This window comes from Citrobacter sp. wls717 (assembly GCF_005280955.1).
Taxonomy (GTDB): domain Bacteria; phylum Pseudomonadota; class Gammaproteobacteria; order Enterobacterales; family Enterobacteriaceae; genus Citrobacter; species Citrobacter werkmanii.
Map to the genome: position 1 here is coordinate 1 of NZ_SZWW01000030.1, position 57,671 is coordinate 57,671.

At 54.0% G+C, this 57,671-nt stretch carries 53 protein-coding genes (1 of these 53 running past the window's edge); 37 read left to right on the forward strand and 16 right to left on the reverse strand.

Going from position 1 to position 57,671, the window contains the following annotated elements:
• Window positions 1-239: 239 nt before the first annotated feature.
• From FDX09_RS14270 to pmrB, 11 genes are all read left to right on the forward strand, one after another.
• Window positions 240-1,871 carry a sensor histidine kinase gene (locus FDX09_RS14270; protein ID WP_038636450.1) on the forward strand — a complete coding sequence of 544 codons (1,632 nt, stop codon included), beginning with the start codon at window positions 240-242 and terminating at the stop codon, window positions 1,869-1,871.
• Window positions 1,868-2,587: a two-component system response regulator DcuR gene (gene dcuR, locus FDX09_RS14275; protein WP_038636447.1), complete on the forward strand. Its 720-nt coding sequence runs from the start codon at window positions 1,868-1,870 to the stop codon at window positions 2,585-2,587. The genes FDX09_RS14270 and dcuR overlap by 4 nt, the downstream gene beginning before the upstream one ends.
• A 718-nt stretch (window positions 2,588-3,305) precedes the next feature.
• Window positions 3,306-4,646 (forward strand): anaerobic C4-dicarboxylate transporter DcuB, encoded by a 1,341-nt coding sequence (gene dcuB, locus FDX09_RS14280; protein ID WP_003031873.1) that lies wholly within the window; start codon window positions 3,306-3,308, stop codon window positions 4,644-4,646.
• Window positions 4,647-4,742: 96 nt separating this feature from the next.
• Entirely contained in the window at window positions 4,743-6,389 is a 1,647-nt protein-coding gene (fumA, locus tag FDX09_RS14285) for a class I fumarate hydratase FumA (protein WP_038636444.1), read from the forward strand.
• 147 nt (window positions 6,390-6,536) lie between these two features.
• Complete coding sequence (locus FDX09_RS14290; RefSeq protein ID WP_137347404.1) at window positions 6,537-7,169, forward strand: DUF2238 domain-containing protein; 633 nt, start codon at window positions 6,537-6,539, stop codon at window positions 7,167-7,169.
• 284 nt (window positions 7,170-7,453) lie between these two features.
• Window positions 7,454-9,721, forward strand: a complete 2,268-nt coding sequence (gene adiA / locus FDX09_RS14295; protein WP_137347434.1) for an arginine decarboxylase — start codon at window positions 7,454-7,456, stop codon at window positions 9,719-9,721.
• A 311-nt stretch (window positions 9,722-10,032) separates the two neighbouring features.
• Entirely contained in the window at window positions 10,033-10,794 is a 762-nt protein-coding gene (locus FDX09_RS14300) for an AraC family transcriptional regulator (RefSeq protein ID WP_069325137.1), read from the forward strand.
• A gap of 128 nt (window positions 10,795-10,922) precedes the next feature.
• A complete protein-coding gene (gene adiC / locus FDX09_RS14305; RefSeq protein WP_038636433.1) occupies window positions 10,923-12,260 on the forward strand; it encodes an arginine/agmatine antiporter in 1,338 nt (445 codons plus the stop codon).
• A gap of 117 nt (window positions 12,261-12,377) precedes the next feature.
• Window positions 12,378-14,015 (forward strand): phosphoethanolamine transferase EptA, encoded by a 1,638-nt coding sequence (gene eptA / locus FDX09_RS14310; RefSeq protein WP_137347405.1) that lies wholly within the window; start codon window positions 12,378-12,380, stop codon window positions 14,013-14,015.
• A 4-nt stretch (window positions 14,016-14,019) separates the two neighbouring features.
• Window positions 14,020-14,688, forward strand: coding sequence for a two-component system response regulator PmrA (gene pmrA / locus FDX09_RS14315; RefSeq protein WP_038636427.1), 669 nt, complete (start codon window positions 14,020-14,022; stop codon window positions 14,686-14,688).
• Window positions 14,689-15,771 (forward strand): two-component system sensor histidine kinase PmrB, encoded by a 1,083-nt coding sequence (pmrB, locus tag FDX09_RS14320; RefSeq protein WP_038636424.1) that lies wholly within the window; start codon window positions 14,689-14,691, stop codon window positions 15,769-15,771.
• Here the strand turns inward: pmrB and pmrR are convergent.
• Together pmrR and proP are read right to left on the reverse strand one after the other, a co-directional pair.
• The gene (pmrR, locus tag FDX09_RS14325) at window positions 15,765-15,854 is read right to left on the reverse strand and encodes an LpxT activity modulator PmrR (RefSeq protein WP_038636421.1); all 90 of its coding nucleotides are present in this window, start codon (window positions 15,852-15,854) and stop codon (window positions 15,765-15,767) included. The genes pmrB and pmrR overlap by 7 nt on opposite strands.
• Window positions 15,855-16,007: 153 nt before the next feature.
• Entirely contained in the window at window positions 16,008-17,510 is a 1,503-nt protein-coding gene (gene proP / locus FDX09_RS14330; protein ID WP_137347406.1) for a glycine betaine/L-proline transporter ProP, read from the reverse strand.
• A gap of 699 nt (window positions 17,511-18,209) precedes the next feature.
• Here proP and kdgT point away from each other — a divergent pair.
• Window positions 18,210-19,208, forward strand: a complete 999-nt coding sequence (gene kdgT / locus FDX09_RS14335) for a 2-keto-3-deoxygluconate transporter (RefSeq protein WP_051594499.1) — start codon at window positions 18,210-18,212, stop codon at window positions 19,206-19,208.
• A 30-nt stretch (window positions 19,209-19,238) separates the two neighbouring features.
• Here the strand turns inward: kdgT and FDX09_RS14340 are convergent, their stop codons facing one another.
• Window positions 19,239-20,132, reverse strand: a complete 894-nt coding sequence (locus tag FDX09_RS14340) for a diguanylate cyclase regulator RdcB family protein (protein ID WP_137347407.1) — start codon at window positions 20,130-20,132, stop codon at window positions 19,239-19,241.
• Complete coding sequence (gene crfC / locus FDX09_RS14345) at window positions 20,129-22,486, reverse strand: clamp-binding protein CrfC (RefSeq protein ID WP_085049658.1); 2,358 nt, start codon at window positions 22,484-22,486, stop codon at window positions 20,129-20,131. Before crfC ends, FDX09_RS14340 begins: the two co-directional genes overlap by 4 nt.
• 538 nt (window positions 22,487-23,024) lie before the next feature.
• On the opposite strand from crfC, the gene FDX09_RS14350 reads away from it, so the two are divergent.
• From FDX09_RS14350 to phnP, 16 genes are all read left to right on the forward strand, one after another.
• Window positions 23,025-23,360 (forward strand): zinc ribbon domain-containing protein YjdM, encoded by a 336-nt coding sequence (locus tag FDX09_RS14350; protein ID WP_003031835.1) that lies wholly within the window; start codon window positions 23,025-23,027, stop codon window positions 23,358-23,360.
• A gap of 139 nt (window positions 23,361-23,499) precedes the next feature.
• A complete protein-coding gene (gene yjdN / locus FDX09_RS14355) occupies window positions 23,500-23,946 on the forward strand; it encodes a VOC family metalloprotein YjdN (RefSeq protein ID WP_038636411.1) in 447 nt (148 codons plus the stop codon).
• Window positions 23,947-24,078: 132 nt separating this feature from the next.
• The gene (gene phnC, locus FDX09_RS14360) at window positions 24,079-24,867 is read left to right on the forward strand and encodes a phosphonate ABC transporter ATP-binding protein (protein ID WP_137347408.1); all 789 of its coding nucleotides are present in this window, start codon (window positions 24,079-24,081) and stop codon (window positions 24,865-24,867) included.
• Between the two features lie 23 nt (window positions 24,868-24,890).
• The gene (gene phnD / locus FDX09_RS14365) at window positions 24,891-25,907 is read left to right on the forward strand and encodes a phosphonate ABC transporter substrate-binding protein (protein WP_137347409.1); all 1,017 of its coding nucleotides are present in this window, start codon (window positions 24,891-24,893) and stop codon (window positions 25,905-25,907) included.
• 80 nt (window positions 25,908-25,987) lie between these two features.
• Window positions 25,988-26,767 carry a phosphonate ABC transporter, permease protein PhnE gene (phnE, locus tag FDX09_RS14370; RefSeq protein WP_038636402.1) on the forward strand — a complete coding sequence of 260 codons (780 nt, stop codon included), beginning with the start codon at window positions 25,988-25,990 and terminating at the stop codon, window positions 26,765-26,767.
• Between the two features lie 20 nt (window positions 26,768-26,787).
• Window positions 26,788-27,513 (forward strand): phosphonate metabolism transcriptional regulator PhnF, encoded by a 726-nt coding sequence (gene phnF / locus FDX09_RS14375; protein WP_137347410.1) that lies wholly within the window; start codon window positions 26,788-26,790, stop codon window positions 27,511-27,513.
• Complete coding sequence (gene phnG, locus FDX09_RS14380) at window positions 27,514-27,966, forward strand: phosphonate C-P lyase system protein PhnG (RefSeq protein ID WP_137347411.1); 453 nt, start codon at window positions 27,514-27,516, stop codon at window positions 27,964-27,966.
• Entirely contained in the window at window positions 27,963-28,547 is a 585-nt protein-coding gene (gene phnH, locus FDX09_RS14385; RefSeq protein ID WP_003031824.1) for a phosphonate C-P lyase system protein PhnH, read from the forward strand. Before phnG ends, phnH begins: the two co-directional genes overlap by 4 nt.
• A complete protein-coding gene (locus FDX09_RS14390; protein ID WP_137347412.1) occupies window positions 28,547-29,614 on the forward strand; it encodes a carbon-phosphorus lyase complex subunit PhnI in 1,068 nt (355 codons plus the stop codon). The genes phnH and FDX09_RS14390 overlap by 1 nt, the downstream gene beginning before the upstream one ends.
• Window positions 29,615-29,660: 46 nt before the next feature.
• Window positions 29,661-30,452 (forward strand): alpha-D-ribose 1-methylphosphonate 5-phosphate C-P-lyase PhnJ, encoded by a 792-nt coding sequence (gene phnJ, locus FDX09_RS14395; protein WP_230592289.1) that lies wholly within the window; start codon window positions 29,661-29,663, stop codon window positions 30,450-30,452.
• Window positions 30,449-31,207, forward strand: a complete 759-nt coding sequence (gene phnK, locus FDX09_RS14400; protein WP_038636380.1) for a phosphonate C-P lyase system protein PhnK — start codon at window positions 30,449-30,451, stop codon at window positions 31,205-31,207. The genes phnJ and phnK overlap by 4 nt, the downstream gene beginning before the upstream one ends.
• A 107-nt stretch (window positions 31,208-31,314) precedes the next feature.
• Entirely contained in the window at window positions 31,315-31,995 is a 681-nt protein-coding gene (phnL, locus tag FDX09_RS14405) for a phosphonate C-P lyase system protein PhnL (protein WP_137347413.1), read from the forward strand.
• Window positions 31,992-33,128, forward strand: a complete 1,137-nt coding sequence (gene phnM, locus FDX09_RS14410) for an alpha-D-ribose 1-methylphosphonate 5-triphosphate diphosphatase (protein WP_085049652.1) — start codon at window positions 31,992-31,994, stop codon at window positions 33,126-33,128. The genes phnL and phnM overlap by 4 nt, the downstream gene beginning before the upstream one ends.
• A 2-nt stretch (window positions 33,129-33,130) precedes the next feature.
• Window positions 33,131-33,685 carry a ribose 1,5-bisphosphokinase gene (phnN, locus tag FDX09_RS14415; protein WP_137347414.1) on the forward strand — a complete coding sequence of 185 codons (555 nt, stop codon included), beginning with the start codon at window positions 33,131-33,133 and terminating at the stop codon, window positions 33,683-33,685.
• Window positions 33,672-34,106: an aminoalkylphosphonate N-acetyltransferase gene (gene phnO / locus FDX09_RS14420; protein WP_069325128.1), complete on the forward strand. Its 435-nt coding sequence runs from the start codon at window positions 33,672-33,674 to the stop codon at window positions 34,104-34,106. Before phnN ends, phnO begins: the two co-directional genes overlap by 14 nt.
• An 8-nt stretch (window positions 34,107-34,114) precedes the next feature.
• Entirely contained in the window at window positions 34,115-34,873 is a 759-nt protein-coding gene (phnP, locus tag FDX09_RS14425) for a phosphonate metabolism protein PhnP (RefSeq protein WP_137347415.1), read from the forward strand.
• Window positions 34,874-34,924: 51 nt separating this feature from the next.
• Here the strand turns inward: phnP and FDX09_RS14430 are convergent, their stop codons facing one another.
• From FDX09_RS14430 to FDX09_RS14445, 4 genes are all read right to left on the reverse strand, one after another.
• A complete protein-coding gene (locus FDX09_RS14430; RefSeq protein WP_038636361.1) occupies window positions 34,925-35,266 on the reverse strand; it encodes a HigA family addiction module antitoxin in 342 nt (113 codons plus the stop codon).
• Between the two features lie 19 nt (window positions 35,267-35,285).
• Complete coding sequence (locus FDX09_RS14435) at window positions 35,286-35,588, reverse strand: type II toxin-antitoxin system RelE/ParE family toxin (protein WP_038636359.1); 303 nt, start codon at window positions 35,586-35,588, stop codon at window positions 35,286-35,288.
• 155 nt (window positions 35,589-35,743) lie between these two features.
• Window positions 35,744-36,073, reverse strand: a complete 330-nt coding sequence (gene yjdP, locus FDX09_RS14440; protein ID WP_069325126.1) for a DDRRRQL repeat protein YjdP — start codon at window positions 36,071-36,073, stop codon at window positions 35,744-35,746.
• 69 nt (window positions 36,074-36,142) lie between these two features.
• Entirely contained in the window at window positions 36,143-38,407 is a 2,265-nt protein-coding gene (locus FDX09_RS14445; RefSeq protein ID WP_137347416.1) for a hybrid sensor histidine kinase/response regulator, read from the reverse strand.
• Window positions 38,408-38,521: 114 nt separating this feature from the next.
• On the opposite strand from FDX09_RS14445, the gene FDX09_RS14455 reads away from it, so the two are divergent.
• The 6 genes from FDX09_RS14455 to FDX09_RS14480 all read left to right on the forward strand — a co-directional run bounded on the left by FDX09_RS14455 (window position 38,522) and on the right by FDX09_RS14480 (window position 44,741).
• Window positions 38,522-40,045, forward strand: coding sequence for a sugar ABC transporter ATP-binding protein (locus tag FDX09_RS14455; RefSeq protein ID WP_069325124.1), 1,524 nt, complete (start codon window positions 38,522-38,524; stop codon window positions 40,043-40,045).
• Entirely contained in the window at window positions 40,038-41,033 is a 996-nt protein-coding gene (locus FDX09_RS14460; protein WP_038636347.1) for a ribose ABC transporter permease, read from the forward strand. The genes FDX09_RS14455 and FDX09_RS14460 overlap by 8 nt, the downstream gene beginning before the upstream one ends.
• 88 nt (window positions 41,034-41,121) lie before the next feature.
• Window positions 41,122-42,063 (forward strand): ABC transporter substrate-binding protein, encoded by a 942-nt coding sequence (locus FDX09_RS14465; RefSeq protein ID WP_042312943.1) that lies wholly within the window; start codon window positions 41,122-41,124, stop codon window positions 42,061-42,063.
• 118 nt (window positions 42,064-42,181) lie between these two features.
• The gene (locus tag FDX09_RS14470; protein WP_085049648.1) at window positions 42,182-42,865 is read left to right on the forward strand and encodes a D-lyxose/D-mannose family sugar isomerase; all 684 of its coding nucleotides are present in this window, start codon (window positions 42,182-42,184) and stop codon (window positions 42,863-42,865) included.
• A 14-nt stretch (window positions 42,866-42,879) separates the two neighbouring features.
• Window positions 42,880-43,740 (forward strand): ketose 1,6-bisphosphate aldolase, encoded by an 861-nt coding sequence (locus FDX09_RS14475; RefSeq protein ID WP_110496213.1) that lies wholly within the window; start codon window positions 42,880-42,882, stop codon window positions 43,738-43,740.
• Window positions 43,737-44,741, forward strand: a complete 1,005-nt coding sequence (locus FDX09_RS14480) for a carbohydrate kinase family protein (protein WP_121529848.1) — start codon at window positions 43,737-43,739, stop codon at window positions 44,739-44,741. Before FDX09_RS14475 ends, FDX09_RS14480 begins: the two co-directional genes overlap by 4 nt.
• A gap of 3 nt (window positions 44,742-44,744) precedes the next feature.
• Here the strand turns inward: FDX09_RS14480 and FDX09_RS14485 are convergent, their stop codons facing one another.
• Window positions 44,745-45,476, reverse strand: a complete 732-nt coding sequence (locus tag FDX09_RS14485) for a response regulator transcription factor (protein WP_042312951.1) — start codon at window positions 45,474-45,476, stop codon at window positions 44,745-44,747.
• A gap of 288 nt (window positions 45,477-45,764) precedes the next feature.
• Between FDX09_RS14485 and fdhF the strand changes: the two genes are divergently transcribed.
• Together fdhF and yjcO are read left to right on the forward strand one after the other, a co-directional pair.
• Complete coding sequence (gene fdhF, locus FDX09_RS14490; RefSeq protein WP_079225655.1) at window positions 45,765-47,912, forward strand: formate dehydrogenase subunit alpha; 2,148 nt, start codon at window positions 45,765-45,767, stop codon at window positions 47,910-47,912.
• Between the two features lie 90 nt (window positions 47,913-48,002).
• Window positions 48,003-48,692, forward strand: a complete 690-nt coding sequence (gene yjcO / locus FDX09_RS14495; RefSeq protein ID WP_038636323.1) for a Sel1 family TPR-like repeat protein YjcO — start codon at window positions 48,003-48,005, stop codon at window positions 48,690-48,692.
• A gap of 53 nt (window positions 48,693-48,745) precedes the next feature.
• Here the strand turns inward: yjcO and gltP are convergent, their stop codons facing one another.
• From gltP to nrfA, 7 genes are all read right to left on the reverse strand, one after another.
• Entirely contained in the window at window positions 48,746-50,059 is a 1,314-nt protein-coding gene (gene gltP / locus FDX09_RS14500) for a glutamate/aspartate:proton symporter GltP (protein WP_038636320.1), read from the reverse strand.
• A gap of 344 nt (window positions 50,060-50,403) precedes the next feature.
• Window positions 50,404-51,024, reverse strand: a complete 621-nt coding sequence (gene nrfG, locus FDX09_RS14505) for a heme lyase NrfEFG subunit NrfG (RefSeq protein ID WP_137347417.1) — start codon at window positions 51,022-51,024, stop codon at window positions 50,404-50,406.
• Window positions 51,021-53,234 (reverse strand): heme lyase NrfEFG subunit NrfF, encoded by a 2,214-nt coding sequence (nrfF, locus tag FDX09_RS14510; protein ID WP_137347418.1) that lies wholly within the window; start codon window positions 53,232-53,234, stop codon window positions 51,021-51,023. The genes nrfG and nrfF overlap by 4 nt, the downstream gene beginning before the upstream one ends.
• A gap of 8 nt (window positions 53,235-53,242) precedes the next feature.
• Window positions 53,243-54,199, reverse strand: a complete 957-nt coding sequence (nrfD, locus tag FDX09_RS14515; protein ID WP_137347419.1) for a cytochrome c nitrite reductase subunit NrfD — start codon at window positions 54,197-54,199, stop codon at window positions 53,243-53,245.
• Window positions 54,196-54,867: a cytochrome c nitrite reductase Fe-S protein gene (nrfC, locus tag FDX09_RS14520; protein WP_038636309.1), complete on the reverse strand. Its 672-nt coding sequence runs from the start codon at window positions 54,865-54,867 to the stop codon at window positions 54,196-54,198. Before nrfC ends, nrfD begins: the two co-directional genes overlap by 4 nt.
• Window positions 54,864-55,430 carry a cytochrome c nitrite reductase pentaheme subunit gene (gene nrfB, locus FDX09_RS14525; protein WP_038636307.1) on the reverse strand — a complete coding sequence of 189 codons (567 nt, stop codon included), beginning with the start codon at window positions 55,428-55,430 and terminating at the stop codon, window positions 54,864-54,866. The genes nrfC and nrfB overlap by 4 nt, the downstream gene beginning before the upstream one ends.
• Before the next feature lie 44 nt (window positions 55,431-55,474).
• Window positions 55,475-56,911 (reverse strand): ammonia-forming nitrite reductase cytochrome c552 subunit, encoded by a 1,437-nt coding sequence (nrfA, locus tag FDX09_RS14530; RefSeq protein WP_038636304.1) that lies wholly within the window; start codon window positions 56,909-56,911, stop codon window positions 55,475-55,477.
• 433 nt (window positions 56,912-57,344) lie between these two features.
• Here nrfA and acs point away from each other — a divergent pair, with 433 nt between their 5' ends.
• Window positions 57,345-57,671 carry the start of an acetate--CoA ligase gene (acs, locus tag FDX09_RS14535; RefSeq protein ID WP_137347420.1) on the forward strand. The gene runs 1,632 nt beyond the window's last position, so only the first 327 of its 1,959 coding nucleotides appear in the window; the start codon lies at window positions 57,345-57,347; its stop codon lies beyond the right edge, outside the window.

Genomic DNA, 57,671 nt, shown 5'->3' on the forward strand with positions numbered 1-57,671 from the left:
AAAATGACTGACTGCTGCATTCCACAGCAAAACCCCGCCTTATACCCATTTACGCACAGAGTTATCCACAATCGTCAAAAAACTACCGGTACGCATTACTGAAAAATGGAGAGAACCGGCCCAGAACACTCTATATATAGAAGAAGTATTGGCAGCCTAAGCCCACATTCCTTACCACCTTTGAATTACGCATGCCGTCGGGCGATAATACCCGCACAAACCGTGATTCCAGGACCGTGATGAGACACTCTCTGCAACGTACTGCTATACGCAAACGCCCAATGAAGCTCGGCACTACCGTGATCCTCATGGTCAGTGCAGTACTCTTCTCAGTGCTGCTTGTTGTTCATCTGATTTACTTTTCGCAAATCAGCAACATGACACGCGATGCATTAGCGGATAAAGCGCTTGCGGTCGCGCGGACGCTGGCAAACTCGCCGGAGATCCGCCAAGGGTTAATGAAAAAACCCGAGGAAAGCGGTATTCAGGCGATTGCCCAGGCGGTGAATAAGAGCAACGATTTTTTGTTCATCGTCGTCACCGATATGCAAAGCATTCGTTACTCCCATCCCGAAGCGCAGCGAATCGGTCAGCCATTTAAAGGCGATGACATTTTGCTGGCTTTGCAGGGCAAAGAGAATGTTGCCATTAATCGCGGGTTTCTGGCTAAAGCTCTGCGCGTGTTTACCCCTATCTATGATGAGCATCACCGACAGATTGGCGTGGTGGCGATCGGCCTTGAGCTAAGCAGAGTGACTGAGCAGATCAATAACAGTCGCGGCAGTATCTTCTGGTCCATCTTGTTTGGCGTTCTGGTTGGGTTACTCGGCACATGGGTATTCGTCAAAGTCCTTAAGCGCATTCTGTTTGGCCTGGAGCCTTATGAAATCTCCAATCTGTTCGAACAACGCCAGGCGATGCTGCACTCTATAAAGGAAGGTGTCATTGCCGTAGATGAGTGTGGTGAAGTCACGCTGATAAACCAGGCGGCGCAGGAGTTGCTTGATTACCACAAATCCCAAGATGATGCCCAGCTCTCAACGCTCAGCCACGCGTGGTCACAGGTGGTCGATTTTTCGCAAGTACTACGCGATGGAACGCCACGCCGCGATGAAGAGATCACGGTGAAAGATCGGCTACTCTTAATTAATACTGTTCCGGTACTCAGCAACGGAAAAATCATCGGGGCCATTTCAACGTTCCGCGATAAAACTGAAGTTCGGAAACTGATGCAACGCCTGGACGGTATGGTTAACTATGCAGACGCACTTCGTGAACGATCCCACGAATTCATGAACAAATTGCACGTGATTCTGGGATTATTGCACCTGAAAAGTTATAAGCAGCTTGAAAATTACATCCTGAAGACCGCGAACAATTATCAGGAAGAGATTGGCTCACTGTTAGGAAAAATAAAATCTCCGGTGATCGCTGGATTTTTACTCAGTAAGATTAATCGCACATCTGATTTAGGTCATAGTCTGGTCATTAGCAATGAAAGCCAATTGCCGGAAAACAGCAATGAAGATCAGGTAGCGGTGCTGATTACCGTTTTGGGGAATTTGATTGAAAACGCCCTGGAGGCGCTAGGTCAAGAACCCGGTGGCGAGATCAGCGTATCCTTGCACTATCGACACGGCTGGTTGCATTGCGAAGTGAATGACGATGGTCCAGGGATCGCCCCTGAACACATTGAGCACATCTTTGAGAAGGGCGTCTCGTCAAAAGGAACCGAACGAGGCGTCGGTTTAGCACTTGTGAAACAGCAGGTTGAAAGTGTTGGCGGCAATATTTCCGTCGAGTCTGAACCTGGGGTCTTCACCCAATTTTTTGTACAGTTACCGTGGAATGGTGAGAGGGCCAGCAGATGATCAATGTCTTAATTGTCGATGACGATGCAATGGTAGCGGAATTAAATCGTCGTTATGTCGCGCAACTCTCCGGTTTTCATTGCTGCGGAACAGCCTCTACGCTGGAGAAAGCCAAAGAGATCATCTTTCATAGCGGTCATCATATCGATTTGATTTTGCTGGATATTTACATGCAAAAAGAAAACGGTCTGGATCTGCTGCCCGTTCTGCACAGCAAAGGCTGCAAGTGTGATGTTATTGTCATCTCTTCCGCCGCTGACGCGACCACCATCAAAGACTCTCTGCACTATGGTGTCGTTGACTACCTGATCAAACCTTTCCAGGCTTCCCGTTTTGAAGAGGCGCTAACCGGCTGGCTACATAAGAAAACAGAGATGGAAAAGCATCAGTACTATGAACAGTCTGAGCTTGACCAACTTATTCACGGCAGCTCCTCCAATGAGCAGGAAGTACGCCGCTTACCCAAAGGGCTAACGCCACAAACATTACGTACGCTGTGCCAGTGGATTGATGAGCATCAGGATCAGGAGTTCTCTACGGATGAGCTGGCCAATGAGGTCAATATCTCCCGCGTCTCTTGCCGTAAATACCTTATCTGGCTGGTTAATTGTCACATCTTATTTACCAGCATCCACTATGGCGTGACCGGTAGACCTGTTTATCGTTACCGCGTTCAGGCAGAGCAATACTCATTGCTTAAACAATATTGCCAATAAATACATTTTGGGATTATTTGTTATTTGAAAGTAACAATTATTAAAATAATGAAAAATCCCTATTTTACTGGCTGAAGCAGAAGCATTATCAATTTGCGTTAGATCAAATATATTTGTACACAGCATGTCAAAAGCTATATTTCAATATTGATAAACATCACACTGTTTTTAATTTCAAAATCGCTAACAAAAGTTAATTAAGTATTATCTGACTCGCAGAGTGTGTATTTTTACCCATAAAGGATTAGTCTGAAATTAACCAGACATACAAAATCTGGACTGGTAGCAATGGAGACCATGCTACGTACCATGGACACCGTACATTTTTGTGAGCAAATAAAAGTATCCGTACGCCGATCTCATTACATAATGAAATGGCGTGACCGTGATCACACAAATAACCCACTCACTCATTCTGTCCGTGGTTCATGTCATAGCGGAAAACGCAAAACAGATAAATTACAGCGTCAACCGCAGCTCTCTATGCCCAGTTCTGCTTCCCATCGCCTGAGGATTTTCTCCTCTGTTCAACGCCACAGAAAAAAACTAAATATCGCCATAACTTTAAAAAAACATTCTAGCAAGACATTTGAACATTAATCGCAAATACGGACATATCGAATACTGACCATTTTTTGATGCTTATTCTGGCAAAAAAGAATGTGCCACAGATCCATTTTTCAAAAAATTGACTGGGTTTTTCGCGAGGGTAAATAAAATGTTATTTAGTATACAACTTCTCATAATATTAATATGTTTGTTTTATGGTGCCAGAAAGGGCGGTATCGCACTGGGCTTATTAGGCGGTATCGGCCTGGTCATTCTGGTTTTCGTTTTCCATCTCCAGCCGGGTAAACCACCTGTAGACGTTATGCTGGTTATTATTGCCGTGGTGGCCGCATCGGCAACCCTGCAAGCCTCCGGCGGCCTTGACGTTATGCTGCAAATCGCTGAAAAGCTGCTGCGCCGTAACCCAAAATACGTTTCTATCGTCGCGCCGTTTGTTACCTGCACCCTGACGATTCTCTGTGGTACAGGCCACGTGGTATACACCATCCTGCCAATCATTTATGACGTTGCCATTAAGAATAATATTCGCCCGGAACGTCCAATGGCGGCGAGTTCTATCGGTGCGCAAATGGGTATTATCGCCAGCCCGGTTTCCGTAGCCGTGGTGTCACTGGTCGCCATGCTGGGTAATGTGACGTTTGAAGGTAAACATCTCGAATTCCTCGACCTGCTCAGCATCACCATCCCGTCTACCCTGCTGGGTATACTGGCTATCGGTATTTTCAGCTGGTTCCGTGGTAAAGATCTGGATAAAGATGAAGAATTCCAGAAGTTTATTTCCGTCCCTGAAAACCACAACTATGTTTATGGCGACACCGCCACGCTGTTAGACAAAAAACTACCGAAAAGCAACTGGCTGGCCATGTGGATCTTCCTCGCCGCTATCGCCGTGGTTGCTGTGCTCGGCGCATTCTCTGAGCTGCGCCCTACCTTCAGCGGCAAACCGCTGTCCATGGTACTGGTTATCCAGATGTTCATGCTGCTGACCGGTGCGCTGATTATTATCCTGACGAAGACTAATCCCGCTTCAATATCTAAAAACGAAGTCTTCCGTTCCGGTATGATCGCGATTGTGGCGGTGTACGGTATTGCCTGGATGGCCGAAACAATGTTCGGTGCGCACATGACAGAAATCGAAGGTGTGCTGGGTAATATGGTGAAAGAGTATCCGTGGGCCTATGCAATTGTTCTGCTGCTGGTATCCAAGTTTGTAAACTCCCAGGCAGCGGCGCTGGCGGCGATTGTTCCGGTCGCGCTGGCAATCGGTGTTGATCCAGCGTACATCGTTGCTTCGGCGCCGGCATGTTACGGTTACTACATTCTGCCGACCTACCCGAGCGATCTGGCTGCTATTCAGTTTGACCGTTCCGGTACCACCCACATCGGCCGCTTCGTTATCAACCACAGCTTCATTCTGCCTGGCTTGATCGGCGTAAGCGTATCCTGTGTCTTTGGTTGGATATTCGCCGCAATGTACGGTTTCCTGTAATCACAGTTCGCGTGCCGTCCGCGTTGGTACGGCACGCCACTCTTAAGACACAGTGAATTTCTAAATTCCTGATAAAAATGAAAAGGCTGGAAGCAAATGTCAAAAGTTGAATTCACTTACCAGGCGGCTTTCCCACTGGGGGAAGACAAAACTGAGTACTACCTGCTGACATCCGATCACGTCAGCGTCGGCGAGTTTGAAGGCGAGACTATCCTGAAAGTAGCCCCTGAAGCACTTACGCTACTGGCTCAGCAAGCCTTCCACGATGCCTCCTTTATGCTCCGCCCTGAACACCAACAGCAAGTCGCCTCAATTCTCCATGATCCCGAAGCCAGCGAAAACGATAAGTACGTGGCGCTGCAGTTCCTGAGAAACTCCGAAATCGCCGCCAAAGGCGTATTGCCAACCTGCCAGGACACCGGTACGGCCATTATCATGGGTAAAAAAGGCCAGCGCGTGTGGACCGGCGGCGGCGATGAAGCCGCGCTCTCCAGAGGCGTATTTAATACCTATATTGAAGATAATCTGCGCTACTCGCAAAACGCGGCGCTGGATATGTACAAAGAAGTGAATACCGGCACCAACCTGCCTGCGCAAATCGATCTGTACAGCGTGGACGGTGACGAATACAAATTCCTGTGCGTGGCCAAAGGCGGTGGCTCAGCCAACAAAACCTATCTGTATCAGGAAACCAAAGCGCTGCTGACTCCCGGAAAACTGAAAAACTTCCTGGTGGAAAAAATGCGTACGCTGGGTACCGCAGCTTGCCCGCCGTACCATATTGCATTCGTCATTGGCGGCACGTCAGCGGAAAGCACCCTTAAAACGGTGAAGCTGGCCAGCACGCACTACTATGATGCGCTGCCGACTGAAGGCAATGCTCACGGCCAGGCGTTCCGCGATCTGCAACTGGAACAGGAACTGCTGATCGAGGCACAGAAACTCGGCCTCGGCGCTCAGTTTGGCGGGAAATACTTCGCACATGACATCCGCGTGATCCGTCTACCTCGCCACGGCGCGTCCTGCCCGGTAGGTATGGGCGTTTCCTGCTCCGCGGACCGTAACATTAAAGCCAAGATTAACCGCGAAGGGATCTGGATTGAAAAACTGGAACATAATCCAGGTCAGTACATTCCCGAATCTCTGCGCCAGGCTGGCGAAGGCGAAGTGGTTAAGGTAGACCTTAACCGTCCGATGAAAGAGATCCTCGCCCAGCTTTCGCAGTACCCGGTTTCTACCCGCCTGTCACTGAGCGGCACGATTATTGTAGGTCGTGACATCGCCCACGCGAAGCTAAAAGAGCGTATTGAGTCCGGCGAAGGTCTGCCGCAGTACGTGAAAGATCATCCGATCTACTACGCGGGCCCGGCAAAAACGCCAGCGGGTTATCCGTCCGGCTCTTTAGGCCCGACTACCGCAGGTCGTATGGACTCCTATGTTGACCTGTTGCAGTCACACGGCGGCAGCATGATCATGCTGGCAAAAGGCAACCGTAGCCAGCAGGTGACAGACGCTTGCCACAAACACGGCGGTTTCTACTTAGGCAGCATCGGCGGACCGGCAGCGGTACTGGCGCAGCAGAGCATTAAGCATCTGGAATGCGTGGAATACCCGGAGCTGGGTATGGAAGCTATCTGGAAAATCGAAGTAGAAGATTTCCCGGCGTTCATCCTGGTCGATGATAAAGGCAACGATTTCTTCCAGCAAATCGTCAGCAAACAATGCGCTAACTGCGCGAAGTAACCTATTCGGCCCGGCACTGGACTGACACTAAACTTTTGGCGTCAGTCCAGCGATCCCCCCGGGCCACCTTAATCCCCCCATTTACTGGCGTTGAATTTTTGCTGTTCACAGGGAATAGTAATCTTTTCCATTACGTGTGAATTCATAATGCTCCGCACACTGAACCCCATGATTTTGCAGTCTGGCGCGCTGATTCTGGCGCTGATCCTTATCTACACCGGCATCTGTGCCACTGAGAAAATCACCTGGCTGATGGAAGTCACGCCGGTCATTATCGTCGTACCGTTGTTGCTGACTACCGTAAAGCGCTACCCGTTGACGCCGCTGCTCTACACGCTAATTTTCTTTCACGCCATCATTCTGATGGTCGGCGGTATGTATACCTATGCCAAAGTCCCCGTCGGTTTTCAGGTTCAGGAATGGCTGGATCTTAGTCGCAATCCCTATGACAAGCTGGGTCACTTCTTTCAGGGGCTGGTGCCAGCGCTGACGGCACGAGAGATTTTAGTGCGCGGTAATATTGTCCGTGGCCGAAAAATGCTGGCATTTTTAGTCTGCTGCGTGGCGTTGGCGATTAGCGCGATCTATGAGCTGATCGAATGGTGGGCGGCGCTGGCAATGGGTCAAGGAGCTGATGATTTTCTCGGCACGCAGGGCGACCCGTGGGATACCCAATCCGATATGTTTTGCGCCCTGCTTGGGGCCTTAACCACCGTGATTTTACTGGCGAGAATGCATTGCAAGCAACTGCGCCATTATGGGTTAATCACCGCCAACTGAATGAAATCATTACCGGATGTTGCTGATGCACATCCGGCCTGCATGCTTGCCATTCAGCAATATCAGTATCAGCCAAAAAAATAGTCCCCCTGTCGATAAACGGCGGTTAAAATCCGTCTTCAACACAGCATAACTCATTGTTTAAAAACATATAAAATACAAAATAGACTATTTTTCACCCGCTTTACAGCCCATTTTCTCAGGATAATACTTGCCTGCGTCACATTCATACGGTGTGTCTGCAATCCATAAATTGCAACCTTTCCACAACCGGGTAAAAGATGATGAAAGTATTAATTGTTGAAAGTGAGTTTCTGCATCAGGACACCTGGGTCGGTAGCGCTGTCGAACGTCTGGCTGACGCATTAAGCCGCCAGAATGTTACCGTCATTAAGTCCACCTCATTCGACGATGGTTACGCCATCCTCGCCGCAAATGAAGCCATTGATTGCCTGATGTTCAGCTATCAAATGGAACAACAAGATGAGCACCTGAATGTCAGGCAATTGATCGGCAAGCTCCACGAGCGCCAGCAAAACGTTCCTGTTTTCCTGTTGGGCGATCGCGAAAAAGCCACCGCATCGTTGGATCGCGACCTGCTGGAGCTTGTCGATGAATTCGCCTGGATTCTGGAAGATACCGCAGACTTTATCGCCGGGCGCGCCGTGGCGGCGATGACTCGTTACCGCCAGCAGCTTCTGCCGCCGCTGTTCAGCGCGCTGATGAAATACGGCGACATCCATGAATATTCCTGGGCGGCGCCTGGCCACCAGGGCGGCGTCGGTTTTACCAAAACCCCAGCCGGTCGTTTCTATCATGACTACTACGGCGAAAACTTATTCCGTACCGACATGGGTATCGAACGCACCTCCCTGGGTTCACTGCTGGATCATACTGGCGCATTTGGCGAGAGCGAAAAATATGCCGCCCGGGTGTTTGGCGCTGACCGCTCCTGGTCCGTGGTGGTCGGGACTTCCGGCTCTAACCGCACCATCATGCAAGCCTGTATGACCGACAACGACGTCGTGGTGCTGGATCGCAACTGCCATAAATCGATTGAACAGGGGCTGATCCTTACCGGGGCAAAACCGGTATACATGGTGCCTAGCCGCAACCGCTACGGCATTATCGGGCCTATCTACCCGCAGGAAATGCAGCCTGAAACATTGCAGAAAAAAATCAGTGAAAGCCCACTGACAAAAGGCAAAGCCGGACAAAAACCGTCATACAGCGTCGTGACTAACTGTACCTATGACGGCGTTTGCTACAACGCAAAAGAGGCGCAGGACCTGCTCGCGCAAACCAGCGATCGTATCCACTTCGATGAAGCCTGGTACGGCTATGCCCGCTTTAACCCAATATATGCCGACCACTACGCCATGCGTGGCGCGCCGGGCGATCATAACGGTCCTACCGTTTTTGCCACCCACTCGACTCACAAACTGCTGAATGCGCTCTCCCAAGCATCTTATATTCACGTCCGTGAAGGTCGTGGGGCCGTGAACTTCTCCCGCTTTAACCAAGCGTACATGATGCACGCCACCACCTCTCCGCTGTATGCCATCTGCGCATCAAACGATGTGGCGGTTTCCATGATGGACGGTAACAGCGGCCTGTCGCTCACCCAGGAAGTGATCGACGAAGCGGTCGATTTCCGCCAGGCCATGGCGCGGTTGTACAAAGAATTCACCGCCGAAGGCGACTGGTTCTTCAAACCATGGAACAAAGAGGTGGTAACCGATCCGCAGACCGGCAAAACCTATGACTTTGCCGATGCGCCAACCCAACTCCTGACCACTGACCAGAATTGCTGGGTAATGCGTCCGGGCGAATCCTGGCACGGGTTTAAAGACCTGCCGGATAACTGGAGCATGCTGGACCCGATTAAAGTCAGTATTCTGGCGCCGGGTATGGGCGACGATGGCGAACTGGAAGAGACCGGTGTTCCAGCTGCACTGGTCACCGCCTGGCTTGGCCGTCACGGTATCGTGCCGACGCGTACCACCGACTTCCAGATTATGTTCCTGTTCTCAATGGGGATTACCCGTGGGAAATGGGGCACACTGATCAACACGTTGTGCTCTTTCAAACATCACTACGATGCGAATACTCCGCTGGCACAGGTAATGCCTGAACTGGTTGAGGAATATCCAGACACTTACGCAAACATGGGCATTCACGATCTTGGCGACACCATGTTTGCCTGGCTGAAAGAGAACAACCCTGGCAGCCGTCTCAATGCAGCCTACTCCGGCCTGCCTGTTGCTGAAATTACACCGCGTGAAGCCTATAACGCGATAGTCAGCGATAACGTTGAGATGGTGGCCATTGAAAATCTGCAGGGCCGTATAGCAGCAAACTCTGTGATTCCTTACCCACCAGGAATTCCGATGCTGTTGTCCGGTGAAAACTTTGGCGACGCTAATAGCCCGCAGATTAGTTATCTACGTTCGTTGCAGTCCTGGGACCACCATTTCCCTGGATTTGAACATGAAACCGAAGGAACGGAAATTATTGACGGTGTGTATCACGTCATGTGCGTGAAAGCATAATGTCTTTTTGAGATAGTCCGATTTGAAGGATGACATGTCATGCTTGAGTAATTCCTGAGTATTGCTGCAAAACAATAACATTGTCATACCTTTTTGCGCGGGACCACCCCGCGCTTTTTTTATACGAAAATTGCACGTTGCCACTTGCGTAAAATTTTATGTACACGGCAATAATCCCCAAAGATATTGTAATTAATCTAAATATCGCTATTTTATCGCCTGTCTTGATTCATCACACAATTTCATTTGCCGGTTATTTCTTGCCCAATGGTAAGTTACGGTAGTTTATGTCATATTCCTGGAGTTTGGGTATGAGACTTTGCAGCAAAGAAGCGTGTGTTGTCGTATTAACGGAGAAGGATGTTTGGTTAAGGATTAACGGTAAAGAAGCCATCAGTTTAAAAGCTAATCATATGGCATTGGTGGCATGTGATAATAATATTATCGATTTCTCATCACTTAATAACGCACTGGTCGTACATATCAGCCGCGATATCATTAAAGACTATCTGCGTTTTTTAAATAAGGACCTTTCACAGATCCCATTCTGGCAGCGGAGTGCTAACCCAGTGATCACCGCTACCTGTCTGACGCCGGATGTCTTCAGGGTGGCTGCCCAACATAGCGTAATGGAAACAGTAGACGAAGGTGAAAGAGAGCGCACACGCTCACTACTGTTCACGGTGTTGTCACGCTTCCTTGACAGCAAAAAATTTATCTCTTTACTCATGCATATGCTGCGTAGTCGTATCAGCGACAGCGTTTATCACATTATTGAAAGCGACATACACAAAGACTGGAATTTAAGCATGGTTGCCAGTTGCTTATGCCTGAGTCCCAGCTTGTTAAAGAAGAAACTCAAAAGCGAAAATACAAGTTACAGCCAAATAATTACTACATGTCGCATGCGTTATGCCGTCAATCAACTCCTGATGGATGAGAAAAACATTTCCCAGGTCTCTCAACTGTGCGGATATAACAGTACCTCATACTTTATTTCCGTATTCAAAGAGTTCTATGGGATGACGCCACTGCATTATGTTAGTCAACATCGGGAGCCATCCGCTGCCTGAGTTTTAATCAGTTAGCGATAAGCCATAATAATATCAGCATTAGCGATACCCCAGCTCCGTCATCATAAAATAGTCTTTTGAAGAGGTATGATAAGTCCGTCATTTATCCTTATCAGGAGTTAAAAAATATGTCGACGGATGCTGATGCTCACAAAGTGGGCTTAATCCCCGTCACCCTTATGGTGTCGGGGAATATTATGGGTTCCGGTGTATTCCTGCTACCCGCAAACCTTGCGTCAACTGGCGGGATTGCAATCTACGGATGGTTGGTCACGATTATCGGTGCTCTGGCACTGTCGATGGTGTACGCAAAAATGTCGTCCTTAGACTCCAGTCCCGGTGGTTCTTATGCTTATGCCCGCCGCTGTTTCGGTCCTTTTTTAGGCTACCAGACTAACGTCCTGTACTGGCTGGCCTGCTGGATTGGTAACATCGCCATGGTGGTCATTGGCGTCGGTTACCTGAGCTACTTTTTCCCCATCTTAAAAGATCCGCTGGTCCTGACGCTGACCTGTGTCGTGGTGCTGTGGATCTTCGTATTGCTGAACATTGTCGGCCCGAAAATGATCACCCGTGTACAGGCCGTCGCAACGGTGCTGGCGCTGGTGCCGATTGTTGGGATTGCCGTCTTCGGCTGGTTCTGGTTCCGCGGTGAAACCTATATGGCGGCCTGGAACGTCAGCGGTATGAATACCTTCGGCGCAATTCAAAGCACCCTGAACGTGACCTTATGGTCATTTATCGGGGTGGAAAGTGCCTCCGTCGCGGCAGGCGTGGTTAAAAACCCCAAACGTAACGTGCCTATCGCCACCATTGGCGGGGTGCTGATTGCCGCCGTTTGTTACGTGCTCTCCACAACGGCGATTATGGGGATGATCCCTAACGCTGCGCTGCGTGTTTCGGCCTCGCCGTTCGGTGATGCCGCAAGAATGGCGCTGGGCGACACCGCTGGCGCGATCGTCTCCTTCTGCGCCGCTGCCGGATGTCTTGGTTCACTGGGCGGATGGACGCTGCTGGCCGGACAAACCGCCAAAGCGGCGGCCGATGACGGTTTGTTCCCGCCGATTTTTGCCCGCGTTAACAAAGCCGGTACCCCGGTGGCCGGGTTAATTATCGTCGGTATCCTGATGACCATTTTCCAGTTCAGCAGCATGTCGCCGAACGCCGCAAAAGAGTTTGGTCTGGTCTCTTCGGTTTCGGTCATCTTCACGCTGGTGCCATATCTGTACACCTGCGCTGCGCTGCTGCTGCTCGGTCATGGTCACTTCGGCAAAGCGCGCCCGCTGTATCTGGCGGTGACCTTTATCGCCTTTGTCTACTGCATCTGGGCAGTGATCGGTTCTGGCGCCAAAGAGGTGATGTGGTCGTTCGTCACGCTGATGATTATTACCGCGCTGTACGCACTTAACTACAACCGGATCCATAAAAACCCCTATCCATTAGATGCCCCGGTAAAAAATAGTTAACGCAAGCGGCACTGGTGAATAGCCGCCATCCTGCAAAAAGCCAATCTTAAGAACTTAAGGTTGGCTTAATTTTACTTTGAGAGGATCTGCACCACTTAGTCGATGGAATCCCCCTTAATGTTAAAGCACCTGTTTAAAAGGCCCACTCTCGGGTTAATCAGCTGGCTTCTGCTGCTCTCATTTTATCTTGCGACTTTTCTGAACATTGCGTTCTATAAACAAGTGCTGCAAGACCTGCCCCTGGATTCTGTGCGCAACGTGTTGGTGTTTTTATCGATGCCGGTCGTCGCTTTCAGCGTTATGAACATCGTGCTGACGCTGGCCTCATTCCTGTGGCTTAACCGCCTGGTGGCGTGTGTTTTCATTCTGGTTGGCGCATCGGCTCAATATTTCATCATGACCTACGGCATCATCATCGACCGCTCGATGATCGCCAATATGATGGACACCACGCCCGCCGAAACCTTTGCCCTGATGACGCCGCGAATGGTAATTACGCTCGGGGTGAGCGGTATTCTGGCCGCACTCATTGCCTGCTGGATAAGAATCAAGCCTATTACTCCAGTGCTGCGCAGCGTGTTGTTCCGTGGCGCGAACATTCTGATCTCCGCGTTGCTGATCGTGTTGGTCGCCGCGTTCTTCTATAAAGATTACGCCTCACTGTTTCGCAACAACAAAGAACTGGTGAAATCCCTCAGCCCATCCAACAGCATTGTGGCGACGTCATCATGGTATTCGCACCAGAGGCTGGCCCACCTGCCGTTGGTACGCATTGGCGAAGATGCGCATCGCAATCCATTGATGGTAAAAGAAAAGCGTAAAAACCTGACGATTGTGGTTCTCGGCGAGACCTCCCGCGGCGACAACTTCTCCCTGTCCGGGTATGCGCGCCAGACCAACCCGCTACTGGAAAAAGATAATGTGGTCTATTTCCCGCGCACGACGTCCTGCGGTACGGCCACGGCGGTATCTGTACCCTGCATGTTCTCCGATATGCCGCGCGCGCACTATGATGAAGAACTGGCGCAGCATCAGGAAGGCGTACTCGACATCATCCAGCGGGCGGGAATTAACGTGCTGTGGAATGATAACGACGGTGGATGTAAAGGTGCCTGCGATCGGGTGCCGCACCAGAATATGACTAAGCTGAACCTGCCGGGACAGTGTATTGATGGTGAATGCTATGATGACGTCCTGTTCCACAGGCTGGAAGAGTACATTAATAATCTGCAAGGCGACGGCGTGATTGTGCTGCACACCATCGGCAGCCACGGTCCGACCTATTACAACCGCTATCCTGCGCAGTTCAAGAAATTTACGCCAACCTGCGACACCAACGAGATCCAGACCTGTTCCCAGCAACAGTTGGTCAATACATACGACAACACGATTCTTTATGTTGACTATATTGTTGATAAAGCAATCAATATACTGAAAGAGCATCAGGATAATTTCACCACCAGCCTGGTCTATCTTTCCGATCACGGTGAATCCTTAGGGGAAAATGGCGTCTATTTGCACGGTCTGCCGTATTCGATTGCGCCAGATACGCAAAAACATGTGCCGATGCTGCTGTGGCTCTCAGAAGATTATCAGCAACGCTATCAGGTCTCTCAGACATGTTTGCAAAAACGGGCAAGCTCAGAAGATTTCTCACAGGATAATCTGTTCTCGACTCTGCTGGGATTAACGGGCGTGCAAACACAGAAATATCAGGCGGCAGATGATATTCTGCAACCCTGCCGGGGAGGCTAAGCGAATGAAAATTCTGATTGTTGAAGACGATACGTTGTTATTACAGGGACTGATACTCGCCGCGCAAACAGAAGGCTATGCCTGCGACGGCGTATCAACCGCCCGGGCAGCGGAACAATGCCTGGAGACCGGACATTACAGTCTGGTGGTTCTGGATCTCGGCTTACCGGATGAAGACGGTCTGCACTTCCTGAACCGGATCAGGCAGAAAAAATACACCGTACCTGTGCTTATCCTCACCGCCCGCGATACGGTGAAAGACCGGGTCAGCGGGCTGGACGTGGGTGCAGATGACTATCTGGTCAAACCGTTCGCGCTGGAGGAACTGCACGCCCGCATCCGGGCGCTGCTGCGTCGTCATAATAATCAGGGTGAAAGTGAGTTAATTGTCAGTAACCTGACGCTGAATATCGGTCGTCGCCAGGTGTGGATGGACGGGCAAGAGATTATCTTAACGCCGAAAGAATACGCGCTCCTGTCGCGCCTGATGCTCAAGGCTGGCAGTCCGGTTCACCGGGAAATTCTGTATAACGACATCTACAGTTGGGATAACGAACCGTCGACCAATACGCTGGAAGTCCACATCCATAATCTGCGCGATAAAGTGGGGAAATCACGTATCCGCACGGTCAGGGGATTTGGCTATATGCTGGTCGCCACTGAGGAAAGCTAAGTGAAGCTGCTGCAATATCTAAAACGACCGCTCCCTCTTCGCCAACGGTTAATACTGACGATAGGTCTAATTCTGTTGGTCTTTCAACTCATTAGCACCTTCTGGTTGTGGCACGAAAGTACTGAGCAAATACAGTTATTCGAGCAGGCGCTGCGCGATAACCGTAACAACGATCGCCACATCATGCATGAGATCCGCGAGGCCATCGCCAGCCTGATCGTCCCCGGCATCTTTATGGTCAGCCTGACGCTGCTGATTTGCTACCAGGCAGTGCGACGTATTACTCGCCCGCTGGCGGATCTGCAAAAAGAGTTAGAAGCGCGGGCAGCCGATAACCTGGCCCCCATTGAAATTCACAGTTCAACCGTTGAGATACAGGCGGTCGTCTCAGCGCTCAACGAGCTGGTGACGCGGCTGACCACCACTATCGAAAACGAACGCTTATTTACCGCCGATGTCGCCCACGAACTACGCACGCCGCTGTCAGGCGTTCGCCTGCATCTGGAATTATTATCCAAAACCCATAAAGTCGACGTTTCGCCGTTAATTGCCCGCCTTGACCAAATGATGGACAGCGTGTCGCAACTGCTGCAACTCGCCCGCGTCGGGCAGTCGTTTTCGGCCGGAAGCTACCAACATGTCAAACTGCTGGAGGACGTGATTCTGCCCTCCTATGACGAACTCAGCACCATGCTGGACCAGCGCCAGCAGACGCTGCTCCTCCCGCAAAGCGCGGCGGACGTTGTCGTACGTGGCGACGCAACGCTGTTACGCATGCTGCTGCGCAATCTGGTAGAGAACGCCCACCGTTACAGCCCGGAAGGCACTACTATTACGATCGGCCTGAATACCGAACATGATGCCGTCATGGCCGTCGAAGATGAAGGTCCAGGCATTGATGAAAGTAAATGCGGGGAGTTAAGCAAAGCGTTTGTACGGATGGACAGCCGTTTTGGCGGCATTGGGCTGGGGCTGAGCATTGTCAGTCGGATCACCCAGCTACATCACGGGCATTTCTATTTGCAGAATCGTCAGGGAACGAGCGGCACTCGCGCCTGGGTGGAATTAGCGAAAGCTCAGTAAGAACTCACCCATACGTACAAAAAGCTGCTGACGATCAGCACGCTACACAGGGCAGTTAAACTTTCATAAATGCGGGTTTTCATGACACTCTCCTCCGAAACTATGGAGGAGAGTTTGCCTGAAGGATATTAAGCCAACCTTAAGTCGCTGTGATAGATCAACATAATGCGCCGGATGGCAGTTGGCGCCTTATCCGGCCTACTGAGTACAACGCTACCCGCAGGCCTGAAAGCTGATTACTCATCAATACGCGGATGCTGCTGCACCAGACGCGAACGCTTAAGCTGCAATTCCGCAATTTCCTGATCGATATCTTCGATTTTATGCTCGATGTTATCGTAGTGCTCACCAAGGATCTCTTTCGCTTCCTGAATATCCGAAGCGGCAGGCGTCGCCCCTTTCAGTGGCTTATTTGCGGTCTCTTTCATGGTGATACCGGTAATTAAACCAACCACCGCAATCACCATCAGGTAGTAAGCAGGCATCATCAGATTCTGCGAACTTTCCACCAGCCAGGCAGCCAGGGTCGGCGTCAGACCCGCAACCAGGACCGAGATATTAAATGCCGCCGCCAACGCGCTATAACGAATATGCGTCGGGAACATCGCCGGTAACGTTGACGCCATCACCCCGGTAAAGCAGTTGAGGATAACCGCCAGCATCAGCAGCCCGGCAAAAATCAGGCCGATGACATTACTGTTAATCAGGATAAATGCCGGAATGGCCAGCACAAACAGCGCAATACTGCCCATAATCACAAACGGGCGACGACCGAAGCGGTCACTGAGCAGACCCATCACCGGCTGCACAAACAGCATACCAATCATGATGGCGATAATAATCAACACGCCGTGGTCTTCAGAGTAATGCAGGTTATGCGACAGATAGCTCGGCATATAGGTGAGCAGCATGTAATAGGTAACGTTGGTGGCAATCACCAGACCGATACACGCCAGCAGGCTACGCCAGTGTTTGGTCGCAATCTCTTTAAACGAAACCTTCGGACCTTCCTGCAGGCCCTCGCGGTCGCCCTGTTCCAGTTTATCAACGTGCTGCTGGAACGCCGGCGTCTCTTCCAGCGCATGACGCAGATACAGACCAATCAGCCCTAACGGCAGTGCCAGGAAGAACGGAATACGCCAGCCCCATTCAAGGAAATTTTCCTCGCCGACAATGGTTGAAATCAGAACCACCACGCCCGCGCCCAGCACAAACCCGGCGATCGAGCCGAAGTCCAGCCAGCTACCCATAAATCCACGCTTACGGTCAGGCGAATATTCCGCGACAAAAATCGACGCCCCGGTGTACTCTCCGCCGACCGAGAATCCCTGTGCCATCTTACACAGCAACAGCAGAATCGGCGCCCAGATACCAATCGAGGCATACGAGGGAATAAGACCGATACAGAAGGTACTGATCGACATAATCACAATGGTGATAGCGAGGATCTTCTGACGACCGTATTTATCGCCGAGCATACCGAAGAACAATCCGCCAAGCGGTCGAATCAGAAAGGGAACAGAGAAGGTGGCGAGCGCGGCAACCATCTGCACGCTGGGGTCAGCCCCCGGGAAGAACACTTTACCTAATGCGTAAGCAACAAACCCATAAACACCAAAATCAAACCACTCCATCGCATTACCTAACGACGCCGCGGTAATGGCTTTTCGCAATTTTCCGTCATCAATGATGGTGACGTCGCGCAGCGTAATGGGTTTTATTTTTTTCCTTTTTAGCATACCAGTCCTCTTAGACTTAGCCCTGTCGCGCACAGTTCGACGCTCCTAACGCAACATGCGCTAAGGTCATCGCCGAGCGGGGAATGCACAGACGCAATCCCTGTAACAAGCGTAGCAGGTTTACTTACACTGGCTGGAAACGAGCAGTACAACCGAACCTGTTGACGCCTGATTGGGCGGTTAATGACCTCTTTACCCTAACAGTGTTTAAATTTGTGATCAACTTCACACATGGTATTTCATTTCGTCAACCTGCGTAAATAAGGTCATTCTGAGTCAGCTTTTTTACATGTCATGCTTGCGATTTACTGACAATTAAATACAAGAATAAATCGCTTTATTGCGCCAACAATCACAGCGGTCACTATTATTCTGCTAGCAAAAAAATCACCTAATCCCTTCACAAAAAGATCACAGCTTTTTTAATAATCACAGCGATTGAGAACTTTTGCGCGGAATATGTGATGAAGATAACTAAAACATCGTTTTATTTTGATTGAATCAACGTTCCCGTGAATGCAAACTAATTCCAGACGCAATATCCCTGGGAGCAGCGACACGCTCAACGTATGCCGCGTTAGATTCTATAAAACAAAGAGATAGCGATTACCTTTGTTAAGAAATTGTAGTAACCATTTGAATTTATTAATTTTTAACTCCTTGCGCATATAGTGCCTGCGACAAGATATGAGGACGTTTATGAAAATTAAAGCCACGATTGAACGCATCCCCGGCGGAATGATGTTGATTCCCCTGTTATTAGGCGCAGTGTTAAATACCTTGGCTCCCGATACCGGCGCGTATTTCGGTTCGTTTACCAAAGGTATGATCAGCGGAACGGTGCCTATTCTGGCAGTGTGGTTTTTTTGTATTGGCGCATCTATTGATTTACGGGCAACCGGTACAGTATTACGTAAGTCCGGTACGCTGGTTATCACCAAAATAGCCGTGGCGTGGGTTGTGGCAATGATAGCCGCGTCATTTATTCCTGATACCGGTATTCAAACCGGGTTCTTTGCGGGACTTTCGGTACTGGCAATTGTTTCCGCGATGGATATGACCAACGGTGGTCTGTACGCCAGCCTGATGAACCAGTACGGAACGAAAGAAGAGTCCGGCGCATTTGTGTTGATGTCTCTGGAATCCGGTCCGTTGATGACGATGGTGATCCTTGGTTCAGCGGGCCTGGCCTCCTTCGAGCCACACCATTTTATCGGCGCGGTATTACCGTTCCTGATTGGCTTTACGCTGGGTAATCTGGATCACGATCTGCGTTCTTTCTTCAGCAAAGCCACGCCGGTGCTGATCCCGTTCTTCGGCTTTGCGCTGGGCAACACCATTAACCTGAGCGTCATCGTTGATACCGGTCTGTTGGGTATTCTGCTGGGCGTCGCGGTTATCGTTATCACCGGTATCCCGCTGATTATTGCTGACCGCGTTATCGGTGGCGGGAACGGTACGGCAGGTGTGGCTGCCTCTTCTGCGGCAGGCGCTGCGGTGGCAAACCCGGTGATTATCGCCCAGATTAACCCGGCGTTTGAACCGGTTGCCGCCTCCGCCACAGCGCTGGTCGCCGCCAGCGTGATTGTCACCGCCATTTTGGTGCCAATTATCACCGCGCTGTATGCCAAACGCTTTAATAAAAACCTGGTCGCCAACGAGACGGCGGCTACCCCGGCAGACTCTCTGCACCACTAACTCTGCCTTAGCCCCACTGACCGTCCCTGCTCAATTGATGAGTGGGGACGGTGCAAAAATCTCCTCAACCATCGCATCAGCCAGCCGTTTCGCCGAACACAATCGCGGCATTCCCAACGCCACATTCTGCCATCGCTGCGTCACCGACCAGCTCACCGGATGGCGCTGCGCATCACACCAGTCGCCTAACCAACTCAACATATCGTTGTGCTCGCCCGAGCCGCCAACCGTCGGCGCGCTGAGCCAATGATGATAATAATGACGCGTAGCGGCCGCCGCATTCACGCTGTCTGCCAGCGTCTGAGCTGCCATGATGCGCAGATTGTCTTTAAGCATTGAGACCACATCGGCATTCGCTAATCGGCAGGCGTCACCAAAAGCTCCCCAGCGCAGTTCTTCCAGCGCGACAAAACAGCGTCCGGGTAACGACCAGCCGTCATACGCCCCAGCCCGCCACCGGGTAAAAATTTGCTCGCTGTGTTCGCCCGCCTGAACCGTCAGGCCGCGTTGCGTCAATGCCTTCTCCTTATACGCACCGCGTTGAGTGAACCAGTCCGTAAGCGAATTTATCTGCTGTATGAGACCGGGGGTGGACAGCCCCCGCGGATGTTCGGTCTGTTGCAAAAACATTAGCCGTTCGGCGATGCGCACCAGCGCCAGATGGCCCGGGTCGATCATGCCCGCCAACTTCTCCACCAGCTTCAGACGCATCACCAGATGCTCGCTGGACACTCCCGCCATCACCCACGCCCGAAGTTGCGTCTGGGATAGCACCTCCTGCGTCAGGCGCGCACGCAGCCGCTGCTGCTGTTGCAGAAAACCGCCGGAACGTTTGGTTTCATCTCCTTGAACCAGATCGACCATAAACTTCGGGTAGACACACTCCAGCGTCCGCCCGGGGCCTTCCAGTAACACGTTAGTCATGTGTGCTCAGTTGCAAAAAGGGTGTTGATATCGTCGCGCAGCAAGCGGGAATCTTCATAAAGCCATGCCGCCGTCGTAATGCGATGCTGTAATTGTTCATTCAACGCATTCACCGCAGACTCATTTTGCTGGCGCAGGGTCAGGCTCTCACGCAGGCTCGCCTGTAATTGCGCCAGACACAGCGAAAAATCAGCAAAAAACGTGGCCATGCCTGCCGTAACGGAAATATCGACCTGAGCAACCAAAGCTTTACGAATTTGTTGGCAAAACTGGGTAACGTAATGCACAAGGCTCTTGTGCAGCGCGCCCATATCAATGAGATAACGCGTTTTTGTTTCGACGTAATCATTCCATCCCCAGTTGGGTTGATTCAGCCAACGGGAGAAAGTGTCACGCACCACACCGCCAGTAGACGACGTATTTTCCGCCGGAATATCCTGTTCAATAGCCTCATTAAATAGCTGGCGGGTATTAAAATTAAACATCGCCGCATGAAAGGCCGGAAAACGAATCCGCGCACGAAATCCGGCGTGATTCAGCTCCTCTTTCACCCGCAATTCAATAGGCCGCATAGCGTCATTGAGTGCCCGGGACAGGGTCGACTCAAGCTGCTCAAAACGTAGCGCTAAATCCCGGCTAATACTCTCCTGGGCTGCCAGCAATACCCCTTCACAGGACGAGCGCATTTTATCTAAGACGATTTTCGCCTGCCCTTCGTCATGCAGCACCAGCATTTCACCCGCCATTTCAGCCGTTATAGCGCCTGATCCCTGGCCGTGCGGTGACATCATCAGGACGTTTTCTTTGACAAAAAACGTATTGATGCCGCACAGAATCTCAGTCTGTTGCTCATTGAGATAGGTCGCGGCAGATGCGAGCGCCAGTTCTACTTCATGGTTAACTTCATCGCTCACTCGCCCCTGACTTACCTGTAACTGCTGCATATCCTCTTCAATATGCGTAATGTTCAGCCGCAGTTTTTCATAGGCCACCGTTAATCCGTGGGCGCGAAACTCCAGATATTCGTGCGCGCTTTGCGCATAGTTCAATAACTTATGCGACGCGGAACGTAACGCATACAGCGAAGCATTGGCGTGAGCGGCATGAATCACGTTCTGGATCGGCTGCTCAAACAACGAATCTTCCCACAGTAAATCGGCGGCATGACGGATGTGCTCCGTATCCTCAAGATCGGTGGTACGCCAGCGCCTGCCCAGCGCCGCTTCGGCAAAATCCTGTACCCAGCGTTGCACCTGATGATCCGGCAACCGCCCGCGGGTGGTTAGCTCATGACGCGCTCTGTTCGCCAGATAGCCCCACATCGAGGAAACCGGATAGATCCGTTCAGGGGTGATTCCGCCTTGCATCAGCGTGCCGGAAATCAAAGCCCGCACCTGCTCTTCATCATCACTGTTGCGGTCTTTCTGATCGAATTTGTTGACCAGCGCGTACAGCGGCACTGTTTTCCCGACCGCCATAATCGCCCGACGGACTTCCTCATCAGAAATCGACTTCAGTTGGGTGTAATCCATTACCGCCAGGACCGCAGAAGCCCGCGCCAGCTGTTCATTCAGCATTTTTTGTAAGTGAGGTTGTCCGGCCTCGTTCGGCCCCGGCGTATCCAGCAGCGTTAATTGCCCCGGATAGCTTGCCTGTCCGGCCAAATGGACAAATTCGACCTCGATAACCGGAATATGCTCAATCGCGGCATAAGCGGCAAAAGGAAAATCAGCCTCCAGCGCTTTTGACAAACGCACCAGGTCATTCAGGCTTTTAAGACAATGGAAAATAGGCTGTGCGCCAAGGTAATACCGTTCAAATGCCACGCCGTTTTCAATATGCTGCAGCAGGACGTTCATATCCTTATCAATTTCCAGCGTCTGCGTAAGACGCTGGCGATCGCATGCCCGCATGCGCTGCTGTAAAACCTTCATTAAGGCTTCGATCGGCGCGACATGCGAAAAATGCAGTACCGGCTCTTTCTGCCCCGGCGTATGGCGAATAAGCGTCGGTAACGCCGTCATCGGACGATTACGATTAGGTAAAACTTCTGTGCCGACAATCGCGTTAATCGTCGTCGATTTTCCCGCTTTCATAGTGCCAACGATGGCCAGCACCATTTCCAGACGCGTAATCTTGCGCAGCTCATTATTAAGCGTCGCCTGCTGGGCATCCATACCACGCGCGCTGAAATGCAGGGGCTGAACAACCTGTCTGCTATGCTCTCCATGTTGCAGCGCGACATCATCCAACGACGTGATGGGCAATTTTTGTAATTGCCGGAGATGTTCAAGAGAGAGCATCAGCAAGCGTTCAGCTTCCTGACTTAATTCATATATTGTCTGTGTGTGCATGGAAAATTTTTCCTTAACGCAAATGGCATTACTTTTATTTAGCCTAATCGTTTTATTTATAGATTTTCGGCTTTTATAATTACGTGTGGAAATAATTAAAATCGAAACAACCAATTGATATTATTAAAATAAATTTGGCATATAACCGCTGGCCTGATGCCTCTCACTTATGTAATAAGTAAGAAAGATAAACAGCGTAGTTCAGTTTTAAAGAATACCCGCTGAATTCCCCTACTAAAATTAAGGGGCCAGGAGATATTCAACCATCAGGACGTAGACACCCGTAAGCGGTGTTACCTATAAATATCAGTTATTTCGCCTCACCTTATCTTAAATAACCTGGCGTAGCAATTTCCCTTAAAAAATATTGCGCCATACTTCATTGCTGTGAAAGCAAAGGATCTTTACAGCAGATCATTTTGCTTTATCGCGCAGTAGTCCCGACAAAAGCAGGGATTTTATGTATAATTGCGGCCTTTTTCGGCAATCTGCCATTTTTTGGGCGCATTTGCCCCTGCTGACTTTTGAGGAAATCCACATGTCATTACCACACTGCCCACAATGCAACTCCGAATACACTTACGAAGATAACGGCATGTTCATCTGCCCGGAATGCGCTCACGAATGGAACGATGCTGAACCGGCTCAGGACAGCGACGAACTTATCGTTAAAGATGCTAACGGCAACCTGCTGGCCGACGGCGACAGCGTTACCGTAGTGAAAGACCTGAAGGTAAAAGGTAGCTCTTCAATGCTGAAGATCGGTACCAAAGTAAAAAACATTCGTCTGGTGGAAGGCGACCACAACATCGATTGCAAAATCGATGGCTTTGGCCCAATGAAGCTGAAATCAGAGTTTGTGAAAAAGAACTGATGCAAATTGCCTGATGGCGCTGCGCTAATCAGGCCTGTGTCAGCTCATCTGCCAGGCGAGAAGCTCATACTTCCCGCCTGGTTTATTTTTGCAGACGCTAACTACACTTAACTGGTTTCTTTTACCTGAGGTAAAGATCATGCCGTTAAGTCCCTATATCTCCTTTGCAGGCAACTGCGCAGACGCCATCGCCTACTACCAAAAAACATTAGGCGCCGAGCTGCTCTACAAAATCAACTTCGGTGAAATGCCCAAATCGGCGCAGGACAGTGAAGAAGGTTGCCCTTCAGGAATGAAATTCCCCGATACCGCTATCGCCCACGCCAACCTGCGCGTTGCGGGCAGCGACATTATGATGAGCGATAGCGCCCCCGATGGAAATGCCCACTACTCTGGCTTTACGCTGGTGCTCGACACGCAAAATGTCGACGAAGGCAAGCGCTGGTTTGATAACCTCGCGGCAAACGGAAAAATCGAAATGGACTGGCAGGAAACCTTCTGGGCCCACGGTTTTGGTAAAGTGAGCGACCAGTATGGCGTACCGTGGATGATCAACGTCGTCAAACAGCAGCAACCTACCGAGTAATCCAACGGGAGGCTTGTCCTCCCGTACTGTCATCAAAAATCGCTCAACTCTTCATCGTTGAGTAACCATCCCTTAACGAAAACGTCACATTGATCCGCCACGATGGGGCCACTTTTTTAGGGAGGCCGCATCATGCAAACGATTATCCGCGTCGAGAAACTCTCCAAATCCTTCAACCAGCATCAGGCGCTCAATGCGGTTGATCTGAACATCTGTTCCGGTGAGATGGTGGCTCTGCTTGGGCCGTCTGGCTCCGGCAAATCCACCCTTTTACGTCATTTAAGCGGTTTGATCACCGGGGATAAATCGCCCGGTAGCCATGTTGAGCTGTTGGGTCGCACCGTCCAACACGAAGGTCGGCTGGCACGCGATATCCGCCAAAGCCGCGCCCACACCGGCTATATCTTCCAGCAGTTCAATCTGGTTAACCGTCTGACGGTACTGGAGAACGTCCTGATTGGCGCGCTCGGCAGCACGCCATTCTGGCGCACCTGTTTTAGCTGGTTCAGTCAGGAGCAGAAACAGCGCGCGCTCCAGGCGCTGACCCGCGTTGGCATGGCGCACTTTGCGTATCAGCGCGTTTCCACGCTTTCGGGCGGGCAACAGCAGCGCGTCGCTATCGCCCGGGCGCTGATGCAGCAGGCCAAAGTGATCCTGGCCGACGAGCCTATTGCCTCGCTGGACCCGGAATCCGCACGCATCGTAATGGATACCCTGCGCGACATTAATCAGACCGACGGCATCACCGTGGTCGTCACGCTGCACCAGGTGGATTACGCCCTGCGCTATTGCGAACGCATCGTCGCGCTGCGCCAGGGCAACGTCTTCTTTGACGGCAGCAGCCAGCATTTTGATAACGATCGATTTGACCATCTCTACCGCAGCATGAACCGCGTCGAACAGAACGCGCAGGCTGCCTGACATCCCCACAATGAGGAATGGAAATGAGCTATAAGACAGTTGCCGCGCTGGCCTTTACCAGCATGTTTAGTCTCAGCACCCTGCTCACCCCGGTCCATGCCGAAGAGCAGGAAAAAGCGCTGAACTTCGGCATTATTTCGACCGAATCACAGCAAAACCTGAAGCCGCAGTGGGAACCGTTCCTGAAGGACATGGAAAAGTCTCTGGGTGTAAAAGTGAACGCCTTCTTCGCCCCGGACTACGCCGGGATCATCCAGGGAATGCGCTTTAACAAAGTCGATATCGCCTGGTACGGCAACCTCTCGGCAATGGAAGCGGTGGATCGCGCTAACGGACAAGTGTTTGCCCAGACCGTCGCCGCCGACGGTTCTCCGGGGTACTGGAGCGTGTTGATCGTTAACAAAGATAGTCCGATCAACAACCTGAACGATCTGATCGCCAAACGTAAAGATCTGACCTTCGGCAACGGCGATCCCAACTCCACGTCAGGCTTCCTCGTCCCCGGTTACTACGTCTTCGCCAAAAACAACATCTCCGCCAGTGATTTCAAACGCACCGTTAACGCCGGACACGAAACCAACGCGCTGGCCGTTGCCAACAAGCAGGTCGATGTCGCCACCAACAACACCGAAAACCTCGACAAACTGAAAACTTCCGCACCGGAAAAACTGAAAGAGCTGAAGGTGATCTGGAAGTCACCGCTGATCCCGGGCGATCCGATCGTCTGGCGTAAAAACCTCTCCGAAACCACCAAGGACAAGGTGTACGACTTCTTTATGAACTACGGCAAAACGCCGGAACAGAAAACCGTACTTGAACGCCTGGGCTGGGCGCCGTTCCGTGCCTCCAGCGACCTGCAACTGGTGCCAATTCGTCAACTGGCGCTGTTTAAAGAGATGCAGGGCGTGAAGGACAACAAAGGGCTGAACGAGGAACAGAAAGCCAGCAAAACCTCGGCGCTGAAAGCGCAGCTCGACGATCTGGACCGTCTGACCGCCGCGCTGGGCGCTATGACCAGCGTCACCAAAGCGGTGCAGTGATTTGTAGACCGGATTGTAGGCCGGATAAGCGCAGCGCCATCCGGCCTACCACGCAAAGACACGTACCAACGGAGCTAAACATGCAAACCATCACCGTCGCCCCGCCCAAACGTAGCTGGTTCTCGCTACTGAGCTGGGCCATTCTTCTCGCCGTGTTGGTGGTCTCGTGGAAAGGTGCCGAAATGGCTCCGCTCACGCTGATCCAGGATTCCGGCAATATGGCGACCTTCGCCGCCGACTTCTTCCCGCCGGACTTCAGCCAGTGGCAGGACTATCTCGGTGAAATGGCCGTCACCCTGCAAATCGCCGTCTGGGGTACTGCCCTCGCCGTGGTGCTGTCGATTCCTTTCGGCCTGATGTGCGCCGATAACCTCGTGCCGTGGTGGATTTACCAGCCGATGCGCAGAGCGATGGACGCCTGCCGCGCCATCAACGAAATGGTCTTCGCCATGCTGTTCGTGGTCGCCGTCGGCTTAGGTCCGTTCGCCGGGGTGATGGCGCTGTTTATCCACACTACCGGGGTGCTCTCCAAGCTGCTTTCCGAAGCGGTAGAAGCCATTGAACCGGGCCCGGTAGAAGGCATTCGCGCCACCGGGGCCAACAAAATTGAAGAGATCCTCTACGGCGTTTTGCCGCAGGTGATGCCGCTGCTGATCTCCTACTCGCTGTACCGTTTTGAATCCAACGTTCGCTCGGCCACGGTGGTCGGCATGGTGGGCGCAGGCGGTATCGGCGTGACCTTATGGGAGGCGATCCGCGGCTTCCAGTTCCAGCAAACCTGCGCCCTGATGGTGTTAATCATCGTCACCGTCAGCCTGCTGGATTTCCTTTCCCAGCGTTTGCGTAAGCACTTTATCTGATTAACGAGGCATTGATTGCTATGCACTTGTCTACACATCCGACCAGTTATCCAACGCGTTATCAGGAAATTGCCGCGAGACTTGAGCAGGAGCTTCGTCAACATTATCGCTGCGGGGACTATCTGCCCGCCGAGCAGCAGCTTGCCGCGCGCTACGAGGTGAATCGCCATACCCTGCGCCGCGCCATTGACCAGTTGGTTGAGCGCGGTTGGGTTCAACGTCGCCAGGGCGTCGGCGTGCTGGTGCTGATGCGCCCGTTTGATTACCCGCTCAATGCCCAGGCGCGTTTCAGTCAGAACCTGCTGGACCAGGGTAGCCACCCCACCAGCGAAAAACTGCTGGCGGTGCTGCGCCCGGCCTCCAGCCATATTGCCGACGCGCTCAGCATTAACGAAGGCGACAACGTGATTCACCTGCGCACTCTGCGCCGGGTTAACGGCATCGCCCTGTGCCAAATCGACCACTATTTTTCCGACCTCACGCTGTGGCCGCTTATGCAGGGCTTTAACAGCGGCTCGCTGCATGACTACTTACGCGAACAGTCCGGTCTGACGCTCCTGCGCACGCAAACGCGCATCAGCGCCCGCCGGGCCCAGGCCAAAGAGAGCAAGGTGCTGGAAATCCCCAACATGGCGCCGCTGCTGTGCGTGCGCACTCTGAACAACCGTGAAGGCGAAGAGCAGGCGGCGGAATACTCCGTCAGCCTGACCCGCGCCGACATGATCGAATTCACTATGGAGCACTGAATGCATTTCGATACCGCCACCCGCCAGCGCTGGATGCGCGCGCTGGCTTACAGCAATGCCGATGCGCTGAACGCCCGCATCAACGCGCTCAAACTGACGCCGGACTATGAACTTATCCGCGCACCGGAATGCGGACTGATGCAAATCCAGGCCCGCATGGGCGGTACCGGCAATCGCTTCTTTGCTGGCGACACCACGCTCACCCGCGCGGTGGTGCGCCTGACGAGCGGCACGCTGGGTTACAGCTACCTGCTGGGACGTAACAAACACCATGCCGAGCAGTGCGCGGTGATTGACGCCCTGCTGCAGGAACAAACGCATTTCCAGAACCTAATGGAAACCTTGATTGCCCCGCTGGAAGCGGAACGCGATGCGCTGATTAGCGCACGCCGTGCCGAAGTCAACGCCAGCCGGGTCGACTTCTTCACGCTGGTACGCGGAGATAACGCATGACCTTACAAACCGCTTTTAATTTACCCGTTCAGGATGCGCAGCAGAGCTTTCGTCGCCTGCTGAAAGCCATGAGTGAACCGGGCGTGATCGTCGCCCTGCATCAACTGAAACATGGCTGGCAGCCGCTGGGCCTGGCAACCACCAGCGTGCTGCTGACGCTGGTTGATGGCGACACGCCGGTCTGGCTGGCGCCGTCGATGGATAACGATATTGCCCGGCAGAATCTGCGTTTTCATACCAACGCGCCGCTGGTGGATCAGCCACAGCTGGCGGCGTTTGCTGTCGCCGACGAACGCATCAGCAGCGAACAGCTAAACGCCCTCTCCGCCGGTTCCGCCGTCGCGCCAGAGACCAGCGCCACGCTGATTGTTCAGGTCTCTGGCTTAAGCGGCGGACGTATGCTGCGTCTGACCGGCGCCGGTATCGCCGAGGAACGCATGATCGCGCCGCAGCTGCCGGAATGCCTGATTCACGAACTCACCGAACGCCCGCATCCGTTCCCGCTGGGGGTCGATCTGATCCTCACCTGCGGCGAACGCCTGCTGGCTATTCCGCGAACGACTCATGTGGAGGTGTGCTGATGTACGTCGCTGTCAAAGGGGGCGAAAAGGCGATAGCCAGCGCCCACGCCCTGCAGGAAAACCGACGCCGGGGCGAGGAGACCATTGCCGAACTGAGCGTCGCGCAAATCGAACAGCAGATGAACCTGGCCGTCGATCGGGTGATGACCGAAGGCGGCATCGCCGACCGCGAACTGGCGGCGCTGGCGCTAAAGCAGGCCAGCGGCGATAACGTCGAAGCCATCTTTTTGCTGCGCGCCTATCGCACGACGTTGACAAAGGTGGCAGTCAGCGAACCGATAAACAGTGCGGAAATGCGCCTTGAACGCCGAATCTCCGCGGTCTACAAGGACATTCCCGGCGGGCAACTGTTAGGTCCAACCTACGATTACACCCATCGCCTGCTGGATTTTACCCTGCTGGCCAATGGTGAAACGCCGCCGCTGCGCTGCGCGGATAACACGCAGGATGCCTCCCCGCACGTCTTTTCCCTGCTGGCAAACCAGGGGCTGGCAAAACGCGAAGAAGATAACGGCGACGCACCCGACGATATCACTCGCACGCCGCCGGTTTACCCGTGCTCGCGTGCCTCACGCCTGCAACAGCTGATGCGCGGCGACGAGGGCTATCTGTTGGCACTGGCCTACTCCACCCAACGCGGTTACGGACGCAACCACCCGTTTGCCGCCGAGATCCGCAGCGGCTACGTCGCGCTGGAAACCGTACCGGAAGAGCTGGGATTTGCGGTGAACGTCGGCGAACTGCTGATGACGGAGTGTGAAATGGTCAACGGCTTTGTCGCGCCAGAGAACGAATCTCCCCATTTTACCCGCGGCTACGGTCTGGTGTTCGGCATGAGCGAACGTAAAGCGATGGCGATGGCGCTAGTGGACCGCGCCTTACAGGCGGCCGAATACGATGAAACGGTCACGGGACCGGCGCAGGACGAAGAGTTCGTGCTGGCGCATGCGGATAACGTCGAGGCGGCGGGTTTTGTATCGCACCTCAAACTCCCCCATTACGTCGATTTCCAGGCCGAACTGGAACTGCTCAAACGCCTGCAACAGGAGGCCACCCGTGACCGCTAACCTCTCCGGCTACAACTTTGCGTATCTTGATGAACAGACCAAACGCATGATCCGCCGCGCCATTCTGAAAGCGGTAGCCATCCCCGGCTATCAGGTCCCATTTGGCGGACGTGAAATGCCGATGCCCTACGGCTGGGGCACGGGCGGCATTCAGCTTACCGCCAGCGTGATTGGCGAACCGGACGTGCTGAAGGTGATTGACCAGGGCGCGGACGACACCACCAACGCCGTGTCGATCCGCAATTTCTTCAAACGCGTGACGGGAGTGGCGACGACGGAACGTACCGAAGACGCCACGCTGATCCAGACCCGCCACCGCATCCCGGAAACCCCCTTGGTGGAAGATCAGATAATCATCTTCCAGGTGCCAATCCCTGAGCCGCTGCGCTTTATTGAACCGCGCGAAACGGAAACCCGCACCATGCACGCGCTGGAAGAGTACGGCATCATGCAGGTGAAACTGTATGAAGATATCGCCCGCTTCGGCCATATCGCCACGACCTACGCCTATCCGGTGAAGGTCAATAACCGCTACGTCATGGACCCGTCGCCCATCCCGAAATTCGACAATCCGAAGATGGACATGATGCCGGCCCTGCAACTGTTTGGCGCTGGTCGTGAAAAGCGCATCTATGCCGTTCCACCTTACACCCGCGTAGAGAGCCTCGATTTCGACGATCACCCGTTTACCGTGCAGAGCTGGGATGAGCCTTGCGCCATCTGCGGCTCTACCCACAGCTATCTCGATGAAGTGGTGCTCGATGACACCGGCAAACGCATGTTTGTCTGTTCCGACACCGACTACTGCCGCCAACAGAGCGAGGCTCTCAGCAAATGACGCAACCGCTGCTTTCAGTCAACAACCTGACTCATCTCTACGCGCCGGGCAAAGGCTTCAGCGACGTCTCGTTTGACCTGTGGCCTGGCGAAGTGCTGGGCATCGTCGGCGAGTCCGGTTCCGGCAAAACCACCCTACTGAAATCAATCTCTTCACGTCTGACGCCACAGAACGGTGAAATTTTGTATCAGAACCGTTCGTTGTACGACATGAACGAGGCCGACCGCCGCCGTCTGCTGCGCACCGAGTGGGGCGTGGTGCATCAGCATCCGCTGGATGGCCTGCGCCGTCAGGTTTCCGCAGGCGGCAATATCGGCGAACGCCTGATGGCCACCGGCGCGCGCCACTATGGCGACATTCGCGCCACCGCGCAGCGTTGGCTGGAGGAGGTGGAGATCCCCGCCTCACGTATCGACGACCTGCCGACCACCTTCTCCGGCGGCATGCAGCAACGCCTGCAGATCGCCCGTAACCTCGTCACCCACCCGAAGCTGGTGTTTATGGATGAACCCACCGGCGGGCTGGACGTATCGGTACAGGCCAAACTGCTGGATCTGCTGCGCGGCCTGGTGGTGGAACTGGATCTGGCGGTGGTGATTGTCACCCACGATCTGGGCGTGGCGCGTCTGCTGGCGGACCGTTTGCTGGTGATGAAACAGGGTCAGGTGGTGGAAAGTGGGTTAACCGACCGCGTGCTCGACGATCCGCATCATCCGTATACCCAGTTATTGGTGTCGTCCGTATTGCAGAACTGATTTTTTGTTGTGCCCGATGGCGCTGCGCTTATCGGGCCTACCTGGATCGCACTTTTGTAGGCCGGATAAGGCGCAGCCGCCATCCGGCAAAAAATCTCGAGGCAAAAATGATTCGCGTTGAAAATGTCAGTAAAACCTTCGTGCTCCACCAGCAAAACGGCGTACGTCTGCCAGTGCTGCAAAACGCCACTCTGGCAGTGAAAAGCGGCGAATGCGTGGTGCTGCACGGTCACTCGGGCAGCGGTAAATCCACGTTGCTGCGTTCGCTGTACGCTAACTACCTGCCGGATAAAGGGCACATCCACATTCGCCACAGCGATGAATGGGTCGATCTGGTGCAGGCCCCGGCGCGCAAAGTGCTGGAAGTTCGCCGTTCAACCATCGGTTGGGTAAGTCAGTTTCTGCGCGTGATCCCCCGTGTCTGCACCCTGGATGTGGTGATGCAGCCGCTGCTGGATCTCGGCGTATCCCGTGAAGAATGCGCCGCGAAAGCCGCCAGCCTGTTAACGCGTCTCAACGTACCAGAACGCCTGTGGCACCTGGCGCCATCGACCTTTTCCGGTGGCGAACAGCAGCGCGTTAACATCGCCCGTGGGTTTATCGTCGATTACCCTATTTTGCTGCTCGATGAGCCGACCGCCTCATTGGACGCCAAAAACAGCACTGCCGTGGTGGCGTTGATTGAAGAGGCGAAAGCCCGCGGCGCAGCCATTGTCGGTATTTTTCACGATCAAACCGTGCGCGACCGCGTAGCGGACCGTCTGCACCTGATGGGAACAACAGCATGATTATCAACAATGTAAAGCTGGTTCTGGAAGATGAAGTGGTGCAAGGATCGCTGGAAATTGCGGGCGGGGTTATTCGCGCCTTTGCCGAAACCCAGAGCCGTCTGCCGGAGGCTTTAGACGGCGAAGGCGGCTGGCTGCTGCCAGGGTTGATTGAGCTGCATACCGATAATCTGGATAAATTCTTCACCCCGCGCCCGAAGGTCGACTGGCCTGCCCACTCGGCGATGAGCAGCCATGACGCGCTAATGGTCGCCAGCGGCATTACTACCGTGCTGGACGCGGTGGCGATTGGCGACGTGCGCGACGGCGGCGATCGGCTGGAAAATCTGGAGAAGATGATCAACGCCGTGGAAGAGACGCAAAAACGCGGGGTCAATCGCGCCGAACACCGCCTGCATCTGCGCTGCGAACTGCCGCACCACACCACCCTGCCGCTGTTTGAAAAACTGGTCGGGCGCGAGCCGGTGACGCTGGTTTCACTGATGGATCATTCGCCGGGCCAGCGCCAGTTCGCCAATCGAGAAAAGTACCGCGAGTATTATCAGGGCAAGTATTCGCTCACCGACGAGCAGATGGCCCGCTATGAAGAAGAACAGTTGGCCCTCGCCGCACGCTGGTCGCAGCCCAATCGTAACGCCATCGCCCAGCTTTGCCGCGAACGTAATATCGCGCTAGCGAGCCATGACGATGCCACCAGCGAACATGTGCTGGAATCGCACCAACTTGGCAGCGTAATCGCCGAATTTCCTACCACTTTCGCGGCGGCTGAAGCCTCGCGCCAGCACGGAATGAACGTGCTGATGGGCGCGCCAAACATCGTGCGCGGAGGGTCCCATTCCGGCAATGTGGCAGCGCATAAGCTGGCTGAGCTGGGGTTACTGGATATTCTCTCCTCCGATTACTACCCCGCCAGCCTGCTCGACGCGGCATTTCGCGTAGCGGATGACGACGCCAACCGCTTTACGCTGCCGCAGGCGATTCGTCTGGTGACCCGCAATCCGGCGCGGGCATTGAATCTCGATGATCGCGGCGTTGTTGCCGAAGGTAAACGGGCGGATCTGGTGCTGGCACATCGCAAAGGCGGCAACATCCATATCGACCACGTCTGGCGTCAGGGCAAAAGGGTATTCTGACTATGGGGAAACTGATCTGGCTGATGGGGCCATCCGGCTCTGGTAAGGACAGTCTGCTGGCGGAACTCCGCCTGCAGGAACCCGCGCAACTGCTGGTGGCGCATCGATACATCACCCGTGCCGCTAACGCCGGGAATGAAAATCATATTGCGCTGAGCGAACAAGAATTTTTTACCCGCGCCGGGCAGAATCTGCTGGCGCTGAGCTGGCATGCAAACGGCTTCTACTACGGCGTGGGCGTGGAGATTGACCTCTGGCTGCACGCCGGTTTTGATGTGGTGGTCAACGGATCGCGCGCCCATCTGCCCCTGGCGCAGGCTCGTTATGGCGCGTCGTTACTTCCTATTTGCTTACAGGTTTCCCCAGCGATTCTACGGCAGCGTCTGCAGGCGCGTGGGCGGGAGAGTGAAACGGAAATCGCCGCCCGCCTTGAACGCGCGGCACGCTACGCGCCGTATGACTGCCACGTCCTCAACAATGATGGCAGTTTGCTACAGTCTGTCGATACACTGCTCGCACTGATGGGACGCAAGGAGAAGAAACATGTCTGTCTGTGAATTACGCCGTGCCACACTCTACGATACCGATGCGGTTTACGCGCTTATCTGTGAACTCAAGCAGGGACAATTCGATCGCCAGGCCTTTAGCGCCGGATACGCCGCGAATCTGCAAGATCCTAATATGCACTACCAATTGGCGCTGCTCGACGGAGAAGTCGTCGGCTTGATCGGTCTGCACCTGCAGTTTCATCTGCACCACGCCAACTGGATTGGCGAGATTCAGGAACTGGTGGTGATGCCACAGGCGCGAGGATTAACGGTAGGCAGTCAGCTACTGGCCTGGGCCGAAGCCACCGCGCGTGAAGCAGGCGCAGAAATGACCGAGCTTTCCACCAGCACCCAACGCCTTAACGCGCACCGTTTCTACCAGCGCGAAGGCTATACCCAGAGCCATTTCCGCTTCACCAAACCGTTGTAGGGGGAGTCATGAGTCTGACCATTACGCTGACGGGAACCGGCGGCGCGCAGTTGGTGCCGGCATTTGGCTGCGACTGCGCGGCCTGTCAGCGGGCGCGTTCACAGGCGCAATACCGTCGACGCCCCTGTAGCGGGGTGGTCAAATTCAATCATGCGGTAACCCTGCTGGACGCGGGGATCCCGCATCTGATGGACGACTGGCCAGCGGGCAGCTTTCAGCAGTTTCTGCTGACCCACTATCATATGGATCATGTGCAAGGACTGTTTCCGTTGCGCTGGGGCGTGGGGGCGAGCATCCCGGTGTACGGCCCACCGGATGAGCAGGGTTGCGACGATCTGTTTAAGCATCCCGGTATTCTCGATTTTAGCCATACCGTTGCGCCGTTCGTGGTATTTGACCTGCAAGGGTTGCAGGTGACGCCGCTGCCGCTCAACCATTCAAAGCTGACGTTTGGCTATTTTTTCGAGACCGCGCACAGCCGGGTGGCGTGGCTTTCCGACACCGCCGGGCTTCCCGATAAGACGCTGAAGTTTCTCCACAATAACCCACCGCAGGTGATTATCATCGACTGCAGCCATGCCCCGCGCGCCGAACCGCCGCGCAATCATTGCGATCTCAATACCGTCATCGCGCTGAACGAGGTTATCCGCTGTCCAAGGGTTATCCTGACGCATATCAGCCATCAGTTTGATCAGTGGCTGATGGAAAATCCGCTGCCGGCAGGCATTGAAGCAGGATATGACGGGATGGAGATTGTGCTGGATTAGCGAGATTTGCCGGACGCGGTGAAACACCTGCTCCGGCCTATAAGCAGCCTATCAGGCGACTTTCTTAGTGGCGACATTTCGCTGCGCGACAAAGTCTTTAACAGACATAATACGGTTCAGTTCTTCTTGCGCCCGCATATCATTTTCAACTTCCCACAGGTCAACCGCCGACTGTAGGTTGCGCCAGAAATCAACGGAGGTATCAAACGCTTTCGCCAGGCGAAATGCCATATCCGTTGTTAATTTGCGATTATTATTGACCAGCGCGCTCACCGTATTGCGGTGAACATGCAGTATTTCAGCTAGATCGTTAATTTTCAGATCGAGCGGCTCCAGGTATTCATATTGCAGGACATCACCCACAGTAGTTGGTTTTCTGGTTGCCTGTTTCATATCGTTACCTTACATTTTTCTAGTAGATGTGTGGGTCTAAGTACACATCTTCGGCCTTACCGTTAACCCATTTAAATATTAATCGGTACTGCTTATTTACTCTTATTGAAGAATATTCCTGTAACTTTCCGGTTAACTCTTCATATCTATTCCCAGGCGGCGAGCGCAAATCCCGATGCGAAACCGCCGCATTGATGATATCCAGCTTTCTGGCTAATGCGGTGTGAATATCCGCGGGTATTTTTCTGTGCGGTGTTGCCCGCTCAAAAAAATCTTCAAGCCATGTATCCCGAAAATTTCTGATATTTAATGATTTAGACATTCCATTGCCAACACCTTTTGCATAAGCATAAAGAGATTGTAGTGCATAGGTGCACTGTGCTCAAGTGCATTTATTAACATTAAGTTGGTGTGTTGGGCTCAATGGTAACTTTCATACCGAAAGTAAAATTATCACGCATATTGGGGAGTTAGATGCTAACGATCGTAATCCTCTTCCATTCTGCGTTCTTCGTCTTCTAACTGACGCCGTTCCTGATCAAGCTGACGCTGACGGTCATCCAGTTGGCGACGTCGATCTTCAAACTGGCGACGGCGATTATCATACTGCCTGCGCCGATCGTCACTCATCTGACGCTGCCAGCTTTCATCACGAGCGTCATCATAATCCCGCCCGTTGTCCGGTTTGTATGCGTCGTTAATCGCCTGCTGAATATTGCCGATGGCATCATCGATAATATCCGCCTGCGCCGAAACGGTGGTCATCATCAGCAGAGAGAAAAGTAAGAATGTCGCGGAGCGTTGCATAAAACCAGCCTCATCGAGAAACTCGCCCCACGGTAATCAAAGCGAATTTGCGCGGGTAGCGGAGGAATCTCAATTACGCGAATGCCGCAGCGCTTGCGCCAGTTCTGTGCGGGTAAAGGGTTTACGCAATAACGCCACATCCGGCAGCGCCGGGTTATGGGCCGGACGCAAATCCTGGCCGCTCATCAGCAGGATATTCAGCTGCGGATAATGTGCCTGGGCATGATTAACCACATCCACGCCGCTTAAACCACCGGGCAGCATGACGTCGCTAATAAAAATATCAATCTCGGATGAAGCTGCCAGCATTTGCATCGCCTGTTCCCCGTTGGCGGCTTCTAATGTCAGGTAGCCCAGCAGGTGTAATTGCTCACACAACGTCTGGCGCACATCAGCCTCGTCCTCAAGCACCAGCACCAGTTTTTCGCCACTATTAGCCGCGTGTTCCGCTATCGGTTCTGCCTCAGCCTGTACCGGCACTACGGCGCGAGGAAGCTGCAACCTGACCGTCGTTCCCTGCCCGGGAGCGCTTTCAATCTCCACACGCCCGCCGGACTGACGTACAAAGCCGTAGACCATTGATAACCCCAGCCCGCTGCCGCTGCCGGTCTGTTTGGTGGTGAAAAACGGTTCAAAGACCTGAGCTTTCACCTCCTGCGACATCCCGCAGCCCTGGTCGGCGACCTCCAGCATCACCATATCCTGCTTACGCCCATCGCTGCGCGTAACCCGCTGGTTCCAGGTACGGATTTTAATCGTGCCCGCCTGCCCGTCCATGGCGTCACGGGCGTTCATCACCAGATTGATAATGGCATTTTCCAGTTGGCTGACGTCAATCCACGCGGGCCAGGCGGGAGACTGGGCTTCAATCTCCAGCGTCAGCGTGGCCGGGAGCGAATGACGCATCAGTTCGCCCAGGTTTTCCAGCAGCGTTTTCAGCTCCACCGCGTGGGGATGCAAAGATTGCTTGCGCGAAAAGGCCAGCAGCCGCTGGGTAAGCAGCGCCCCACGCTCGGCGGCTTTAAGCGCCCGATTGACCCGCGGCGCATCGGGTGAGTCTGGGTTCACCAGGTCCAGACTGCCAATAATCACCGCCAGCAGGTTATTGAAATCATGCGCTAATCCGCCCGTCAGTTGCCCCACCGCCTTCAGCTTTTGGCTGTGCAGCAGCGCCTCTTCCAGTTCCTGGCGCTCGGTGCGGTCGATTTCCATTTGGCTGGTTTTTTCTTTGAGTAATCGGGTGGTGTGCTCCAGCGAAGCGGTGTTACGGGCAAAGACACTAAAAGCGCGGGCCAGTTCGCCCAGCTCATCGCGCCGCTGCAGGGCCGGAACGCTGACGTCCGATTCACCGTGCGCCAGCCGGGTCATCGCCTGCGAAATTGCCGTCAGGTTAGAGCCGAGGTTGCGATAGATATACCAACCGGCAAAACCGGTAATCACTACGGCCAGCAACGCAAACACCATAATAAACAACGCGCCGGATTGCAGTTCCTGATGGCTTTGCGCCACCCGCTGCTCAGAAATCAGCGCCACCTGCGAGGCATATTGATTGATATCGCTATTAAGGATCGCCACCAGCGCTTTGATATGAAACATATACCAGTTGATCGCCAGATCGCTCTGCTCCAGCGCGGAAGAAAGCGGCTCCAGCTTATGCAATTCCTGATTGAAATCGTTGAGGATTCTGCTTATCAACGGGCTGGAGTGATGTAAAGGCAGCGCGGTCATCACGCTGTCGAGTTGTTTCACTACCGATCGCGGCGTGGGAGTCTCAATGGCGGCAACGATCAAGCGGTCTATTTGCCCCAGCAGCATGTCATCCTGCGCGCCGGTAAGCGTTTGCAGATGGCGCAAATAGCTTTGATTCTGATACAGCGAACTGAGCAGCGCGTTACGTTCCAGATGCCGCCGCTGTCCGCGCTGCAACATACCTTCCACACTGCTTTGTAACTCATTGCTGCGCTGGATAATACGCTCGACCAGCACCGGCTCCTGCTGCGCCAGCGGGGCGCCAGCCAGTTGTTGCAGCGAATGCTTCAACGCCCGCTGGGTCTCCTGCAACCGCTCCGCTTCACCTTTGTATTCCAGCGCGCCGACCACCTGCGACAGTCGCACCGCCGCCGTTGCTACGTTCGCCGTATCACGCGCCAGGTTCATGCTGCCGGTCATGTCATCAACGGTTTGCTGCTGTACCTGCTCCTGAATTTGACTGGCATGCTGAAACCCCAGCACCGCCACGCCGCTCACCATCAGCGTGACCGCCACCACCAGCAGATTGAAGAACAGTAATCGTCCGCGCGCACTGGCGAAAAAGTGACGTCCCGGTTGCGGCATATCACGCTCCGTGAAGAAAAATCGCAATATGACAAATATGAACGGCTTCTGACATTTTGCATTTACATTCCTGTGATGGACTGCTGATATCGGCCACCCCACAGGAGATCCGCTATGAGCAGGACACCGGTTCTGGAGATGCGCAACATTGCCAAAGCGTTTGGCAAATTTTACGCGCTGAAAGGGGTCGATTTAACCGTCTGGCCGGGGGAGATTCATGCCCTGATGGGCGAGAATGGCGCGGGGAAAAGCACGCTGATGAAAATCCTCGCGGGCGCCTACACCGCCACCAGCGGCGAGATCCTGATTGATGGTCAGCCGTTCCACATTCGTGGACCAAAAGATGCGCTCAGCGCGGGCATCACGCTGATTTACCAGGAGATGCAGCTGGCGCCCAACCTGACGGTGGCGGAAAATATCTTTCTTGGCAGCGAGCTGTCGCGCGGCGGTCTGGTCCAGCGTAAAGAGATGGTGCTGCAGTCGCAGAAAGTCATCGACCGACTCGGCGCCCAGTTTAAGGCCAGCGATCGCGTGATGACGTTGACTATCGCCGAACAGCAGCAGGTGGAAATCGCCCGCGCTCTGCACCGTAACAGCCGCATTCTGGTGATGGATGAACCCACCGCCGCCCTCTCCTCACGTGAAACCCACCGCCTGTTTGAACTGATCATGCGCCTGCGCGATGAAGGGATGGCGATTATTTACATCAGCCACCGCATGGCCGAAGTGTACGAACTTTCCGATCGCGTCAGCGTCCTGCGCGACGGGCAATACGTCGGTAGCCTGACCCGCGACAAGCTCAACGCCCCTGAACTGGTGCGCATGATGGTGGGCCGTCCGCTAAGCGATCTGTTCAACAAAGAGCGCGATATTCCCTTAGGTAAAGCGCGCCTCAACGTCCACCACCTGACCGACGGTCATAAAGTCCAGCCGTGCAGCTTGTTGGTGCGCTCCGGGGAGATCGTCGGCCTCGCCGGGTTAGTTGGCGCCGGGCGCTCCGAACTGGCGCAACTGATTTTTGGCGTGCGTAAAGCCGTCGGCGGCATGATTGAAGTAGACGGTGAACCGGTGGTGATCCACTCCCCGCGCGAGGCGATTGATCACGGCATCGGCTTTCTGACCGAGAACCGCAAAGAACAGGGGCTGTTTTTAGAACTGGCGGCAGCAGAGAACATCACCATGGCGACGCTGGAGCGCGATGCCAACTGGGGTATGCTCGATCGCAAAAAGGCGCAGGCCATTTCCGATGACGCTATCAAACTGCTCAACATTCGCGTTCCGCACGCGCAGGTACGCGCAGGTGGGCTGTCCGGCGGTAATCAGCAAAAATTGTTGATCTCGCGCTGGGTGGCGATCGGCCCACGCATTTTGATCCTCGATGAACCCACGCGCGGGGTAGACGTTGGCGCGAAAAGCGAGATCTACCGGATCATGAACGACATGGCGCGCAAAGGCGTGGCGATCCTGATGATCTCCAGCGAATTGCCGGAAGTCGTTGGCATGAGCGATCGCGTGTACGTCATGCGCGAAGGCAGCATTGCCGGCGAGCTGAACGGACAAAGTATTACCCAGGAAAATATTATGACGCTGGCGACCGGCGTGAACGACTCCCATCATCAGGCGGTGCCCCATGAATAATCCAACCACTCCCCAGCAGGTGGCGAAATCCACCACCGCAAAAAAGATGCTGATGAGCGATCTGATGCAAACAGTCGGTATCTTGCCGATTTTGATCCTGATTGTGGCGGTATTTGGCTTTATCGCGCCCAACTTTTTCACCGAAAGCAACCTGCTGAATATTACCCGCCAGGCCTCGATCAACATCGTGCTGGCGGCTGGCATGACCTTCATCATTTTGACCGGCGGGATCGATCTCTCAGTTGGCTCGATTCTCGGCACCACCGCCGTTGCGGCGATGGTCGTTTCTCTTATTCCTGAGTTTGCCATGCTGTCGATTCCGGCGGCGCTGATGCTCGGCCTGGTGCTGGGGCTGTTTAACGGTGCGCTGGTGGCTTTTGCCGGGCTTCCGCCGTTTATCGTCACGCTTGGAACCTATACCGCGCTGCGCGGCGCGGCCTATCTGTTGGCCGATGGCACCACGGTGATTAACTCCAACATCAGTTTTGAATGGATCGGCAACAACTATCTCGGCCCGGTTCCGTGGCTGGTAGTCATTGCGCTGGCGGTGGTGGTGGTGTGCTGGTTTATTCTGCGCCGCACCACGCTCGGCGTTCATATCTACGCGGTCGGCGGCAACATGCAGGCCGCACGCTTAACCGGGATCAAAGTGTGGCTGGTGCTGCTGTTCGTCTACGGCATCAGCGGTTTGCTTTCAGGTCTGGGCGGGGTGATGAGCGCCTCGCGGCTGTACAGCGCCAACGGCAACTTAGGTATGGGTTACGAGCTGGACGCCATCGCGGCGGTAATCCTCGGCGGCACCAGCTTTGTCGGCGGGATCGGCACCATCACCGGCACGCTGGTGGGGGCGCTGATCATCGCTACGCTCAACAACGGCATGACGCTGATGGGCGTCTCCTATTTCTGGCAACTGGTGATCAAAGGGGCGGTGATCATCATAGCGGTGCTGATCGACAAATACCGTACCCGACATCATCAAAGTGCATAGACAAGCTTACTGGCCTACCCCTTCGCAGGCCTGATAAGCGCAGCGCCATCAGGCGTATAACAACAATACCCTACGTGAGGAAACGAGTATGCGTTTGAAGCCATTAGTGACCGCGCTCTGTGCTGGCGCACTGCTTGCTGCAGCTCCGTTTGTGCAGGCAAAAGAACTGAAATCGATCGGCGTTACGGTGGGCGACCTGGCGAACCCGTTCTTCGTGCAAATAACCAAAGGCGCGGAGCTGGAAGCACGAAAGCTGGCGGGTGATAGCGTCAAAGTGACGCTGGTCTCCAGCGGCTACGATCTCGGGCAACAGGTGTCGCAGATCGACAACTTTATTGCCGCCAAAGTCGACATGATCATCCTTAACGCCGCGGACTCCAAAGGCATCGGTCCGGCGGTAAAACGCGCGAAAGACGCCGGGATTGTGGTGGTAGCCGTTGACGTGGCGGCGGAAGGCGCAGACGCGACCATCACCTCCGATAACACTCAGGCGGGTGAAATGGCCTGCAAATACATTACCGACCGTCTGAAAGGGAAAGGCAACGTCGTCATCATCAACGGACCGCCGGTTTCCGCCGTCCAGAACCGTGTGGAAGGTTGCCAGACCGAGTTCAAACGCCATCCGGACATCAAAGTGCTGTCGTATAACCAAAACGCCAAAGGCAGCCGCGAGGGCGGGCTGGAGATCATGACCGCGCTGCTGGCGGCAAATCCGAAGATCGACGGTGTATTCGCCATTAACGATCCCACGGCGATCGGTGCCGATCTGGCGGCAAAACAGGCGCAGCGTAACGAATTCTTTATTGTCGGCGTCGACGGATCGCCAGACGGTGAAGAGGCGCTGAAGCGCGAAAACTCATTATTTGTGGCGACGCCAGCACAAGATCCGCAGGTGATGGCTGCCAAAGCGGTCGAAATCGGCTATGACATACTGCAGGGGAAACCCGCCCCAAAAGAGCCCGTGCTGATCCCGGTAACAATGATCGATAAAAACAACGTTGCCAATTATAAAGGTTGGACGGTGAAATAACCCGCCACAGCAACGCCGGATAGCGGCAAAATGCCTTCTCCGGCCTACAAGATCGGTATCAATTTGTAGGCCGGAGAAGTGCAGCGCCATCCGGCATTATTCTAAGGAGAATTCTGCGATGAAACGCTCCGCAATAAACGAAATCCTTGGCCACACGCGCCAGTTTTTTTCTCTGCACGATGTGCACCTCCCCCCTTTCGCCAGTTTCCCGCCGACCCAATGGCGCAAGCTTGATGCCTCTGCCTGGAGCGAAGTTTTCGACCTTAAGCTCGGTTGGGATGTCACCGCATTTGGCGGCAACAATTTCGCCGCGCAAGGGTTAACGCTGTTCACCCTGCGTAATGGCTCGCCGAAAGGTATGCCTTACGAGAAATGCTACGCCGAGAAAATCATGCATGTTCGCGAGGCGCAGGTCACGCCGATGCATTTTCACTGGCGCAAACGCGAAGACATTATCAATCGTGGCGGCGGTAATTTAATTGTGGAACTGTGGAATGCGGGGCTCCGGGAGCAAACAGAGGATAGCGACGTGAACGTGGTGATTGATGGCTGTCGGCAAACCCATGCCGCGGGCAGCCAACTACGCCTGACGCCGGGGGAGAGCATCTGCCTGCCGCCGGGCCTGTATCACAGCTTCTGGGCGGAAAAAGGTTTTGGCGACGTGCTGGTTGGCGAGGTCTCATCTGTTAATGACGACGACCACGATAACCATTTTCTGCAACCTATCACCCGTTATAACGACATTGAAGAAGATGAACCGGCGCAGCTGGTGCTGTGTAACGAGTATCGCCTGTTCCGCTAACCAAGGAGCGCATTATGCCGTTAATATCCCTCGCCGATGGCCTGGCCCATGCCCGCGAGCACCGCTATGCTTTAGGCGCGTTTAACGTTCTGGACTCACATTTCCTGCGCGCCCTGTTTGCCGCGGCTAAACAGGAACGTTCGCCGTTCATTATCAACATCGCCGAAGTACATTTTAAATATATCTCGCTGGATTCTCTGGTCGAAGCGGTCAAATTTGAAGCCGCCAGGCACGACATTCCGGTGGTGCTGAACCTTGACCACGGCCTGCACTTTGAGTCAGTGGTGCGGGCGCTACGCTTAGGTTTCAGTTCAGTGATGTTCGATGGCTCCACGCTGGAGTATGAAGAAAATATCCGCCAGACCCGCGAAGTGGTGAAGATGTGCCACGCCATCGGCGTCTCGGTGGAAGCCGAACTGGGCGCAGTGGGTGGCGATGAAGGCGGCGCGCTGTACGGTCATGCTGACGAATCGTTGTTTACCGACCCGATGATGGCGCGTGATTTCGTCGACAGAACCGGAATTGACGCGCTGGCGGTCGCCATTGGCAATGCGCACGGCAAATATAAAGGCGAACCGGTGCTCGACTTCCCGCGTCTGGACGCTATTCGCCAGCAGGCGGCGATCCCGCTGGTACTGCACGGCGGCTCCGGCATCAGCAATGACGATTTCAAGCGCGCAATTGAACTCGGTATTCACAAAATCAACTTCTACACCGGCATGTCGCAGGCGGCGCTGACAGCGGTAGAGTCACGGATGGCCAATCGCCAGCCGCTGTACGACGAGTTTGCCGAACTGCTGCTGGCTATTGAAGAGGCCATTACCGATACCGTTTCAGAACAAATGCGCATTTTTGGCAGCGCGGGGCAGGTCTGATGGAACGCAAAGGCGTTATCGCCGCAGGCAACATGCTGGTCGATCATGTCCATCAAATTGTGCAATGGCCGGAACGCGGCTGGCTGGCGGAAATCACTCGAAGCGAACGCGCCACGGGTGGTGCGCCGCTGAACGTGCTGCTGACGCTGGCGAAAATGCACACCGGATTGCCGCTGCAGGCGGTGGGGTTAATCGGTCAGGACAGCGACGGCGACTACATCATGGCGATGCTGGAGCAGTATCACGTTAATCGCCAGCATGTGCAGCGCACCACATTCGCCCCCACGTCGATGTCGCAGGTGATGACCGACCCCAGCGGGCAGCGAACCTTTTTTCACTCGCCCGGCGCCAATCGACTACTGGACTTACCCGCCTTTGAGCAACTGGATACCTCGATGAAAATCTTCCATCTTGGCTATCTGCTGCTGCTCGACAGTCTGGACATGCCGGATGAGGAGTACGGGACGCGTAGCGCACGGCTGCTGGCGCAAATGCGCGACAACGGCTTTGAAACGTCCCTGGATCTGGTGTCGCGTAAGGGCGACCCGCGCTACCAGCCTCTGGTGATGCCGGCCCTGCGCCATCTCGACTATCTGGTGATTAACGAGCTGGAGGCCGGAGAGTTCAGCGGGCTGGAGATTCGCCAGCCCAACGGCGAGCTGCATATTCCCCATATCGCTACCGCCGCGCGCGAACTGCTGGATGCAGGCGTGCGCCAGCGGGTGGTGATTCACTGTCCGGAAGGCGCCTGGGGTGAAGAACCGGATCGAGCCGGCATCTGGATACCGTCACAGTTACTGGCGCAAGAAGAGATTGTCGGCAGCGTCGGCGCAGGAGATGCGTTTTGCGCCGGATTTTTGTATGGCTGTCATGAGCGCTGGTCGCTGGCAGACAGCATCAGACTGGCACACGCCTGTGCGCGCGCAAGCCTGCTGTGCGCCAACGCGATAGATGGCGCGAAAACGCTGGCAGAGTTAAAAGCGACTATGGCTGATGGCTGACGCTCACGCCGCCTTATCGTGATGCTGCACATCGGCGGCAAACACATAGCCCAGCCCGCGCAGGGTTTTGATCAGCATTGGCTGGTGCGGGTTGTTCTCTATTTTGCGCCGCAGCCGCATGATTAACACATCAATGGTGCGGTCAAATACCTCAACGCTGTCGCTGCGCGTCAGTTCCAGCAATTGCTCGCGGCTGAGCACCCGACGAGCGTTTTGCGCCAGCGCCAGCAGCAGGCTGTACTCACCCTGCGTCAGTTCCACCTTCAGTTGCTGAGGATTATGTAACTGGCAACCGGCGGTATCCAGATGCCAGCCATTAAAGGAAAGCCCCGTGGTTTGCGGGCTGCCGCTTTCAGGCGTCAACACGCCCACGCGTCTGAGCACCGCCTTTACCCGTGCCACCAGCACCCGCGCATTGAACGGTTTCCCAATATAGTCGTCAGCGCCCATTTCCAGCCCGACCACCACATCCGACTCACTACCTAAGCCCGTCAGCATGACTACCGGTAATCCGGGCCTCATCTTTTGCACCTGCTGCAGCACCATCAGACCGTTGATATCGGGCAACATCATGTCCAGCAATACCAGAGCAATATCCGGCTGAGTCTCAATGCAGCGCAGCGCCTCCTGTCCGCTATGGCACGCGCTCACTGCAAAGACGTGCTCGCTCAGCACATCCTGTAATAGCGTGCAGACAGCCTCGTCATCATCCACAACCAGTATGGCTGGCTTCATTGTTTTTCCCCATTTCTGGCCAACTTAAATGAGTGTGATTGATTCTGCACAGAGTGACAGCGATAAGGCACAAGGATATGCGGGAAACATAACCTCGGTCACACTGCCGGACCGTCACGTATTGGAGATTCGTCACGTCAAATATGACGACAGCCTGTTTTTCGTCAGAGTTTTGACCAAAAATCGCCCGTAATATCGACTAATGCCCCTGAAAAAAACATGGCATAAAAGATGCATAAGCAAAGCGACAAGCGCGTATGCGCGATTTGATTAACTGGAGCGAGACCGATGAAAAAAGTCGTCACGGTTTGCCCATATTGCGCATCAGGTTGCAAAATCAACCTGGTGGTCGATAACGGCAAAATCGTCCGGGCTGAGGCGGCGCAGGGGAAAACCAACCAGGGTACCCTGTGTCTGAAGGGCTACTATGGCTGGGATTTTATTAATGATACCCAGATCCTGACCCCTCGTCTGAAAACCCCAATGATCCGTCGCCAGCGTGGCGGCAAACTGGAATCTGTTTCCTGGGATGAAGCGCTGAATTACGTCGCCGATCGCCTGAGCGCCATCAAAGCGAAGTACGGCCCGGACGCTATTCAGACGACCGGTTCATCTCGCGGTACAGGTAACGAAACCAACTATGTAATGCAAAAATTCGCGCGCGCCGTTATTGGTACCAATAACGTCGACTGCTGCGCTCGCGTCTGACACGGCCCTTCGGTTGCAGGTCTGCACCAATCGGTCGGTAACGGCGCAATGAGTAATGCTATCAATGAAATTGATAACACGGATTTAGTGTTCATCTTCGGGTATAACCCGGCGGATTCCCACCCGATCGTGGCGAATCACGTGATTAACGCTAAACGTAACGGGGCGAAAATTATCGTCTGCGATCCGCGCAAAATTGAAACCGCGCGTATTGCCGACATGCACATCGCGTTGAAAAACGGCTCGAACATCGCGCTGCTCAACGCCATGGGGCATGTCATCATCGAAGAAAAACTGTACGACCAGGCGTTCGTCGCCTCCCGTACGGAAGGATTCGAAGAGTACAGCAAGATTGTCGAAGGCTATACGCCGGAGTCCGTCGAAGATATCACGGGCGTTAGCGCGCACGATATTCGTCAGGCTGCACGTATGTACGCCACGGCGAAAAGCGCGGCAATTCTGTGGGGCATGGGTGTGACCCAGTTCTATCAGGGTGTGGAAACCGTGCGTTCACTGACCAGCCTCGCGATGCTGACCGGTAACCTCGGTAAGCCAAGCGTAGGCGTTAACCCGGTTCGTGGCCAGAACAACGTTCAGGGCGCATGCGACATGGGCGCGCTGCCGGATACCTATCCGGGCTATCAGTACGTGAAATTCCCGGAAAACCGCGAGAAATTCGCTAAAGCCTGGGGCGTGGAAAGCCTGCCTGCGCATACCGGCTATCGCATCAGCGAACTGCCGCACCGTGCGGCGCATGGCGAAGTGCGCGCGGCGTACATTATGGGTGAAGATCCATTACAGACCGATGCTGAGCTCTCCGCAGTGCGCAAAGGCTTTGAGGATCTGGAACTGGTCATCGTGCAGGATATCTTCATGACCAAAACCGCCGCTGCCGCAGACGTTATTTTACCGTCTACGTCATGGGGCGAGCATGAAGGCGTCTTCTCTGCGGCGGACCGTGGCTTCCAGCGCTTCTTTAAAGCCGTTGAGCCGAAGTGGGATCTGAAAACGGACTGGCAGATTATCAGTGAAATCGCCACCCGTATGGGCTACCCGATGCACTACAACAACACCCAGGAAATCTGGGACGAGTTGCGTCATCTGTGCCCGGATTTCTACGGCGCCACTTACGAGAAAATGGGCGAACTGGGTTATATCCAGTGGCCTTGCCGCGACACCTCAGATGCCGACCAGGGTACGTCTTACCTCTTCAAAGAGAAGTTTGACACCCCGAACGGCCTGGCGCAGTTCTTCACCTGCGACTGGGTAGCGCCAATCGACAAACTCACCCCAGAGTACCCGATGGTACTGTCGACGGTGCGTGAAGTCGGCCACTACTCTTGCCGTTCGATGACCGGTAACTGTGCGGCGCTGGCCGCGCTGGCGGATGAGCCGGGCTATGCCCAGATCAACACCGCTGACGCAGAGCGTCTGGGTATTCAGGATGAAGATCTGGTGTGGGTTAACTCACGTAAAGGCCGGGTTATTACCCGCGCGGCAGTCAGCGATCGTCCAAACAAAGGCGCGATTTACATGACCTACCAGTGGTGGATTGGGGCATGTAATGAACTGGTAACCGAGAACTTAAGCCCGATTACCAAAACGCCGGAGTATAAATACTGTGCCGTTAACGTTGAACGCATTGCCGATCAGCGCGCTGCCGAACAGTATGTTATTGATGAGTACACCAAGCTGAAAGCCAGCCTGCGCGAAAGCGCGATGGGTTAAGCCTGAGCCTACGGCCTCCATTCGGAGGCCGTTTTTTTATGCACGCGATCTCTTTATACTGTCTACTCCGTACCCTAAATAAAACTCAAAATGAAACAACTTCTTGCATTGATGTTCTTCGTGACATTCTTTGCCCATGCCAGTGATACTGAACCCGGAAGCCAGTATCTACAGGCAGCAGAGGCAGGTGACCGACGCGCGCAGTATTTCCTCGCCGATACCTGGTTCAGTTCAGGCGATTTAAGCAAAGCCGAATACTGGGCGCAAAAAGCCGCCGACAACGGTGATGCGGATGCATATGCTTTGCTGGCGCAAATTAAGATAACCAACCCGGTCAGTCTGGATTACCCTCAGGCCAAAACGCTGGCGGAAAAAGCGACGCAGGCGGGCAGTAAGGCCGGGGAAATTACGCTGGCGCGTATTCTGGTGAACACCCAGGCAGGCCGCACCGATTACCCCAAAGCCATTACCTTGCTGCAAAACGCCTCCGAGGATCTGGAAAATGACTCCGCCGTCGACGCGCAAATGCTGCTCGGACTGATTTACGCCAACGGCGTCGGTATTCCTGCTGACGATGAGAAAGCGACGTGGTATTTCAAGCGTAGTTCAGCCATTTCCCGCACCGGGTATTCCGAATACTGGGCCGGGATGATGTTCTTAAACGGCGAGCAGGGTTTTATCGAGAAGAATAAACAGAAAGCGCTGCACTGGTTGAATCTGAGCTGTATGGAAGGATTCGATACCGGCTGCGAAGAGTTTGATAAGTTAGCCAACGGCTAATGGTTTGCATTGCCGGATGGCGGCGCAAGCGCCATCCGGCAATCTGTCATTAATTACTGATTAGCAGTCTTATCAAATTTGCCCAGCACGTCGCGCTCATAGGCCAGCGCTTTCTTGCGGTCAAATTTGTGTTCCCACTTGGCGATAACCAGCACGGCCAGCGCATTACCCACCACGTTCAGCGCAGTACGCGCCATATCGAGGATACGGTCAACACCGGCAATAAACGCCAGACCTTCCAGCGGGATCCCCACGCTGCCAAGCGTTGCCAGCAATACCACAAACGATACGCCCGGCACGCCCGCAATCCCTTTTGAGGTCACCATCAGCGTCAGCACCAGCACGATTTCCTGCCACAGCGACAGATCGATACCGTACAGTTGAGCAATAAAGATAGCGGCGATACTCTGGTACAGCGTTGAGCCATCAAGGTTGAATGAGTAACCGGTCGGCACCACAAAGCTGGTGATTGACGCCGGCGCGCCGTAGGCTTCCATCTTCTCAATAATACGCGGCAGCACGCTCTCAGAACTGGCGGTCGAGTAGGCCAGAATCAGCTCGTCTTTCAGAATGCGGATCAGGATCCAGATGCTCAAACCGCAGATGCGCGCGACGATCCCCAGCACCACCAGCGCGAAGAAAAGGATGGCGAAATGCACCAACAGCACCAGCTTCGCCAGCGGCCACAGGGAGGCAAAACCGAAGTTCGCAACGGTAACGGCGATCAACGCAAAAACCCCGACTGGCGCGTAACGCATCACCATATGCGTCACTTTAAACATGGTTTCGGAGATCGAGCGGAACACGGTAACCAGCGGCTCGCGGTGAGTTGCCGGCAGAGAAGACAGACCTAAACCAAACAGTACCGAGAAGAAGATAATCGGCAGCATGTCGCCTTTTGCCATCGACGCGACGATGTTGGTCGGCACCAGTGACAAAATCGTGCCCATCAGGCCATGCGCGTGGCTCTGTACTTCTGCGGTGGTGCTCTGATATTTCGAAATATCGACGGTTGCCAGCTGCGACATATCAACCCCGGTACCGGGCTGGAACACATTCGCCAGCGTGATACCAAGGATAATCGCCACGGTGGTGATCACTTCGAAATAGATAATCGTTTTGGCGCCAATACGGCCCAGCTGTTTGGCATCGCCCACCCCGGCTATGCCGACAATCAACGTAGAGATGACAATCGGCACGACGATCATTTTGATCAGGTGGATAAAGATATCGCCCGCCGGAGACAGCAGGTTTACAATCAGCCATTCACGGCTGTCACTATGGTAATGCAGGTAACTCCCTAGCAGAATGCCCAGCACCATAGCGATTAGAATCTGCCATGCCAGGCTGACTTTCAAATTTTTCATAACAACGGACTTCCTCGATGAAGCGCTATTCCACATGCAGCGTGTGGGAATAGTACATACTGAAAGGGTATGATTTGTGTTGCGTTCGTTTATGGAGTTTTTTAACGCTTATTATCATTATCATCTGCATGGCATTCAGCGCAACCCTCTGAGAACAGGGCCTTTCGCTGATTATTTGCATAAAAATGCAATTTTATCGGGGTAATGATGAATAACTTTTTGTTATAAAAGAATTTTAATATGTTCAAAAATGAAGAAGTCAGGGCATGAGTTTTTTTTGCTCGCTTGTTCGTTTGCCTGTTTTTTAAACAGGCAAAATGATACAAATCACAAATAAAACAAATTTATTTTTGCCGATTCTGCAACAACTTCGCCATATTAATAGAGTCAATGAGCTGTGCCCGATTCACCCTCGGCGAGTTTAAATCCATAACCTTTTGCCACACTGAGATAGCCTGAGCGTAGTCTGCCTGCATAAACGCATCGGAAGCTAACAGCATCAGCGCAGTGACCTCTGTCGGGTCCAGCGCCAGAGCCTTATCAATCATCTCGCGGGTGGGCGGCGTCATATGTTGCCCGGCCTGATAGTACAGCACCGTCGCCAGCGCGGAATAGATTTCGGCGTTTTCACCGCGTATACGCAGCGCCTGCTCGTAGGCCAGCAGCGCATTATGATACGCGTTTTGCCACAGATAGTACTCACCCAGTTGCGCCCATTTCACTGCGTCCTGCGGATTCGCACGAATTTGCGATTGCAGAGAAAATAGCTGTTTTTCCTGAATATTTTCATCAGAAAAAGCATGTAAGGGGTCTGCCAGACGCGCCTGCTCCTGACGTGCCGCCTGCCATTTTGGCGTTAACAGGTAACCGCCGATGCAGGCCATCACCATCAGCACCACCGCAGCAGCCAGCCGCTTCACGGGCATGGGACGTAACGGCGCAGTGGAATGTTCGGCCTGGCTCATTGCTCATCCTCTTCTGCGTGCTGACGCTTCCTCACCTGCCAGACCACCACGCCCACCAGCAATAACAGCAGGCACGGCAGCGCCCACAACAGCAGCGTTTGCTCATTCAACGGCGGGTTGTAGCGCACGAAATCACCGTAACGCTCGGTCATCCAGGCGGTGATTTCCGCTTCGCCTTTACCTTCAGCAACCATGCTGTAAACCTGATGGCGCATACTGACTGCCACGGGCGCATTGGATTCCAGCAAGTTCTGGTTCTGACACTGCGGACAGCGCAACTGACTGGCAATAGACAGCGCTTTCTCCTGCTGCTGCGGGTTGGCAAACGTCCATGTGTCCACCACCTGGGCATGGGTGGCAAAAGGGAGAAAAATCAGTAAAGCCACAAGTAACATCGTTCTGCCGGATGGCGGCTTGAACGCCTTATCCGGCCTACCCTGCTTTTCACTCGTAGGCCTGATAAGCGCAGCGCCATCAGGCAATAACTCAGGATACTTCCTCCCTCGCCATGCGCTCAGCAGCGCGCCAAACACCATCAACAATCCTCCTCCCCAAATCCAGCGCACGCCAGTCTGCACGTATAAGCGCATGGCGTAACGGTCCGGTCCGGTTTTTTCGCCCATCACCGCGTACCAGTCATGCATCAGATTCCAGCGGATACCCGGCTCCATCATCTGTTGACGACGCGCGGCATAGAAGCGCCTTTCGGGCTGCAGGCTACCGATACGCTGCTCATTTTGCCACAACGTGATCAGCGCTTTTTCACTGGTGTAGTTGCCTTTGGCTTCCAGGTCGAGACGCTCAAAACGGAAAATGTAGCCCGCAAGCGCGACCTGCTGCCCGGGGCTCAGATTCAGGCTTATCTCCTGACGACTACCGCTGGAAAAAACGATCCCAGCCGCAAATACCAATACCCCGGCATGCGCCAGCAGTGCCGGAAGCTGACAACGCAAAGAGACTTTGCGGCTTCTGATCGTTGCCAGCACGATAACCAGCAGCATCAGCAGCCCAAACGGCAGCGTGGCGCGGTTAAAGTACGGCGCGCCAACGGAGAGCCTTCCCCAGCCGAACAACCCGTAAATCATCGGATAGAGCGTGCCAATCAGCACAATCAGTAGCACCGCGCAAAAAAGTAATAGCGCGACCAGAATCAGCATCTCGCGCGACCAGCCGCCAAAACGCGCATTCTGGCGAATTTGCTGGCCTCGCCAGGCGTACAACCCCAGCGACGCCAGGCTCAATACGCTAAACAGCGCAAACAGCGGCGCGGCGCGCACGTTATCCAACGCAAAGGCATGTACCGAAACAAGAATGCCGGAACGCACAATCAGCGTCCCCAGCAGCGATAAGATCAGCGTGACGATCGCCAGCAGCAGCGACCAGTGGCGGAAGATCCCACGCTGGCGCGTGATGTACAGGCTATGCAGCAACGCGCTGGCGGAGAGCCAGGGTAATAAGGAGGCATTTTCGACCGGGTCCCAGAACCACCACCCCCCCCAGCCCAGCTCGCAGTAGGCCCACCAGGAACCGAGGATTATCCCCAGCGTCAGCGCGCACCAGCCGGGCAGCGCCCAGCGCCAGCACACCCAGGCGCTCTGCGCGTTAAAGTCACCGCGCAACAGCGAGGCCAGCGCCACGCCCGCGGCTACCATCAAACCACCGTAACCCAGGTACAGCAGCGGCGGGTGGAGGATTAACCCAAGATGTTGCAGCATCGGGTTAAGGTCCCGTCCTTCTATAGCAGGCGGGAAAATACGCACGAAGGGATCGGACCAGACCACCACAAACAGCAGCAACAGGGCCGTCACCATTGACAGGACGCTGAGCGTCAGCGGAAACAGTGGATCAGAATCACGCCGATAGCACAGAGCGAACAGCGCGCTCCAGCCGGAAAGAAAGAGCACCCACAACAGCAGCGACCCTTCATGGCCGCCCCAAACCGCCGCCAGTTTTAATCCCCACGGCAGCAGGCTGTAGCTGTGCTGAGCAACATAGACCACCGAAAAGTCGCTGGTCAGAAAACAGAATACCAGAATGGCAAAAGCCAGCAGCAGCAGCGCAAACTGCGTCCATACGCCCACGCTTGCCAGGCGCATCACGCCCTGCCAGCGCTGGCGGACACCCACCAACACGGCAAGTGGGGTCAACACGTTGACCCCGAGGCTTAATAACAGTGCCAGAAAACCGGCTTCAGGAAGGAGAACGTCCAGATATCACCTTACGCAACGGTTAGCTGACCCGCATAGAGAATGAAAAAGCGCAGCAACAGTACGCCGGTCAGGCTGGCGCCGCAGACTGCCAATACGCCATGAAACGTCGAACTGCGGTTGGCCCAGGGTTTTAGCAGCATCGGCAGTATCAGCCCAAGCCCAGCCACGCCAAGCCAGAACCACCAGGTCCAGAATCCGCCGCCCAGCGCCGCCGCCAGCGCGCGCATTTTGCCGTCATCGCCCAGCGCCAGGCCGACGAAGAACGCCGCCAGCAGGAAGATCTCCAGCCATACCACCGGGACCTCCATGCGATGCACAAAGTGCGCTTCAGTGCTGTGCAGGTTGCTACGATGGCGTAACGCCATGGCGATCAGCGCCACCGCCGCGCCGGAGGAGATCCCGGAGAACAGGAACAGTACCGGCAGGATCGGGTTATTCAGGAACGGGTAGGACTTCAGCGCCGAGAGCAAAAACCCGGTGTACGCCCCAAGCAGAACCGCCAGCACCAGCATTAACGTCTCCAGCGCACGATGAAACGGCGTTATCAGCGTCAACGCTTTCTGCACGATCCCTAACCGCGGCAGCCAGCGTTGTTGCAGGGCAATCACCTCTTTTTCAAAGATTTTTGCCAACCACAGCACCAGTACTACCATATACAACTGGAACAGCATGACCCCCATCGACATCACCGAGGTGAAGCTGTAGTGGAACATCAGTTTCCAGAAGGTCCATGGCCGCGTCAGGTGGAATACCAGAATCAGCAGACCGAAGATAATCGCCCCCGGCCCTAACACCAGCGTGGTGCGCAGCAGCGTGCTGTCCGAACCGCCCGCCTCAGGATGGAAGCGACGCAGCAGAATCGCCAACGTAACCAGTCCGGCGGAGATGCCAATCAGGAACAGATAGATGGCGATGGGCCAGTCCCACACCAGTGATTCAAAATGAAATGCAGAAGCGGGTGTCATTGGCTCACCTCCCCATATTTAAAGGGAACGCGGTAGACCTTCGGTTTTGTGCCCAGCGCCAGCTTGTAACGGTAGGTGGTTTTCTGCTGCAACAAACGGGAGATATCGCTGTTGGGATCGTCCAGATTACCAAACGTCAGCGCCTTCGTCGGGCATGACTCAACGCAGGCGGGCTGTTTGCCCGCTTTCAGGTTGGTTTTCCGGCAGAAATCGCATTTATCCGCCGTTTTGCTCACCGGATGGATAAAGCGCACGCGATAAGGACACGCGGCGATACAGTACTGACAGCCAACGCAAAGATCAGGGTTCACATCCACAATGCCGTTGGCGGCATCGCGATACGATGCCCCCGTCGGGCAGACGTCAACGCAGGGGGCATGGTCGCAATGCTGGCACGAGTGGCGGAAAAAGCGATATTTCACATCAGGAAACGTCCCCTGCGGCTCGCTGCGAATAATCGTCAGACGCGATACGCCTTCCGGTACGTTGTTGACTTCCCGACAAGCATCCATGCAGGCCGTGCAGCCGATGCATAATGACTCATCGTGTACCATTCCGTAACGTACGCCATTGATATTTAGCGTCTTCGCCACAACGCGTCCTGCCGTCCCGCTCACTGCCACCAGCGCGCCGACGCCGGTGATAAACTGGCGACGAGAGCAACTCATGGATGCTCCTTAAGCAACGGAACCGACGCCGGGTTAAAGTTCGGATTGTTACGCTGATCGCTGTGGCAATCGACGCAAATCTTGATCCGTCCTTTATCGCTTAGCGTCTGCATCGTGTCTTGCTTCGGATGCAGTGAGTGACAGCTGGCGCACGCCACTTTTGTGACGTGGACATCGTGCGGCCAGAACGCTTTTTGCAACTGCTCAGGCAGGTGACAGGACATACAGACGCTGTTCTGCTGCTCCACATTGTACATTGGCTCATTAAAGCGCATCACATCCTTCACCCCTTCGCGGTGGTTCGGTGACGGCTGGCCGTGACAGTTGGTGCAGGTGACCGGCAGTTTGTTGTTCGGGTTAATGACTTGCGCATGTTTACCATGCATGCCTTCGGTATCCGGCTTGTGACAATCCAGACAGGCAGCATCCGGATTACGCTGCTGAGTAACCGTCCAGCGTTGATCCGACTCCTGCGGCGTTGGCGTGGCAGTGATTCCACTCAGGCTCCAGAACAGGCCTGACGCCAGCACCCCAGCAGTTAATAACGAACGTAATACGCTCATATTCACTCCGTTGAGTTATCCGCCCCTTACGGGGCGAAATGGGGTTATTGGCTTAACAGACCGTTTTTACGCGCCTGCTCTTCCCACTGCGGAATCACCGTTTTGATGAAGTCCTGCTTCTCAGCATTGATTTGCTGCATGTTCAGACCAATCGCCGCCTGAGCTTTCTCTTTGGTAGAGATATCCGGTAACGGGATTTCATGCGTGATGCCTTTGGTCGCCAGCAGACGAACCAGTTTGGTACGTGCGTCGGCGGCTTTATCCATTGCGCTACCCAGCATCCGCAGACCTTCTTCCGGCGCATGCATGTGAATACCGTGTGAGGCGATAGACAGGTCCCAGCGCCATTGTGCGTGACGGATATCTTCCAGAATCGGCTTCATTTCCGCTTCGGTCGCACCCGCATCCCATGCGGCTTTCGCTTCGAAGTGCGCATGTACCAGTTGATCTTCAACCTTGATTTTCAGGTCATGAATGGCCTGTTTACGCTCGGCGACCACTTTTTGCAGGGACGCTTTGTCCTGGGTATGGCAGTTCGCACAGGTCTGGGCGAAGTTATCGAACGGATTACCAATCTTGTGATCGGTATAGATCTTACCTTCCGCGTTTTGCACTTTCGGCATGTGGCAGTCGATACAGGTCACGTTGTTCTTACCGTGAATGCCCGCGCTCCAGGTTTCATATTCCGGGTGCTGCGCTTTCAGCATCGGGGTTTTAGACAGAGAGTTAGTCCAGTCAGAGAAGGCGATGGTGTCGTAGTATTTCTCCATGTTCTCGACTTTCATACCCTCATCCCACGGGAACTTAACGGCTTTGTTCTTACCGTCGAAGTAGTACTCCACGTGGCACTGGCCGCAGACCATGGATTGCTGATCAAAGCGACCGGCTTTCTCAAACGGTTTGCCGATGGCTTCCATCGCGCGCTCAGCGTAAGGACGCGACAGTGTCAGTTCTGGCTTGCCTTTGGCGAAGTCCGGCGACGCGGTGTTATGGCAATCTGCACAACCGAGGTTGTTAACAATTTCCGGACCGCCGCGCGCCCATTTACCGTGGAAGTAACCATCCTCACCGTCTTTCTGGATCAGACGCGCCACGTCCGGGCTTTTACAGCTCCAGCAAGCCATCGGCAGCGGGCCGTCTTCTGCCGTTTTAGGTGCGCCGGTACGTAAGGTTTCACGTACATCGGTCACCGCATACGCGTGCCCGCGCGGTTTGTTGTAATCGCGCGAGAATGGATATCCCGCCCACAGGATCACCAGACGCGGATCTTCTGCCAGCGCATCTTCACGGGCTGATTGCTCAGACGTGGCTTTCCAGGAGAGGTATTGATCGGGATGCTGAGGGGCGAAGGTTTCATTCTTCGCTTCAACGGTGACGGTCTTTGCGGGTACAGGAGTTTGTTCAGCGTGAACAGCAGAGATAAATAATAAAGGTAATAACAGGCTGAAGAAACGGCGTACGCGTGATTTTGTCCTTGCCATAGGGGTCTCATCCAGATGACGCCATTATCTGCAATGGCGGTTCTTTTATTGTTTTCCATAACAGCAACCACACGAATACTGTCATGACATTGCTCCCCCCAATTTGTAACAAGAAACCACACTGAAAATGTTGTCTTTAATCAATTGTAAGTGTATGTAAAATACCACTTTAGAGTTAGTTACCCCCTCAAACCACTCACTCTTTTGTTTAATTCTGAGACAGATCACCTTTTCAACAATTCTCAGATAACCCCATGTTATCGCGAGAATTAATCAATTTTTGCTAGTTCTCTTCAAAATTCAGTTTGTCGCTAATTTGCACAATTCGTTTATTGCGTGATCTGCCGCCCAAATACTAAACAAAACTCGCAAAGCCCCTACATTTAACGTTTATGCGACATATTATTAACATCCTACAAGGAGAACAAAAGCCATGAGCCAAATACATAAACACGCTATTCCCGCAAACATTGCGGATCGTTGCCTGATAAATCCGGAGCAGTACGAAGCGAAGTACCAGCAATCTGTTAACGAACCCGACACATTTTGGGGCGAGCAGGGAAAGATTCTTGATTGGATCAAGCCGTACAGCCAGGTGAAGAACACCTCGTTTGCGCCAGGCAACGTCTCTATTAAATGGTATGAGGATGGCACGCTAAACCTGGCGGCGAACTGCCTTGACCGTCACCTGCAGGCAAATGGCGATCGTACCGCCATCATCTGGGAAGGCGACGACGCCAGCCAAAGCAAACATATTACC

What these genes read in the sequence shown, in the direction of transcription:
- FDX09_RS14350 (WP_003031835.1), top strand. Translation starts at nt 23,025, where the DNA reads ATGTCATTACCACACTGCCCACAATGCAACTCCGAATACACTTACGAA.
- kdgT (WP_051594499.1), top strand. Translation starts at nt 18,210, where the DNA reads ATGAAAATTAAAGCCACGATTGAACGCATCCCCGGCGGAATGATGTTG.
- FDX09_RS14445 (WP_137347416.1), bottom strand. Translation starts at nt 38,407, where the DNA reads ATGCCGCAACCGGGACGTCACTTTTTCGCCAGTGCGCGCGGACGATTA.
- nrfA (WP_038636304.1), bottom strand. Translation starts at nt 56,911, where the DNA reads ATGGCAAGGACAAAATCACGCGTACGCCGTTTCTTCAGCCTGTTATTA.
- FDX09_RS14270 (WP_038636450.1), top strand. Translation starts at nt 240, where the DNA reads ATGAGACACTCTCTGCAACGTACTGCTATACGCAAACGCCCAATGAAG.
- crfC (WP_085049658.1), bottom strand. Translation starts at nt 22,486, where the DNA reads ATGCACACACAGACAATATATGAATTAAGTCAGGAAGCTGAACGCTTG.
- FDX09_RS14475 (WP_110496213.1), top strand. Translation starts at nt 42,880, where the DNA reads ATGCCGTTAATATCCCTCGCCGATGGCCTGGCCCATGCCCGCGAGCAC.
- phnK (WP_038636380.1), top strand. Translation starts at nt 30,449, where the DNA reads ATGACGCAACCGCTGCTTTCAGTCAACAACCTGACTCATCTCTACGCG.
- FDX09_RS14460 (WP_038636347.1), top strand. Translation starts at nt 40,038, where the DNA reads ATGAATAATCCAACCACTCCCCAGCAGGTGGCGAAATCCACCACCGCA.
- phnN (WP_137347414.1), top strand. Translation starts at nt 33,131, where the DNA reads ATGGGGAAACTGATCTGGCTGATGGGGCCATCCGGCTCTGGTAAGGAC.
- yjcO (WP_038636323.1), top strand. Translation starts at nt 48,003, where the DNA reads ATGAAACAACTTCTTGCATTGATGTTCTTCGTGACATTCTTTGCCCAT.
- nrfC (WP_038636309.1), bottom strand. Translation starts at nt 54,867, where the DNA reads ATGAGTTGCTCTCGTCGCCAGTTTATCACCGGCGTCGGCGCGCTGGTG.
- nrfG (WP_137347417.1), bottom strand. Translation starts at nt 51,024, where the DNA reads ATGAGCCAGGCCGAACATTCCACTGCGCCGTTACGTCCCATGCCCGTG.
- phnH (WP_003031824.1), top strand. Translation starts at nt 27,963, where the DNA reads ATGACCTTACAAACCGCTTTTAATTTACCCGTTCAGGATGCGCAGCAG.
- adiA (WP_137347434.1), top strand. Translation starts at nt 7,454, where the DNA reads ATGAAAGTATTAATTGTTGAAAGTGAGTTTCTGCATCAGGACACCTGG.
- phnL (WP_137347413.1), top strand. Translation starts at nt 31,315, where the DNA reads ATGATTCGCGTTGAAAATGTCAGTAAAACCTTCGTGCTCCACCAGCAA.
- yjdN (WP_038636411.1), top strand. Translation starts at nt 23,500, where the DNA reads ATGCCGTTAAGTCCCTATATCTCCTTTGCAGGCAACTGCGCAGACGCC.
- fumA (WP_038636444.1), top strand. Translation starts at nt 4,743, where the DNA reads ATGTCAAAAGTTGAATTCACTTACCAGGCGGCTTTCCCACTGGGGGAA.
- proP (WP_137347406.1), bottom strand. Translation starts at nt 17,510, where the DNA reads ATGCTAAAAAGGAAAAAAATAAAACCCATTACGCTGCGCGACGTCACC.
- phnP (WP_137347415.1), top strand. Translation starts at nt 34,115, where the DNA reads ATGAGTCTGACCATTACGCTGACGGGAACCGGCGGCGCGCAGTTGGTG.
- FDX09_RS14340 (WP_137347407.1), bottom strand. Translation starts at nt 20,132, where the DNA reads ATGACTAACGTGTTACTGGAAGGCCCCGGGCGGACGCTGGAGTGTGTC.
- eptA (WP_137347405.1), top strand. Translation starts at nt 12,378, where the DNA reads ATGTTAAAGCACCTGTTTAAAAGGCCCACTCTCGGGTTAATCAGCTGG.
- FDX09_RS14430 (WP_038636361.1), bottom strand. Translation starts at nt 35,266, where the DNA reads ATGAAACAGGCAACCAGAAAACCAACTACTGTGGGTGATGTCCTGCAA.
- pmrR (WP_038636421.1), bottom strand. Translation starts at nt 15,854, where the DNA reads ATGAAAACCCGCATTTATGAAAGTTTAACTGCCCTGTGTAGCGTGCTG.
- pmrA (WP_038636427.1), top strand. Translation starts at nt 14,020, where the DNA reads ATGAAAATTCTGATTGTTGAAGACGATACGTTGTTATTACAGGGACTG.
- FDX09_RS14435 (WP_038636359.1), bottom strand. Translation starts at nt 35,588, where the DNA reads ATGTCTAAATCATTAAATATCAGAAATTTTCGGGATACATGGCTTGAA.
- phnJ (WP_230592289.1), top strand. Translation starts at nt 29,661, where the DNA reads ATGATCCGCCGCGCCATTCTGAAAGCGGTAGCCATCCCCGGCTATCAG.
- gltP (WP_038636320.1), bottom strand. Translation starts at nt 50,059, where the DNA reads ATGAAAAATTTGAAAGTCAGCCTGGCATGGCAGATTCTAATCGCTATG.
- nrfD (WP_137347419.1), bottom strand. Translation starts at nt 54,199, where the DNA reads ATGACACCCGCTTCTGCATTTCATTTTGAATCACTGGTGTGGGACTGG.
- dcuR (WP_038636447.1), top strand. Translation starts at nt 1,868, where the DNA reads ATGATCAATGTCTTAATTGTCGATGACGATGCAATGGTAGCGGAATTA.
- phnC (WP_137347408.1), top strand. Translation starts at nt 24,079, where the DNA reads ATGCAAACGATTATCCGCGTCGAGAAACTCTCCAAATCCTTCAACCAG.
- nrfB (WP_038636307.1), bottom strand. Translation starts at nt 55,430, where the DNA reads ATGAGCGTATTACGTTCGTTATTAACTGCTGGGGTGCTGGCGTCAGGC.
- phnF (WP_137347410.1), top strand. Translation starts at nt 26,788, where the DNA reads ATGCACTTGTCTACACATCCGACCAGTTATCCAACGCGTTATCAGGAA.
- phnD (WP_137347409.1), top strand. Translation starts at nt 24,891, where the DNA reads ATGAGCTATAAGACAGTTGCCGCGCTGGCCTTTACCAGCATGTTTAGT.
- FDX09_RS14390 (WP_137347412.1), top strand. Translation starts at nt 28,547, where the DNA reads ATGTACGTCGCTGTCAAAGGGGGCGAAAAGGCGATAGCCAGCGCCCAC.
- FDX09_RS14290 (WP_137347404.1), top strand. Translation starts at nt 6,537, where the DNA reads ATGCTCCGCACACTGAACCCCATGATTTTGCAGTCTGGCGCGCTGATT.
- adiC (WP_038636433.1), top strand. Translation starts at nt 10,923, where the DNA reads ATGTCGACGGATGCTGATGCTCACAAAGTGGGCTTAATCCCCGTCACC.
- FDX09_RS14455 (WP_069325124.1), top strand. Translation starts at nt 38,522, where the DNA reads ATGAGCAGGACACCGGTTCTGGAGATGCGCAACATTGCCAAAGCGTTT.
- phnM (WP_085049652.1), top strand. Translation starts at nt 31,992, where the DNA reads ATGATTATCAACAATGTAAAGCTGGTTCTGGAAGATGAAGTGGTGCAA.
- dcuB (WP_003031873.1), top strand. Translation starts at nt 3,306, where the DNA reads ATGTTATTTAGTATACAACTTCTCATAATATTAATATGTTTGTTTTAT.
- FDX09_RS14300 (WP_069325137.1), top strand. Translation starts at nt 10,033, where the DNA reads ATGAGACTTTGCAGCAAAGAAGCGTGTGTTGTCGTATTAACGGAGAAG.
- phnE (WP_038636402.1), top strand. Translation starts at nt 25,988, where the DNA reads ATGCAAACCATCACCGTCGCCCCGCCCAAACGTAGCTGGTTCTCGCTA.
- phnG (WP_137347411.1), top strand. Translation starts at nt 27,514, where the DNA reads ATGCATTTCGATACCGCCACCCGCCAGCGCTGGATGCGCGCGCTGGCT.
- FDX09_RS14485 (WP_042312951.1), bottom strand. Translation starts at nt 45,476, where the DNA reads ATGAAGCCAGCCATACTGGTTGTGGATGATGACGAGGCTGTCTGCACG.
- FDX09_RS14470 (WP_085049648.1), top strand. Translation starts at nt 42,182, where the DNA reads ATGAAACGCTCCGCAATAAACGAAATCCTTGGCCACACGCGCCAGTTT.
- FDX09_RS14465 (WP_042312943.1), top strand. Translation starts at nt 41,122, where the DNA reads ATGCGTTTGAAGCCATTAGTGACCGCGCTCTGTGCTGGCGCACTGCTT.
- phnO (WP_069325128.1), top strand. Translation starts at nt 33,672, where the DNA reads ATGTCTGTCTGTGAATTACGCCGTGCCACACTCTACGATACCGATGCG.
- yjdP (WP_069325126.1), bottom strand. Translation starts at nt 36,073, where the DNA reads ATGCAACGCTCCGCGACATTCTTACTTTTCTCTCTGCTGATGATGACC.